The organism is Fulvivirga imtechensis AK7 (assembly GCF_000331535.1).
Classification (GTDB): domain Bacteria; phylum Bacteroidota; class Bacteroidia; order Cytophagales; family Cyclobacteriaceae; genus Fulvivirga; species Fulvivirga imtechensis.
The window spans coordinates 57,672-115,342 of sequence record NZ_AMZN01000070.1; the positions used below are offsets into that span (position 1 = coordinate 57,672).

The 57,671-nt window shown below is 42.9% G+C and carries 56 protein-coding genes and 2 pseudogenes (2 of these 58 cut by a window edge); 41 read left to right on the forward strand and 17 right to left on the reverse strand.

Going from position 1 to position 57,671, the window contains the following annotated elements:
• Positions 1-1,579: the 5' portion of an amidohydrolase family protein gene (locus tag C900_RS19915; protein WP_040497159.1), read on the reverse strand. Its footprint begins 1,706 nt before the window's first position; 1,579 of the gene's 3,285 nt are visible here — the first part of the coding sequence; the start codon lies at positions 1,577-1,579; its stop codon lies off the left edge, out of view.
• Between the two features lie 48 nt (positions 1,580-1,627).
• Positions 1,628-2,119 carry a tetratricopeptide repeat protein gene (locus C900_RS19920; protein WP_083867539.1) on the reverse strand — a complete coding sequence of 164 codons (492 nt, stop codon included), beginning with the start codon at positions 2,117-2,119 and terminating at the stop codon, positions 1,628-1,630.
• Between the two features lie 359 nt (positions 2,120-2,478).
• Between C900_RS19920 and C900_RS19925 the strand changes: the two genes are divergently transcribed.
• The 10 genes from C900_RS19925 (at position 2,479) to argH (ending at position 12,798) form a co-directional block, all read left to right on the forward strand.
• Positions 2,479-3,189, forward strand: a complete 711-nt coding sequence (locus C900_RS19925) for a GNAT family N-acetyltransferase (RefSeq protein WP_009581993.1) — start codon at positions 2,479-2,481, stop codon at positions 3,187-3,189.
• Positions 3,165-4,391, forward strand: coding sequence for an argininosuccinate synthase (locus C900_RS19930; protein ID WP_009581994.1), 1,227 nt, complete (start codon positions 3,165-3,167; stop codon positions 4,389-4,391). The genes C900_RS19925 and C900_RS19930 overlap by 25 nt, the downstream gene beginning before the upstream one ends.
• A gap of 111 nt (positions 4,392-4,502) precedes the next feature.
• Complete coding sequence (locus C900_RS19935) at positions 4,503-4,748, forward strand: hypothetical protein (RefSeq protein WP_157494091.1); 246 nt, start codon at positions 4,503-4,505, stop codon at positions 4,746-4,748.
• 110 nt (positions 4,749-4,858) lie between these two features.
• Positions 4,859-5,833, forward strand: coding sequence for an N-acetyl-gamma-glutamyl-phosphate reductase (gene argC / locus C900_RS19940; protein WP_009581995.1), 975 nt, complete (start codon positions 4,859-4,861; stop codon positions 5,831-5,833).
• 2 nt (positions 5,834-5,835) lie between these two features.
• A complete protein-coding gene (gene proC / locus C900_RS19945; RefSeq protein ID WP_009581996.1) occupies positions 5,836-6,651 on the forward strand; it encodes a pyrroline-5-carboxylate reductase in 816 nt (271 codons plus the stop codon).
• A gap of 178 nt (positions 6,652-6,829) precedes the next feature.
• Entirely contained in the window at positions 6,830-7,990 is a 1,161-nt protein-coding gene (locus tag C900_RS19950; protein WP_009581997.1) for an aspartate aminotransferase family protein, read from the forward strand.
• Positions 7,965-8,900: an N-acetylornithine carbamoyltransferase gene (locus tag C900_RS19955; protein ID WP_009581998.1), complete on the forward strand. Its 936-nt coding sequence runs from the start codon at positions 7,965-7,967 to the stop codon at positions 8,898-8,900. The genes C900_RS19950 and C900_RS19955 overlap by 26 nt, the downstream gene beginning before the upstream one ends.
• Positions 8,901-8,910: 10 nt before the next feature.
• Positions 8,911-9,684, forward strand: a complete 774-nt coding sequence (gene argB / locus C900_RS19960) for an acetylglutamate kinase (protein ID WP_009581999.1) — start codon at positions 8,911-8,913, stop codon at positions 9,682-9,684.
• 303 nt (positions 9,685-9,987) lie between these two features.
• Positions 9,988-11,142, forward strand: a complete 1,155-nt coding sequence (locus C900_RS19965; protein WP_009582000.1) for a M20 family metallo-hydrolase — start codon at positions 9,988-9,990, stop codon at positions 11,140-11,142.
• A 363-nt stretch (positions 11,143-11,505) separates the two neighbouring features.
• Entirely contained in the window at positions 11,506-12,798 is a 1,293-nt protein-coding gene (argH, locus tag C900_RS19970; RefSeq protein ID WP_009582001.1) for an argininosuccinate lyase, read from the forward strand.
• A gap of 579 nt (positions 12,799-13,377) precedes the next feature.
• Here the strand turns inward: argH and C900_RS28725 are convergent.
• The 3 genes from C900_RS28725 to C900_RS19985 all read right to left on the reverse strand — a co-directional run bounded on the left by C900_RS28725 (position 13,378) and on the right by C900_RS19985 (position 15,811).
• Complete coding sequence (locus C900_RS28725; protein WP_185113982.1) at positions 13,378-14,616, reverse strand: N-acetylmuramoyl-L-alanine amidase; 1,239 nt, start codon at positions 14,614-14,616, stop codon at positions 13,378-13,380.
• A 176-nt stretch (positions 14,617-14,792) separates the two neighbouring features.
• Entirely contained in the window at positions 14,793-15,308 is a 516-nt protein-coding gene (locus C900_RS19980) for a SixA phosphatase family protein (RefSeq protein WP_009582003.1), read from the reverse strand.
• On the reverse strand, positions 15,308-15,811 hold the full coding sequence (locus C900_RS19985) for a nuclear transport factor 2 family protein (protein ID WP_157494092.1): 504 nt from the start codon (positions 15,809-15,811) through the stop codon (positions 15,308-15,310). The genes C900_RS19980 and C900_RS19985 overlap by 1 nt, the downstream gene beginning before the upstream one ends.
• Positions 15,812-15,936: 125 nt before the next feature.
• Here C900_RS19985 and C900_RS19990 point away from each other — a divergent pair, with 125 nt between their 5' ends.
• The 4 genes from C900_RS19990 (at position 15,937) to C900_RS20005 (ending at position 18,930) form a co-directional block, all read left to right on the forward strand.
• Positions 15,937-17,088, forward strand: a complete 1,152-nt coding sequence (locus C900_RS19990; protein ID WP_009582005.1) for a tetratricopeptide repeat protein — start codon at positions 15,937-15,939, stop codon at positions 17,086-17,088.
• 1 nt (position 17,089) lies between these two features.
• Positions 17,090-17,629, forward strand: coding sequence for an HD domain-containing protein (locus tag C900_RS19995; RefSeq protein WP_009582006.1), 540 nt, complete (start codon positions 17,090-17,092; stop codon positions 17,627-17,629).
• A 664-nt stretch (positions 17,630-18,293) separates the two neighbouring features.
• Positions 18,294-18,650 carry a type II toxin-antitoxin system RelE/ParE family toxin gene (locus C900_RS20000; protein ID WP_009582008.1) on the forward strand — a complete coding sequence of 119 codons (357 nt, stop codon included), beginning with the start codon at positions 18,294-18,296 and terminating at the stop codon, positions 18,648-18,650.
• Positions 18,640-18,930, forward strand: a complete 291-nt coding sequence (locus tag C900_RS20005; RefSeq protein WP_040497178.1) for a helix-turn-helix transcriptional regulator — start codon at positions 18,640-18,642, stop codon at positions 18,928-18,930. The genes C900_RS20000 and C900_RS20005 overlap by 11 nt, the downstream gene beginning before the upstream one ends.
• 340 nt (positions 18,931-19,270) lie before the next feature.
• Here the strand turns inward: C900_RS20005 and C900_RS30965 are convergent, their stop codons facing one another.
• The gene (locus C900_RS30965) at positions 19,271-19,405 is read right to left on the reverse strand and encodes a group II intron maturase-specific domain-containing protein (RefSeq protein ID WP_342662400.1); all 135 of its coding nucleotides are present in this window, start codon (positions 19,403-19,405) and stop codon (positions 19,271-19,273) included.
• Between the two features lie 287 nt (positions 19,406-19,692).
• Here C900_RS30965 and C900_RS30420 point away from each other — a divergent pair.
• The 4 genes and pseudogenes from C900_RS30420 to C900_RS20025 form a co-directional block, all read left to right on the forward strand.
• Positions 19,693-19,863 (forward strand): annotated as a pseudogene (locus C900_RS30420) (type II toxin-antitoxin system RelE/ParE family toxin); the annotation flags it as partial.
• A gap of 7 nt (positions 19,864-19,870) precedes the next feature.
• Positions 19,871-20,118 (forward strand): annotated as a pseudogene (locus tag C900_RS20015) (HigA family addiction module antitoxin).
• 457 nt (positions 20,119-20,575) lie between these two features.
• Positions 20,576-20,800 (forward strand): virulence RhuM family protein, encoded by a 225-nt coding sequence (locus C900_RS20020; RefSeq protein WP_009582012.1) that lies wholly within the window; start codon positions 20,576-20,578, stop codon positions 20,798-20,800.
• Positions 20,801-20,997: 197 nt separating this feature from the next.
• Entirely contained in the window at positions 20,998-21,567 is a 570-nt protein-coding gene (locus tag C900_RS20025) for a hypothetical protein (RefSeq protein ID WP_009582013.1), read from the forward strand.
• A gap of 36 nt (positions 21,568-21,603) precedes the next feature.
• Here the strand turns inward: C900_RS20025 and C900_RS20030 are convergent, their stop codons facing one another.
• Entirely contained in the window at positions 21,604-22,170 is a 567-nt protein-coding gene (locus C900_RS20030; RefSeq protein ID WP_009582014.1) for a DUF3109 family protein, read from the reverse strand.
• Positions 22,171-22,318: 148 nt separating this feature from the next.
• Here C900_RS20030 and C900_RS20035 point away from each other — a divergent pair, with 148 nt between their 5' ends.
• From C900_RS20035 to C900_RS20085, 11 genes are all read left to right on the forward strand, one after another.
• Positions 22,319-22,513, forward strand: a complete 195-nt coding sequence (locus tag C900_RS20035) for a type II toxin-antitoxin system VapB family antitoxin (RefSeq protein ID WP_009582015.1) — start codon at positions 22,319-22,321, stop codon at positions 22,511-22,513.
• An 80-nt stretch (positions 22,514-22,593) separates the two neighbouring features.
• Positions 22,594-22,902 carry a PIN domain-containing protein gene (locus C900_RS28730; protein ID WP_157494093.1) on the forward strand — a complete coding sequence of 103 codons (309 nt, stop codon included), beginning with the start codon at positions 22,594-22,596 and terminating at the stop codon, positions 22,900-22,902.
• Between the two features lie 77 nt (positions 22,903-22,979).
• The gene (locus C900_RS20045) at positions 22,980-25,238 is read left to right on the forward strand and encodes an ATP-dependent helicase (RefSeq protein ID WP_009582017.1); all 2,259 of its coding nucleotides are present in this window, start codon (positions 22,980-22,982) and stop codon (positions 25,236-25,238) included.
• A gap of 18 nt (positions 25,239-25,256) precedes the next feature.
• Positions 25,257-25,904, forward strand: coding sequence for a DUF4290 domain-containing protein (locus C900_RS20050; protein ID WP_009582018.1), 648 nt, complete (start codon positions 25,257-25,259; stop codon positions 25,902-25,904).
• The gene (gene murA / locus C900_RS20055; protein WP_009582019.1) at positions 25,904-27,214 is read left to right on the forward strand and encodes a UDP-N-acetylglucosamine 1-carboxyvinyltransferase; all 1,311 of its coding nucleotides are present in this window, start codon (positions 25,904-25,906) and stop codon (positions 27,212-27,214) included. The genes C900_RS20050 and murA overlap by 1 nt, the downstream gene beginning before the upstream one ends.
• A gap of 174 nt (positions 27,215-27,388) precedes the next feature.
• Positions 27,389-28,207, forward strand: a complete 819-nt coding sequence (locus tag C900_RS20060) for a mechanosensitive ion channel family protein (protein ID WP_009582020.1) — start codon at positions 27,389-27,391, stop codon at positions 28,205-28,207.
• Positions 28,208-28,536: 329 nt separating this feature from the next.
• A complete protein-coding gene (locus C900_RS20065; protein WP_009582021.1) occupies positions 28,537-29,367 on the forward strand; it encodes a prephenate dehydratase in 831 nt (276 codons plus the stop codon).
• 2 nt (positions 29,368-29,369) lie between these two features.
• Positions 29,370-30,554 carry a pyridoxal phosphate-dependent aminotransferase gene (locus C900_RS20070; RefSeq protein WP_009582022.1) on the forward strand — a complete coding sequence of 395 codons (1,185 nt, stop codon included), beginning with the start codon at positions 29,370-29,372 and terminating at the stop codon, positions 30,552-30,554.
• Entirely contained in the window at positions 30,551-31,408 is an 858-nt protein-coding gene (locus C900_RS20075) for a prephenate dehydrogenase (RefSeq protein WP_009582023.1), read from the forward strand. The genes C900_RS20070 and C900_RS20075 overlap by 4 nt, the downstream gene beginning before the upstream one ends.
• 21 nt (positions 31,409-31,429) lie before the next feature.
• On the forward strand, positions 31,430-32,530 hold the full coding sequence (locus C900_RS20080) for a chorismate mutase (protein WP_009582024.1): 1,101 nt from the start codon (positions 31,430-31,432) through the stop codon (positions 32,528-32,530).
• A 189-nt stretch (positions 32,531-32,719) separates the two neighbouring features.
• Complete coding sequence (locus C900_RS20085; RefSeq protein ID WP_009582025.1) at positions 32,720-33,811, forward strand: sensor histidine kinase; 1,092 nt, start codon at positions 32,720-32,722, stop codon at positions 33,809-33,811.
• 41 nt (positions 33,812-33,852) lie between these two features.
• Here C900_RS20085 and dnaN read toward each other — a convergent pair whose 3' ends face one another.
• The 5 genes from dnaN to gldA form a co-directional block, all read right to left on the reverse strand.
• A complete protein-coding gene (gene dnaN, locus C900_RS20090) occupies positions 33,853-34,977 on the reverse strand; it encodes a DNA polymerase III subunit beta (protein ID WP_009582026.1) in 1,125 nt (374 codons plus the stop codon).
• A gap of 97 nt (positions 34,978-35,074) precedes the next feature.
• Positions 35,075-36,022 (reverse strand): DUF4340 domain-containing protein, encoded by a 948-nt coding sequence (locus tag C900_RS20095; RefSeq protein WP_083867541.1) that lies wholly within the window; start codon positions 36,020-36,022, stop codon positions 35,075-35,077.
• A 5-nt stretch (positions 36,023-36,027) separates the two neighbouring features.
• Positions 36,028-37,719 carry a gliding motility-associated ABC transporter substrate-binding protein GldG gene (gldG, locus tag C900_RS20100; RefSeq protein ID WP_009582028.1) on the reverse strand — a complete coding sequence of 564 codons (1,692 nt, stop codon included), beginning with the start codon at positions 37,717-37,719 and terminating at the stop codon, positions 36,028-36,030.
• Complete coding sequence (gldF, locus tag C900_RS20105; protein WP_009582029.1) at positions 37,713-38,441, reverse strand: gliding motility-associated ABC transporter permease subunit GldF; 729 nt, start codon at positions 38,439-38,441, stop codon at positions 37,713-37,715. Before gldF ends, gldG begins: the two co-directional genes overlap by 7 nt.
• Entirely contained in the window at positions 38,438-39,364 is a 927-nt protein-coding gene (gene gldA, locus C900_RS20110; RefSeq protein WP_009582030.1) for a gliding motility-associated ABC transporter ATP-binding subunit GldA, read from the reverse strand. The genes gldF and gldA overlap by 4 nt, the downstream gene beginning before the upstream one ends.
• A 454-nt stretch (positions 39,365-39,818) precedes the next feature.
• Here gldA and C900_RS20120 point away from each other — a divergent pair, with 454 nt between their 5' ends.
• The 7 genes from C900_RS20120 (at position 39,819) to C900_RS20155 (ending at position 45,638) form a co-directional block, all read left to right on the forward strand.
• Positions 39,819-40,157, forward strand: coding sequence for a hypothetical protein (locus C900_RS20120; RefSeq protein WP_009582031.1), 339 nt, complete (start codon positions 39,819-39,821; stop codon positions 40,155-40,157).
• A 6-nt stretch (positions 40,158-40,163) separates the two neighbouring features.
• Complete coding sequence (locus C900_RS28735) at positions 40,164-40,616, forward strand: DUF2231 domain-containing protein (protein ID WP_009582032.1); 453 nt, start codon at positions 40,164-40,166, stop codon at positions 40,614-40,616.
• Positions 40,616-41,248 carry a sigma-70 family RNA polymerase sigma factor gene (locus tag C900_RS20130; RefSeq protein WP_009582033.1) on the forward strand — a complete coding sequence of 211 codons (633 nt, stop codon included), beginning with the start codon at positions 40,616-40,618 and terminating at the stop codon, positions 41,246-41,248. Before C900_RS28735 ends, C900_RS20130 begins: the two co-directional genes overlap by 1 nt.
• A 271-nt stretch (positions 41,249-41,519) precedes the next feature.
• Positions 41,520-42,947: a redoxin domain-containing protein gene (locus C900_RS20135; protein WP_009582035.1), complete on the forward strand. Its 1,428-nt coding sequence runs from the start codon at positions 41,520-41,522 to the stop codon at positions 42,945-42,947.
• A 67-nt stretch (positions 42,948-43,014) separates the two neighbouring features.
• On the forward strand, positions 43,015-43,476 hold the full coding sequence (locus C900_RS20140) for a hypothetical protein (RefSeq protein WP_009582036.1): 462 nt from the start codon (positions 43,015-43,017) through the stop codon (positions 43,474-43,476).
• A gap of 333 nt (positions 43,477-43,809) precedes the next feature.
• Entirely contained in the window at positions 43,810-45,093 is a 1,284-nt protein-coding gene (locus C900_RS20150; RefSeq protein WP_009582037.1) for a glycosyltransferase, read from the forward strand.
• A gap of 110 nt (positions 45,094-45,203) precedes the next feature.
• Positions 45,204-45,638, forward strand: a complete 435-nt coding sequence (locus tag C900_RS20155) for a hypothetical protein (protein WP_009582038.1) — start codon at positions 45,204-45,206, stop codon at positions 45,636-45,638.
• A 66-nt stretch (positions 45,639-45,704) separates the two neighbouring features.
• On the opposite strand, the gene C900_RS20160 is transcribed toward C900_RS20155, so the two are convergent.
• Together C900_RS20160 and C900_RS20165 are read right to left on the reverse strand one after the other, a co-directional pair.
• Complete coding sequence (locus tag C900_RS20160) at positions 45,705-46,397, reverse strand: SDR family oxidoreductase (RefSeq protein WP_009582039.1); 693 nt, start codon at positions 46,395-46,397, stop codon at positions 45,705-45,707.
• A gap of 149 nt (positions 46,398-46,546) precedes the next feature.
• Positions 46,547-47,521: a polyprenyl synthetase family protein gene (locus C900_RS20165; RefSeq protein ID WP_009582040.1), complete on the reverse strand. Its 975-nt coding sequence runs from the start codon at positions 47,519-47,521 to the stop codon at positions 46,547-46,549.
• 68 nt (positions 47,522-47,589) lie between these two features.
• Here C900_RS20165 and C900_RS20170 point away from each other — a divergent pair, with 68 nt between their 5' ends.
• The 3 genes from C900_RS20170 (at position 47,590) to corA (ending at position 50,416) form a co-directional block, all read left to right on the forward strand.
• The gene (locus C900_RS20170) at positions 47,590-48,438 is read left to right on the forward strand and encodes an alpha/beta hydrolase family protein (protein ID WP_157494094.1); all 849 of its coding nucleotides are present in this window, start codon (positions 47,590-47,592) and stop codon (positions 48,436-48,438) included.
• A gap of 116 nt (positions 48,439-48,554) precedes the next feature.
• Positions 48,555-49,313: a mechanosensitive ion channel family protein gene (locus C900_RS20175; RefSeq protein ID WP_245558460.1), complete on the forward strand. Its 759-nt coding sequence runs from the start codon at positions 48,555-48,557 to the stop codon at positions 49,311-49,313.
• 2 nt (positions 49,314-49,315) lie between these two features.
• A complete protein-coding gene (gene corA, locus C900_RS20180) occupies positions 49,316-50,416 on the forward strand; it encodes a magnesium/cobalt transporter CorA (protein ID WP_009582043.1) in 1,101 nt (366 codons plus the stop codon).
• A gap of 5 nt (positions 50,417-50,421) precedes the next feature.
• Here corA and C900_RS20185 read toward each other — a convergent pair whose 3' ends face one another.
• Together C900_RS20185 and C900_RS20190 are read right to left on the reverse strand one after the other, a co-directional pair.
• Complete coding sequence (locus tag C900_RS20185) at positions 50,422-51,741, reverse strand: DUF5723 family protein (protein WP_009582044.1); 1,320 nt, start codon at positions 51,739-51,741, stop codon at positions 50,422-50,424.
• Positions 51,742-51,743: 2 nt separating this feature from the next.
• Positions 51,744-53,768 carry a hypothetical protein gene (locus C900_RS20190; RefSeq protein ID WP_009582045.1) on the reverse strand — a complete coding sequence of 675 codons (2,025 nt, stop codon included), beginning with the start codon at positions 53,766-53,768 and terminating at the stop codon, positions 51,744-51,746.
• A 44-nt stretch (positions 53,769-53,812) separates the two neighbouring features.
• On the opposite strand from C900_RS20190, the gene C900_RS20195 reads away from it, so the two are divergent.
• Complete coding sequence (locus C900_RS20195; RefSeq protein ID WP_009582046.1) at positions 53,813-55,399, forward strand: L,D-transpeptidase family protein; 1,587 nt, start codon at positions 53,813-53,815, stop codon at positions 55,397-55,399.
• 215 nt (positions 55,400-55,614) lie between these two features.
• Here the strand turns inward: C900_RS20195 and C900_RS20200 are convergent, their stop codons facing one another.
• Complete coding sequence (locus C900_RS20200) at positions 55,615-56,349, reverse strand: murein L,D-transpeptidase catalytic domain family protein (protein WP_009582047.1); 735 nt, start codon at positions 56,347-56,349, stop codon at positions 55,615-55,617.
• 226 nt (positions 56,350-56,575) lie between these two features.
• On the opposite strand from C900_RS20200, the gene C900_RS20205 reads away from it, so the two are divergent.
• Positions 56,576-57,671 carry the 5' portion of a L,D-transpeptidase family protein gene (locus tag C900_RS20205; protein WP_185113983.1) on the forward strand. The gene runs 659 nt beyond the window's last position, so only the first 1,096 of its 1,755 coding nucleotides appear in the window; its start codon is at positions 56,576-56,578; the stop codon falls past the right edge of the window.

The window sequence follows — 57,671 nt, forward strand, 5'->3', positions numbered from 1 at the left end:
TCAGGTTCTTGGTAAGACTTCCGAAGAAGTAGCCTCCTGTCTGGTAAAAAATACGCGATCCATCCACATTAAAATGTGGATATTCACCATCCTCGACAACAAACTTCGAAGTTCCTCCTGATGAGGATACGCGATAAATGCCTGGTTTTTTATCAAATGTACCTCCCAAAATATTGTTGCCGGATTCTTTCACAAAAACTATCTCCTTACCGTCAGGTGAAAATGATGGGCTCCTGTAGATCCCTTTTTCATCTGTTACTTTAACGGGTTCCGATTTTCTACCCTTCAGGTTCAGTTTCCAAACTGCTCCCATGTTTTCATCGTTCCAGGTAACATATGCAAGTTCGCTACCATCCGGTGAAAAGGCAGGCTCAAATTCAAAGTCATCAGATGTCGTCAATCGCTGTGGCTTACCGTCAGGCAAGGTCTTCTTCCAAAGCGAGCCCAGAGCATGAAATATCACCGTTTTACTATCAGGAGAAGTAGTGGCCTGGCGAATCACCTTAACAGTGAAATTATCCGGAGCCACTTCATTTTTAAATTTTAGTGTTTCCGCTATTTTGAGGTTTGCATTAACTGTAAACCGGATTTCCTTTGTTTGGAGTGTTTTGACGTTGATCTTATTGATCTTTCCGGCAGACCAGAAATAAATAAATTGGTTATCCGGGCTCCAGTTGAAGTTGGGGTAAACACCAAATATAGCCCATGCCTCCTGCTGGTCCTTGTTCAGTTGGTCGTACAGCGGCCATTCCTCTCCGGTTTTCAGGTCATGTATGAACAGCACCGATCTTTCTCTTACCCGTTTAACAAATGCCAGCATAGATCCATCTCTGGACACTTGCGGTCTGGCTGCTCCACCAGGTCCTCCGGTAACAGTCTTGGTTTTCCCGTCTGAAAAATCATATCTCTTTATGGCATATATCTGGCTGTTAGGATCTTTATTATATTGAAAAAAACCTCCGGGATACATATCCTCACTGTAGTAAAGGTACTTACCATCCATTGACACCGATGGTTCGTTTACATCCTGTTGGTCATTCCTTCTTTCAGTAAGCTGCAGACCAACACCACCGGTGACATGGTACATCCACATTTCACCGGCACCAAGTGATCGTTGGGAAGTAAAATGCTTTCTGGCTATCAGGTATTGCCCGTCAGCAGACCATACAGCATTATTCAGAAGTCTGAAATCCTCTTTAGTCACCTGCCTGGCATTACCTCCATCACGATCCATCACCCAAATATTATCACCGCCACCTGCATCGCTGGTAAAGGATATCTGACTTCCATCCGGGCTAAAGCGCGGTTGTATTTCGAATGGCACACCCGATCTCAGCACTTTGGCTTCACCACCTTCCACGGGCAGAATATAGATGTCACCCATAAGATCAAATACGATCTCTTTGCCATCGGGACTAACATCGAGGTTCATCCATGTGCCTTCTGTGGTTGTAAAATTGATTTCTTTATAATTCCAATCCCCCTGCGGATCAGAAACTTTCCATTTATCATCCTTTTGCGCATAAGACAGCGAAGCCACCAACCAAAGGATCAGCATGCTTAAACAGTATTTTTTCATCGTTTTTATTTTCAATTTAAATTTTTATTCTTTCCAACAAGGCGTTGATCAGTCACATACAAGGTCTGGCGGCAGCACAGCGCCCAACTCCTCAGCTTTTTCCCAATCCTTCAGCGCCTCCGCGCTTTTACCCATAATACACTTAACGCTACCCCTGTTAAACCAAGCCTCCACATAACCAGGCTTCAGTTTGATAGCTTCATCAAAAGCAGCCACAGCATTCTCCATTTTGCTTAACATGAAGTAAGCATACCCCTTCTCGAAATAAGCTTCAGCATATGCAGGATCCAGCGACAGGGCTTTGTTGTAGTCTTCAATGGCCTCTTCATTTCTCTGAATTTGAGACTTACACACACCCATTAAATAAAATATTTCTGCGTTCTCCTTATCCAAAGCAGCAGCTCTCTCAAAGTAATCAATCGCCTCTTCATACTCACCCAGCTCGTAATTTTTGTACCCAATATCAACCAACTGCTCTGCTTCCTGCGCAGAAGCTGCCACGGGCATGAAAAATAAAATTAGTAGTCGCACTATTCTCATGATCACCAAATTAACTAATTCACGGTTGTTTTACAGCCATAAAAAATATGTTTTACATCAACGGTGACCTTTTAAATTTTCTACGTCTTGATAAAAAAATAAATTTTTACTTGCTATTGATTAAAAATGTTATCTACCTTTGAACCGACAAATGAAAAATTCTGCCACATATACACCAGCATTTAGCGCAGCCCCTGCGGCCGCAGCGTGTGCCCCCGTGGCCAGGATTAGGGCATTCAGGCCCCTAGCGGGTATATAGTTTTTTAGCGGTGGTACGTCCACTGCATCCTCCAATCAAATATTTTCTTAACCAAATCCAAAAAAGCCGAAAGGCTAAACCTTAAAAACTATTTCCTGCAATGTCGGAAATTACTCAATTAACTATCGCTGGTGAAGCTCATTTACACTTTGCCGAAGAAATATGCACCATGATGGAGCAAGCCGCCCAGCAGCGCGGCACCGGAATTGCTAAGCGCTCTCCTTTGTACGTGAGCGCAAAGATGCTGGAGGGAAAAGCAGTAATTGCTATTTCCAATGGTAGGCCGGTGGGCTTTTGCTATATCGAAACATGGGGACATGGCATGTATGTTGCCAATTCAGGGCTGATCGTACATCCTGACTTCCGCAACACCGGACTGGCCAGGAGAATCAAAGAAGAGATCTTCAAACTCTCCAGGAAGACATTTCCTGAAGCTAAAATATTTGGTATCACTACCAGTCTGGCGGTGATGAAGATCAACTCAGACCTGGGTTATAAGCCTGTTACTTTCTCGGAGCTGACTACCGATGAAGATTTCTGGAAGGGCTGCCAAAGCTGTCGCAACTATGATATTCTTACTCGTACCGATCGCTCGCATTGCCTCTGCACGGGTATGCTTTATGACCCTGACAAAAAACCTAAAGTAGAAGCTCAAAAACCTTCAAAAGAGGAGCGTTGGGAGCGATTTAAACGCTTTATGAAATTTGAAGGCTTCAAAGAGGGGGCAGATCGCTTACGTCAAAAAATAAAAAATAAATCTAATAACCTTAAAAGCAACAAATCATCATGGCTAAAAATACCGTTGTTCTAGCTTTTAGCGGGGGCCTGGATACCTCGTACTGTGTAAAATACCTCAAGCACGACCTCAACCTCGAAGTGCATTCTGTGCTGGTGAATACCGGTGGGTTTACAAAAAAAGAACTGCAGGCTATTGAAGAGCATGCTATGAACCTTGGAGTAGCACACCATGAGACGGTAGACGTAGTGGATGAATTCTATAACAAGGCCGTAAAATACCTGATTTTCGGAAACGTATTGAAAAACAATACATACCCCCTGTCAGTAAGTGCCGAGCGTGTATTTCAGGCCATAGCCATTGCCGAATATGCAAAAAAGACAGGTGCACAATACATTGCTCACGGAAGCACAGGAGCAGGCAACGACCAGGTACGATTTGACCTTGTGTTTAACATTCTTACTCCTGAATGCCAGGTTATAACACCTATTCGTGACCAGCAGCTTTCACGGCAGGCGGAGATCGATTATCTGAAGGCTCATGACGTGGAAATGAACTGGGAAAAAGCGAGATACTCCATCAATAAAGGGTTGTGGGGCACCAGTGTAGGAGGAGCCGAAACACTCACATCGCATCAACCACTGCCTGAAAGCGCGTACCCCAGTCAGTTGGTGAAAAAGGATATATCTACGATCACGCTGGGTTTTGAAAAGGGAGAGATCACGAGTATCGATGGTCAGGAAATGGAACCAGTTGAAGCAATAGTAATCCTCCACGAACTCGCCAGCCAGTATGCAATTGGACGAGACATCCACGTGGGTGATACCATTATTGGAATCAAAGGGCGCGTAGGCTTTGAAGCAGCAGCGCCCCTGATCCTGATCAAAGCGCATCACTTGCTGGAAAAGCATGTACTCACCAAATGGCAGCAGCATTGGAAACAGCAGTTAGCCGATTGGTACGGGATGATGATGCATGAAGGACAGTACCTCGATCCCGTGATGAGGAATATTGAAAAGTTCCTCGAGGATACACAGGGCAATGTCTCCGGTAAAGTGCATGTTACGCTTGCTCCGTATCAGTTTCACTTAACAGGGGTTGAATCAGAGCATGACCTGATGAACTCAAAGTTTGGCCACTATGGCGAGATGAACAGTGGTTGGACCGGTGAAGATGTAAAAGGATTCACCAAAATACTGGCCAACCAGACGAAGATCTGGCATGCGGTGAATGAAGGGAGCCGGAACGAGGAGCCGGTTTTAAAGGGCAGTACGTAGAATGGCCTGTCTTGGTAGAGTGATCTGATGACTTTGAGTCATCAGATCAATGATCAACAGATAACCGGACAGTATAACGAATTCGACAGTTTGAAAATAAACAACATTGATATGACCATAATAAGCAAACACTTGTCAGAGACGACAGATAAGCGTCCAAAAAACAAGAACGATAAGCGCTTTTCTACCGATTTATTTCGCGGCCCTGAGTTTACCGGGTCCGAAGAAGATCTGGTACTGTTGCTGAAGCTTAGAGAAGCAGCAGAGGATAAGGACAGTCATCAGAAAAAACTTAAAAACCAAGTCATCCCGCCTGTCCCGAGCTCGTCTCGGGGAGGTAACGAGGGATCCTACTAAGTTCTGAGGGTAATTCTTCGACCTTAGTTCCTTCGTCAGAATGACAGTCAATTTTAGTTTTTTTAAGAGGCTGTGAGCTCAAATAATATAAACAGACAACAAACAAAAAAATGATAAAAGCAGGAATCATAGGCGGTGCAGGTTATACAGCAGGTGAGCTATTGCGCATTCTGGTGCATCACCCTGAGGTGAATGTGGCTTTTGTACAAAGCAGCAGCCAAAGTGGTAAACCTGTAAGCACTATACATGATGATCTGATTGCAGAAACTGACCTTGTCTTCCAAAAAGAACAGGGTGAAGCCGATGTCATTTTCCTCTGTCAGGGGCATGGCAAAGCCAGGACCTTTTTGCTGGAGAACACCGTGAGTGAAAACACTAAGATCATTGACCTGAGCCAGGATTTCCGGCATCAGGCCAATGCCACCTTAGACAACAGACAATTTATCTATGGATTGCCCGAGCTAAACAAAAACAAGATCCAAAGTGCAGAGAACATTGCCAATCCAGGTTGTTTTGCTACTGCCATCCAACTGGCATTGCTACCACTGGCGCAGTCAGGATTATTGACCGATGAAGTTCATGTCCATGCGGTTACCGGTTCCACAGGTGCAGGACAGGCTCCTGGCGAAACCACACATTTTAGCTGGAGAAACGACAATGTTTCCGTTTATAAAGCATTTGAACATCAGCATTTAAAAGAGATCACTGAGAGCATTACCACCTTGCAAAAAGGCTTCGATCAGGAGATCAATTTCATACCTATGCGAGGTAATTTCTCCAGAGGAATATTTGTGTCTGCTTATACAACATTTGAAGGAGATATTGAAAGGGCATATGAGTTATTCGGTGACTTTTATAGCGGAGCGGCCTTCACCAAAGTGACGAAGACCCCGCTTCACCTGAAGCAGGTGGTGAACACCAACTATTGCTTTCTACACCTGGCAAAGCATGGTAGCAAGCTACTGATCACCAGCGCAATAGACAATCTATTAAAAGGGGCTTCCGGCCAGGCCGTGCAGAATTTGAACCTGATGTTTGGCCTGAAAGAAAACCTGGGTTTACAACTTAAAGCAAACGCATTCTAATAATGAAGCAGCAAACCATAGCGATCATAGGAGCCGGCAATCTCGGTCTGGCGATCTACAATGGCCTCGACAAAGGAGGTCTGCTGGGAAGCAATAAACTGATCCTCACCCGCAGAGATATTACCGGTTTAAAGGATATCAATCACTCGGCAGTAACAGTTATCAGCGACAACGTCAAAGCCGTTTCGCAGGCAGATATCATCATTTTTGCTGTTCAGCCCAAGCAATTAAAAAAGGTGCTTGAGGAAGTGCGGGAGGTTTTAAACCCGGAAAAACACACCCTGATCTCGGTGATCACAGCGGTGACCATTACTGAGATAGCCGCATCGTTAAATGCTGACTTTCCGATCATCAGAGCCATGCCTAACACAGCCATTGCTGTATTGCAGTCGATGACCTGCATGGCTTACAATGACAAAGGCAAGGAAAAAGTAAAAGCCGTACAGACCATTTTCAACTGTGTTGGAAAAACGCTGGTGATCCAGGAAGAGCTGATGCAGGCCGCTACAGTAGTATGTGCCAGCGGTATCGCCTTCTGGATGCGATTTATCCGGGCTACTACACAAGGCGGAGTTCAGTTAGGATTCGATGCGGAATACGCCCAGGAAATAGCCGTGCAAACCTGCCTTGGTGCAGCAAGCCTGCTCGGTGAAAACCACGGCAGTCACCCTGAAAAGGAAATTGACAAGGTGACGACCCCTCAGGGCTGCACCATCTCAGGCCTGAATGAAATGGAACATAACGGCCTGAGCTCAGCACTGATCAAAGGATTGGTGAAGTCTTATGAAAGGATCAATAAAATGAAGGAGACGACATGACGGAGAGCACCCACCCCTGCCCCTCCCAGGAGGGGATTTCCGCCCCGAGAAAAATCCCAGAGGGATTTTTAACTCCCCTCCTGGGAGGGGCAGCGGTGGGTAACACACAAACAATAAACTAAAACAAAAAACAATAACCATTTAAGCATGCAATGACAATTGAAAAATCACACAAATTATGAAACTATTTAAGGTATACCCCCAGCTTGACCTGGAGCTGACAAAGGCTCAGGGATGCTACGTTTATGACAAGTCCGGCAACCAATATTTAGACCTTTACGGAGGTCATGCCGTGATCTCGGTGGGCCATACACACCCACACTATGTCAAACGCATAAAAGAGCAACTGGATCAGATAGCCTACTACTCCAACGCAGTGATCAACCCTGTACAGATCAACCTGTTGGAGAAGCTGGGCCAAATATCAGGCTATAACGCCTACCAGTTATTCCTTTGCAACTCCGGGGCAGAAGCCATCGAAAATGCCTTAAAAATAGCCTCTTTTCATACTCAAAAAGATAAGCTCATTGCTTTCAACAGGTCATTCCATGGCCGTACTTCCCGCGCTCTGTCGGTAACAGACAACGACAAGTACCGCTCTATGCTCGACAAATACAGCAACGTACAGTTCCTGAGCATGGACCTTGAACTGGTAGAGGTGGCCTTGAAAAATAAAGATGTCTGCGCTGTACTTATAGAAGGTATCCAGGGACTGGCGGGTATTTATATTCCCGAGACCAATTTCCTGCTGGAACTCAAAGCGCTTTGTGAAAAATATGGAGCATTGCTCATTATTGACGAAATCCAATCCGGCTATGGCCGAAGTGGTAAGTTTTTCGCCCATCAGCATGCGGGTGTTCAGGCGGATATTATCACAGTAGCCAAGGGGATGGCCAACGGATTTCCTATCGGGGGAGTGTTGATCAGCCCTGAAATAGAGGGGTGGTTCGGTATGTCAGGTTCTACTTTTGGGGGTAACCACCTGGCATGTGTAGCCGCGCTGGCCACTTTGGAGATCATTGAAAATGAAAATTTGATCGAGAATGCACAGGTGGTGGGCAACTACCTGATGGATAAACTGAAAAACATCCCTGAAGTGAAAGAGGTGCGAGGTGCAGGGTTAATGATAGGGATGGAGTTCAACTTTGCCATTACAGATGTGCGTAAAATATTGATGAATGAGTACCACATCCTTACGGGAATGTCCGCTAATCCGAATACGCTGCGCCTGTTGCCACCGCTGTCTCTAAATAAACAGCAGGCAGATGAATTTGTAGATAAAGTATTGATCAGTCTGGAAAAAATAAAGAAGAATGAAGCAGTTCCTGTCGGCAAGTGACCCCGAGGACCCGCGTGCCCTTGTAAAGAAAGCGCTGGTTCTTAAAGCAAATCCTTTTCAAAGTTCGGCAGGTAAAAACCGGACTTTAGGCCTGGTATTTTTCAACCCAAGCCTGAGGACGAGGATGAGCACACAGAAGGCAGCCTTTAATCTCGGAATGAATGTGATGGTGATGAATGTGGACAAAGATGGTTGGAAGATCGAGTTTAATGACGGGACCGTGATGAACGGGGATACACAGGAACATATTAAAGATGCTGTTAGCGTAATGAGTCAATACGTTGATATTCTGGGTGTACGCACCTTTCCTTCTTTACAAAATAAGGAGGATGACTACAGCGAAAAGGTCATCAGTCAGTTCACCAGGTATTCGACAGTGCCGGTAGTAAGCCTGGAATCGGCTACCCGGCACCCGTTACAATCGCTGGCAGATCTTATTACTATTGAAGAGTTAGGGATCAAACGACCTAAGGTGGTGTTGAGCTGGGCTCCGCACCCGAAAATACTACCTCAGGCCGTGCCTAACTCATTTTTGGAATGGATAAAAATAACAGATGCAGATATCACTTTGGCCTGTCCTCAGGGATATGAGCTGGCTGATGAATTTACAAACGGAGTAAAGATCGAACACGATCAGTATCATGCCTTTGAAGGAGCAGATATCATTTATGCCAAAAACTGGAGCAGCTATGTTCACTATGGCCAAAAGCCGGAAGTAAAAAGTGACTGGACTATAACAGCAGAAAAGATGGCGCTCACGAACAAGGGCAAATTCATGCACTGCCTGCCCATACGAAGAAATGTAGTGGCCACCGATGAGGTAGTTGACAACTCTATTATCTATCGGCAGGCGAAAAACCGGGAATATGCTGCACAGGCAGTGCTACAGGAAATATTGGAAAACCTTTAATGCAAAGGCGATGAAGCAAGAAATAACAATCGTAAAAATTGGAGGCAACGTAGTTGACGATGCCTCAACACTGGAAAAAGTGCTGCAGGAATTCTCTCAGATAAGCGGCCCAAAGGTGCTGGTGCATGGCGGAGGAAAGATCGCATCTGACCTGTCAGTGAAGCTGGGTATACAGCCCAAAATGGTCGAAGGACGTAGAATTACTGATGAGGAAAGCCTGAAGGTAGTGATGATGGCTTATGGCGGATTGGTAAATAAGGGCATCGTAGCCCAACTTCAAGCTATGGGATGCAATGCGCTGGGCCTCACGGGAGCTGATGCCAATATCATTCCTGCTCATAAGCGAAATAGCGGTGAAATTGACTATGGCTATGTCGGAGATTTCAATATTGAAGACATCGACACTGCCCGGCTTCAGTTCTTAATTAATGGAGAGCTGACTCCGGTATTTTGCGCCTTAACACACGATCAGCAAGGCAGTATGCTCAACACCAATGCTGACACCCTGGCTTCGGGACTGGCCATCAGCCTGGCAAAACACTATCATCCAAAGCTGGTGTATTGCTTTGAAAAACAAGGTGTGCTGCTGGACTCGGAGGATGATGCTACGCTTATTCGTGAATTGAACTACCTGCACTATCAGCAGTTGAAAGACGATGGTATCATCCACAATGGAATGATCCCCAAGCTGGACAATGCATTTGCGGCTCGTGATAAAGGGGTAAAAGTAGTGATCAAACATGCGCTGGAGCTGAGTAAGCCTGCGGGGACGGTGTTAGCGTAGGGAAGTCGGAAGACCGAAGTCCGAAGACGGAAGTTGTTGTCGGTAAATCGGTAATCAGTGATCGGTAATCGGTGGTAGGTGAAATACGCACCAGTCCCCGGACATGTTCCGGGGCCCCGAAGATTGGCCTTAAAACCTAAGCTTCCATTGATACTCAAACTATGGAATGGTGATTAACCGCAGAGGACATGGAGGTAAAAAGGAGAGCCACATAGAGAATAGTTGGCAGAAGCAGTAAGGCAAAAGGTCATGAAAATGAGTCGGTAAACCGGGTAATCGGTGGTGGTGGGGTAAAAGCGGCAGGTGAATTTTTCATCGGATGAGTATCTCCTCAATGCAGGTTCACACTCGATGAATGCCAGAGGTGTTTGTATAAAACAAGAGAAGTTATTGAAAACAGAGTTTACATTTAAATCAGAGGCTGTTGAGCTACTCAAGCAGTTGATCGCTATTCCGTCATTTTCGAGAGAGGAAAAGGGCACTGCTGATCTGCTTGAAGATTACCTGGTAAATAAAAGTATCGCAATACACCGGTCAGGTAATAATGTGTGGGCTTTCAACACCTTCTATGATGCGAACAAACCAACTATTCTGCTTAATTCACACCATGACACGGTAAAACCGAATACAGGTTATACAAAAGACCCTTTTGGAGCGGAAGTGATTGAAGGCAAACTATACGGTCTTGGAGCAAATGATGCAGGGGGAGCACTGGTGGCTTTAATGGTAACTTTTCTGGAGTTTTATAATGAAAAGGAACTACCGTGGAACCTGATCTTTGCGGCTACGGCTGAAGAGGAAATATCAGGGAAGGAAGGAATTGAGAAGGTATTGCCCGACCTAGGCAAAATTGATCTGGCTATCGTTGGGGAGCCTACGCTCATGGAACTGGCGGTTGCTGAAAAAGGACTTCTGGTGCTGGACTGCGCGGCTAAAGGAATGTCCGGTCATGCGGCCCGCAATGAAGGCGAAAATGCCATATACAAGGCAATGAAGGATATTAACTGGTTTGAAAACTATCACTTTCCAAAGATATCGGAGACTCTGGGGCCGGTCCACATGAATGTAACACAGATACAGGCGGGCACACAGCACAATGTGGTGCCCGATAACTGCAGTTTTGTGGTGGATATCAGGGTAACTGACGCCTATACCCATGAAGAGGTGCTTGAGATCATCAAATTATACACAAGGTGCGAGGTAAGGCCACGATCGGTGCGGTTGAAGCCGTCTGGGATAGACAAAAACCACCCGATCGTAAAAGTGGCTGAAGAAATGAATATGCGAACCTACGGTTCCCCTACCCTCTCGGATCAGGCTTTAATCCCTTATCCGAGTGTAAAAATAGGACCGGGAGATTCAGCCCGCTCGCATAGTGCAGATGAATTTATTTATATTCAGGAAATTGAGGAAGGGGTTGAATTGTATAAGAGAATATTGAGTAAACTAACGCTGTAGATCAGTTGATAATAGGTGAAACCAGTGCCGTTGCGAACGAGGTAGAGTGAAGCAATCTCCTAATTGTGAGGAAAGTATGGAATGATCATTAACCGCAGAGAAAACAGAGGTAAAAGCAGAGATACACAGAGAGCTTTCTAAATGTTAGTAAGCAGTGAGCAAAAAGCCGTTGCAAAGGTCCCCTAACTCGGGCATCACCCTGGATTAGGGGGATTGCTTCGCTCCCTTAGGGTCGCTCTCAATGACGAAAACATTGTGAAAGTGCTCTGATGACTTGGAGTCATCTGTTCACTACCATGAAAATAGAATTAGAAAACATGAACCAAACTTGCAGCCTATAGCTGGCAGCTTAAATCTAAAAACATGAAACTTTGGGATAAAGGATATACAATAGAAAAAGCCGTAGAGGTATTTACAGTAGGTAACGACCGTGAGCTGGACCTTCACCTGGCGAAGTACGATGTGCTGGGTTCGTTGGCTCATGCACAAATGTTGCATCACATCAGTCTGCTTTCGGACGATGAATTGACGGGGATTGAAAGAGAACTAAAAGCCATTCTACAACAAATAGAACAAGACTCCTTTATTATCGAAGCAGATTTTGAAGATGTGCATTCCAAAGTAGAGCATATTCTCACGGAAAGGCTCGGTGAAACAGGCAAAAAGATCCATACTGCCCGGTCGCGTAATGACCAGGTGCTGGTGGACCTGCATCTGTTTGCAAAAAGTGAGCTTGATGAAGTAAAGTCGTTAGTCGCCCAGCTATTTGACAGGCTGATACAGCTTAGTGAGCAGCATCAGCATATACTTTTACCCGGATACACTCACCTGCAGGTGGCGATGCCCTCGTCATTCGGTCTTTGGTTCGGGGCTTATGCTGAAGCTTTAATTGACGATGTACACCTGCTCAATGCTGCTTACAAAATAGCAGATCAAAATCCCCTCGGCTCCGCGGCAGGATATGGTAGCTCCTTCCCTATCAACAGAACTTTCACCACCGAAAAACTAGGCTTCTCTACCTTGAAATACAATTCGGTAGCCGCGCAAATGAGTCGTGGAAAACTGGAAAGATCGATCAGCTTTGGGTTAGCCAGCGTTGCAAGTACGCTTTCTAAATTGGCCATGGATGTATGCCTGTACATGAGCCAGAACTTCGGGTTCGTCACCTTCCCTGACCACCTGACCACCGGCTCCAGTATTATGCCTCACAAGAAAAATCCGGATGTTTTTGAACTAGTACGGGCCAAGTGCAATAAAATACAGGCCCTCCCTGCAGAGCTGATCATGGTCACCAACAATCTGCCCAGTGGCTATCACCGTGACCTTCAAATATTGAAAGAAAGTCTTTTTTCAGGCATTTTTACCCTGAAATCATGCCTGGAGATCACAGAATTCATGTTGCAGCATATCCGGATCAATGAAAAAGCTATTGACGATCCGAAGTACGATTATTTGTACTCCGTAGAAGCTGTCAACAACGAGGTGATGAACGGACTCTCCTTCCGTGAGGCATACCAAAAGGTCGGGAAAAGCATTGCTGGAGGAAATTACAACCCCAATAAGCAGGTAAATCATACACATGAGGGGAGTATCGGGAATCTTTGTATTGAAGAGATCAGGAGAAAGATGGAGGAGAGTTTAGTTTTGAGTCGTTAGTCTTGAGCAGTAAGTTGTGAGTTGTGCGTATTACTGCCAAAGTATTGCGCTATTGCATTGATCAAACTGGCAAAACACCAGTCTCCCCGGATCCCCGTCAATGCTATTAATTAAGAAAAAACTCTTCTAAGAATTATGGTCATCTCGCCTGTCCCGAGCTTGGCCTCGGGGACCAGAGGGAGAGATCCATGCACCTTTGAAGTAGTTACTTCTGCAAGATCCCTCTCCCTATATGAAATATATGAAATCGGGATGGCATCCTTAACTTAAGAACATTGGGACCCCGTTCCGGGGGCCCTTCAATGCTATTAAGAAAAACTCTTCTAAGAAGTGCAGTCATCTCAAGGCATCCAACAACTTTTAGTTGATTTTGTGGATAATGACATTATGCCATAGAAATCACAAAGTACCACGTCATCCTGGAATTTTCGTAGAGCAACGGAGAAAATATTCAGGATCCCCTGATCCGGTGGCAGAGGCTGAAGTTTAGCCACAGACAGTAGCGAGGAGACCCCGGATCTTCACTGGGTTACGTCCGGGGTGACGGTATTGGGATGCTTTTGAAGGGATGAGAGTTGTTTAGTTCAACACCACCAACCTTCTCTTCACCAGCGCTTCCTCCGACTGGTAGTGCAAAATGTAAATACCGGAGGCAAGTCCGGCTACGGAGAAGGTGAGGACATTGCCGCTTTTTCCTATGGGGTATATGGTGGAAAAATGGCCTTTCATATTATACAAGGTAAAGTCATGAACATCACCTGCCAGCAGTTCAACTTTAAAATGTACTTCCGCCGGGTTGGGATAAAGGGCAAAAACCACCTCTGTCTCCTCATGGCATGCCTGTATGCTCTCTGCTGTAACGGTTCTGATCATAGGCAAGCGTTCATAGGTTTTCTGGCCGGGGCATTCGGTGCTGCATCCGTCACGATGGCCGGCAATAACAGGCAGAGAGGCATGGAGAGGATGGGGATCCGTTCCCAGTGGGTCCAGTTCGTCTTTGTCTGTCTTCCATGCCAGCAGGTGGTTCAGCGATTCCAGGGCCTGATCTGACGGTGGAACATTGGTAAATGTTCCCATCAGGCAAACTCCTATCGTGGTGCTGTTCTTGCCACAAAAGTGGGCGCCCAATACAAAATCCTGCTCCCCGGCTCCCGGATCTCTGCCTTTGAAAATGGTGCCATCCGGAGCTATCAGGTAGTTATACCCGATATCCGACCACCCATTTGCCTCCGTATGGTACAGATAGATATTCCTGACCACATTGGTGTAGTTTGTCAGTTCATTGGAGGTGGCGGAGTGATGGACGATAATATTTTCAGTATCTGTAAACGACCTGTTGTAGTTCGGGGCAGGCAATCCTTCTCGCCAAACGCTTTGATCTACCTGGGCCGGTTCTTCACAAGAGTTTCCCCCCTCCTTTATCCGGCCGGCTTCAGTCTCATTTTTGATTTCACCGGCATTGATCAGGATCACCTCGATATTTCCCGAAAGGCTTCCGGTAAACAGCTCATATTTATAGACCGGTTCATCAAAAATAACAAGATTGGAAGTGAGGCCATTGTCCTCAGTATGCTCATCGGGAAACAGCCGTGTCTCAAAGGAGCCATGCCGTACCAATGCCTCACCCAACTGCCCTTGGTACCGGATAGCCAGAGCTGTAACAGGTTCCTTCTCCTGCGCATAAATATGTTGTTGTGGTTGTACCTCAGCAGAAAAGGCCCTGGTATGCGTACCTGTCCTCATTATTTCCTGCCGCTCCCATTGCGCCTGCGAATAACTGGCAAATAATAAAAATATTCCTGTAAAGATCTTCCTCATTCCCATCTTCCTTGATTTTTTAACGTCAATGAGTGTCTATAAAGAAAGCGTCAATGTCGGCGCTACACTCGCTCCAAAAATACCCTCGTACCTCAGTACGCTCTGCTTTTTGGAACTTCGTCCTGCCCTTTGGCGGAAACGTTTTCTTAAAACCACTTAGAGTTTTCCTACAAACACTAATTATTAGTGACCTCCCCATACTGAAGCTCCAAAACTTTGGCATTACCCTTCCTTAAATAAGACACGATGTAGAGATTGTCATAGTCCGATTCGTCCAACTGCCGGTATTTGTCTTCGTTTACCATCATATTCAGGATCAGCGGTACTGTATTGGAGTGCCCGGAGATAAGCAATGTCTTACCTTTATTCGCCTCAATAATCTCTATAACCTCCTCAAGCTTAAAAGGGTTATAGTCGATCACTTCCAGTGTCTTCTGGCTCGCCACCGGCTCTACTGTCTGGCGGGTTCTGTTAAATGGGGTGGAGTAAACAGCATCTACAGACTGATTTTTCAGGATCTCGGCCAGGAGCCGGGCACGGGCAGTGCCATTTTCCGTCAACACCGGGTCGCCATCCTTGGCAAAGTCTTTTTCCGCATGTCGCACCAAAATAACAGTGGTGATGCTATCACTCTGCGGATAAACCTGGTAAAAAAGTAATAAGCCGAAAGCAACGAGTAAAATTCTCTTCATCAGTTATTATTATGGTTGTCCTTAATCTCTTCGGGCACCTCGCAATCCTGCCACTGCCGTGTGTCTGTCAGGTGAAAGATCTTCCAGCCTTCCAATGTTTTGAACAGGTGGAACGCATCTACCCCGCAATGGCTGAACTTATCACCGGCATAGAAGGCATACTTCGTCCACACCTGTGCCAGGTTGCCATCGATCCGTACTTCGGTATCCCAGATCGGCTCGTCCCACACAACATCGTGCGGGGAACCCACTGCATTCAGAAAATTAACCAAAGATCCTTTATGAAGCACAGGATTTCCCTCTTTATCTGTAAAAATCGTGTACAGCTCAGCGTCCTTCGCAAATGCCGACCGCACCATCGTGCTATCCGCAGCACGCATGCCATCAAACACCTGCCCTACCACTTTTAAGACTTCCGCAGAGGTGATATTACCTGTTCCCTGACTTTTGGCTACCGCGGCAGTGGCCGTTATCACCATAAAAATGCTAAATATCTTCTTCATATTTTTTAGAACGAAAGGTCGGCCGGACCGGCTGAAGATCGAAGTATTATTATTTGAGCGGTTAAATTTAATACTCCTAATATCAATTATAATGTTAACTTTAGGTGTTAAAGCAATAAATAAACATGAAGAAACGGCTTTTGTTTATAGCATTTAGTGTTGTCTCCGGTTTGACTGCACTGGCCTTTCAAAGACTCGACAGCCTGGAAACCCAGCTTAAAACCGTTGAAGGCCCTGAAAAGGTCAACACCCTCAACGAACTGTATATTGTCTATAACCAACTCAATCCCGCCAAAGCGCTGGAGTACTCCAAACAGGCTTTGGAGCTAGCCAATAAAATAGGATATAAAAAGGGAAAAGCTGCCGCCCTCAACAACATCGGCATCATATTTAAAAATCAGGGCGTATATGATCAGGCGCTCGAATATTATATTGAGTCGCTACGCATCTCTGATGATATCGATGACAAGGAAGGTCTGGCCTCCACCCTGAATAATATTGGCACGGTATATTCCCTCAAGGGCATTTATGATAAAGCCCTTATCTATTTTATCGAGTCGTATGAGAAGTTTAAGGAGCTGAAAGATGAGCAGAAGCTGGTGGGTGCGCTGAATAACATCGGCAATGCGTACAGTGACAAAGGCCGTGAGGACAAGGCGCTGGAATACTTCTCCGAGGCCCTCAACCTGTCGGAAAAGCTGGGCCGCATCAACAGCGCCTCTGACCCCCTCAACAACATTGGCAACATCTATTTCTACCGTGAAGAATATGATAAAGCCCTGGAATATTATAACCGGTCGCTAGAGGTAGAAAAGACCAACAAAAACCTGCTTGGACAAGCCCTGGCGCTTTCCAACATCGGGGCCACCCATCTGGAGCAGGGCAACCTCCAAAAAGCGGAGGAATTTCAGATGGAAGCTAAAGCGATTGCCACAGAGATCAGCGCCAACCCCATTCTCAAGCAGATCTACAAGAACTTGTCGGAAATATATGCGAAAAAAGGAGAATACAAGAAGGCCTATGATACCCGGCTGCTGTATGACGAGGTGAAAGATTATGTGCAAAATGAAGAAGCCAACCGGAAGCTGGCCCAACTGGAGGTGGCTTTTGAGCTGCAGCGAAAGGAAAAAGAACTGGAGATACTGAAGCAGGAGCAGGAAATACAACAGTTGCAGGTAGAAAACAGCCGTATTGTTATTCTGCTAGGGCTGATGGGCACGATCATTTTAGTAGGTGCAGGAATTACCGTATTCAAACTCAGACAAGCCAAGAGATAAAATGACCAAAGAAGAAGCGAGAGCCATTTTAGAAGAGATGACCAAAGGCGACAGCCTGCTACGCCATGCCAGAAGCGTAGAAATTGTAATGGAAGCTTATGCCAGTAAATATGGTGAAGACCCTGTGGAATGGGCCAACACCGGACTACTACACGATGCGGACTACGAAGCCTATCCTGAAAAGCACCCCAACGTGATCGTTAGCAAACTAAAAGACCTCGGTGAAGAAAAAATGGCGCATGCGATCTCGGCCCACTACACCAAGTGGAACATCCCCTACACCAACAACCTGGACAAAGCCCTGCTGGCCTGTGACGAGCTGACCGGATTCATCATCGCCTGCTGCCACGTACGCCCCGATGGCATAGAAAGCCTGACCAGCAAATCCGTGATCAAAAAGCTTAAACAAGCCAGCTTTGCCGCCAAAGTAGAGCGTGATGAGGTCTATAAGGGTGTGGAGCTGCTGGGCGTGGATATAAAGGAGCATATTGATTTTATTATCGGAGCCCTGAGGCAGTGTAAGGAGGAGTTGGGGGTTTGATTAGTATGAGTCGCAGAAGTCATTCATGATGAACTTTTGCTAAAAGATTAAAAGACCAAAAGACCTGCTGCTCATCTCATACAGGGCTGCCATTGTATCAAAATATATTTTGCCTTTCCATTCTCAGTCCGCTCCATAAAACCAAACTCATAACAGAAGAGATAGAGGTTGTTATTTTTTGCTTTCCAATAGTGTGTGAACAGTTTAAAGGCGAGGCTTGGGTGAATTGCCAGTATTTTTTTAAGAATAAACCTGTTAATGTGCAAAACCCGGTATTGTCGGCGAATGATTTACGTAAACGAACATTGCCGGAGGGGTACCGAAAATGTCCAGAAGAGTATTTGCGAAAACTGAAGCTAAAGAGATATTCCATAAATACGGTATCGGCTCGTTGCCACCAACTACTAGAGCCTTCCACCCTCTGGAATAATTTGGTATCTTAGATACCAGATGCCCATGCTGGACACACACAGCAGCTATTTACAATGGCTGGGTAAAGTGTAGGTATAAAGTTTATCTTCACTATTGCGTTTGGTCACGGCGGATAAGTTCATTTTCAAAAGCCAGCCACTGCAAATAGCCAGGCGTTACAGCGCATTATCTTCTCCACGAACATCTTCCGAACGGACTTGCTTGATAGTAACTTTTAAGTTACCTTTGTCGTATGAACAAGATCAGAGAGGTCATTGCTTACAAATATCATTTTGAAGAGTTTCTGAATGCTCAAACAACGAAGGTGCAGGACAAAATCTTTAAGATTATTGAAGCAATTGAAACTCTGGAACGAGTACCTAGTAATTACTTGAAACACTTGACCGGAACAGACGGGCTTTATGAAGCAAGAATTCAACTGGGGTCGAACATATGGAGAGTATTCTGCTTTTTTGATGGCGATCAACTTGTGATTCTTCTGAACGGCTTTCAAAAGAAGACTCAGAAAACACCAAGGAAAGAAATCGAAAGAGCTGAACGACTAATGAACAAATATTATCAAGACAAAGCGAATGATTATGGAAACTAAATCTTGGAAAACTATAAAGGATGATGTCTATGGAAAGAAAGGAACTCCTAGACGCGACCAACTCGAACGTGAAGTTGAGGGGCTGAAAATTGGGTTACTTCTTCGCCAAGCTCGTGAACAAAGACATTTGACCCAACAGCAACTTGGTGAACTAGTGAACAAACAGCGAACCTACATTTCAAGAGTAGAGAACGATGGAAGCAACTTAACTCTTAAGACACTTTATGATATTGTCGAAAAGGGACTTGGTGGCAAAGTAACAATTAGCATAGATGTATAATAACAGTGCTGTAATCGTAGACAGCCGCGAGCTGTAACCCCACTGTGCGCCTGCTGACGCATCGGTGCAGTATCGTTCCGATCACACACCACCAAGCGTACGGGTCTGGAACTGGGAGGTTCATTGAATGACTACTTGTATCCTTAGGTAATAGGGGAGCATAGATTCGTACCCTTTTCTCCTTAGTCTCGACAAAGTGATGGGAGATTGGACGTTTGAGCTACCGCCAGCCGCTTCGGCAGAGCAAGGGCTTGTGAAGTCCCAAAAAGCGGAGCGTACTGAGGTATGGGAGCATTTTAGGGGCAATCATAACACAGACATTGGCGTTTTCTTAGAGACACTAATTATTGACCCACCCCCTGCATACTACTGCCAGCTTCTTGAGCCGTTCTTCAAATTTGTAGGGTCTGGTTTTTCTGGTAATCTCCTTGAGTTTACGCTTTAGCGAACCCCAACTGCTTTCTTGACCACCAATTGGTACTTGCCCTTTTCACCTTTCTTGTAAGTAAGTAGGTACAAATCCGTGACCTGGCAACTCAAAGTTGCCCGATCTTCGTATTCCGCTTTTCTCCTTGTTGACAGGGGTACCTTCGATACCTGATGCCCATGCTGGGCACACACAGCACCTACACGCAAGCAGGGGTTTCGTGCTTCGCAGGACACATTTGTGCAAACCGAAAGTTCAGTTTTCCGAATGAAGTTTAGTACTAAAAATCCCGCCCTTCGGGTAGCCGCAAAACGTTATGCTACATTAAAGCTTTTAATGCTCAAAATATTAACGACCTTAGAATACCTCCAGCTAATCATTTAGAAAAATTAGCTGGTAATTTGGCTGATTTCTATAGCATCAGAATTAATAAATAATGGAGAATTATCTTCAAATGGATTAATAATGATGCCTTCGATGTACAAATTGTTGATTATCATAAATAATTAAGTAATTGACAAATTGAATAATATACACCCAGGAGAGATCCTAAATGAAGAATTCCACAAACCAGAATAAGTGAAATAATCAAAGGTAACAGGAGAATAACTGCTGATACAGTATTAAGGATGGTGAAATTTTTCGGAACAACTCCCAAATTTTGGTTAGGACTTCAGGATGACTACGATTTGGAAGAAGAACTAAATAATAAAGCACAAGAATTGAAGGAAATTCGAACTATTACTAATAACGAAGCATAACAATTAGGCTCGAATGATGTGCGGTAGGGCCGCAGTTCATTCGAGCCCATGTTGAACTCTTACCTCCGGTACCGGAAAGCGTTCTTATCTATGGGGATTTCATAGTATTTTATGGTCGAAGGCTCCGGAAATTTTGTAGTATCTCCCCAATGGCGCTGCTTCGAGCTTTTTTTGTTTGTCTGAATAATTGATCCATGGCTTTTTGAGGCCGGGTGGACGAGTTGGGTTCAGGCATTCGGAATACCTTCAAGTATTGCGGAAACGCTTACAGGACTTGCACCCTTTGCGACTTGCTAATGCTTCGGGAAACTACTCCCGCTCATAAGGGACTTTCACCCTCTGGAATATTTTGGTATCTTCGATACCGGGCACACACAATGGGTATAAAATCGTAGCTACCCTTCGGGACAGCAACGCTTTTTAGCAGGAACGTTGGGGTTAATTTGAGAAAACAGATATGAGCAACAAAAATGATATTACTGATGGCAACAAAGCCCTAGTCGCTTTCAAACCCCCTAATGGTGTTACAGAATATCCAGTTGTATTAGATAACGGAGCGGATACTATTTGGGCTACTGAACTTCAAATAGCTGATTTTTTTGGTAGAGATAGAACTGTTGTAAACAGACATACAAAGATGGTGAACTTGATGAAGATGCAACAAGTGTTAAATCTCCATTAGCAACTGAATAGAAAATGGACAACTAGTAAATTAAAAGAATATTTACTTCAGGGAATTCAATAAATCAATCACACATTATTTTAAACAAACCATAACCCGATATGTTAATGAGATATTTTTTTGCAGTTATATGCTCAATTTGTTCGTTTCAAGTGCATGCTCAGGAAACAAAGATCTGGGCGCATACTGGTGTCAGTATGAATGCCTACAAAGGCGACCTAAGCGGGTATGAGAAATATACCTCCTCGTTTCATGTAGGCATACAACTAAACCGCAAGCATCGAGTTAATGGAAATTTCAATATGGGATTTGGAAATATCAATGGCGAGAACAGAAATTTCACTTTTGAATCTGACCAACAGCCTCTACCCGTTCCCAATAAATTTGTCAAAACACAGTTTTTTTATATCAATTACGACCTGCACTACAACATTATCAAGAAAAAGAATGTGATACTTTATTTCAGCCAGGGGATTGGCCTGATCAGATTTTCTCCTGAGGATGCCGATGGTAACAGCCTGACGGAGAATCAAAATACACGGGAGGCGGATGAAACTTATCGTAAGGAGTCATTCATGCTACCAACCAGTTTAGGTGCGATATTTATATTGCCCAATCAATATGGTGTATCCGTTCAGGCAGGCTTTTACAACACTTTGACTGATTATTTAGATAATATTTCTAATCTGGGAGATAGCAAAAAAGACAATATTCTGGCTTTCCGCCTGGCATTTTTTGTGCCTGTTAAGTTTAAGGATGAGCAGTAAATAGCCGGACCTGCAAGTTTTTAAAATATAAAGATTTTATTCACCATGCTCAATCAACTTCACAAGGTCACTATACCACTGCTCTCCGTATTTCCGGGTTAGCGCATCTTTAAGGAATTTGTAAACGGGCACCTGAAGCTCCTTACCTAAACTACAAGCGGGGCTACAAATACTCCATCTATCATAGTTGATGGCATCAAAATCCTCATATTTGGTAACACGAATAGGATACAGGTGACAGCTAATCGGCTTCCTGAAGCTGATCTTACCATCAAAAAAAGCCTGTTCAATACCGCACTTGAGTACACCCTTTTCATCATAGATTGCATAGGCACATTCCCTGCCACCAATCGTTGGGGTGGAATATTCATCATCTTCATCCAGAATGTATGTCCCCTGCTCCTCTATAGCTCTTTTGCCTTCCTCAGAAAGATATGGCCTTACCTCATCATAGATCTCATCCAGCACGTCCAGTTCATCATCCTCCAAAGGAGCTCCCAAGTCGCCTTCTACACAACACGCACCCTTACATTTTTCCAGATTGCACACAAAGAATTTTTCTTTGACATCATCTGATAAGATCACATTCCCAAATTCAATCATTCTACAAAGATAATCCAATTAGTACTCCAACACATCTAATTTAAAAAAAGATCATTTTATAAGCATTTAATCAACTTTGCGGAACTACGACTTACTTATAATTGTAATTGCATAAATATTTATGTTCTTTTACATAAACATGTATGCCATGAGAACAACACTGGATATACCTGCAGAACTTATAGCAAGAGTTATGGAAATTACGGGTGCAAAAACCAAAAGTCAGGCCATTAAAGCTGCTCTGGAGGCATTGGTCATTCAGGAAAAAAGAAAAAGGCTTTTACTCTACCAGGGAAAACTAGACTTGAGTATTGATCTTGACAATTTACGTGAAAGGAAATGACGCCTACTCGTAAAGTGCTTGTAGATAGTTCTGGTTGGATAACTTTTTTTAATGTCGGTAGATAAACAGCTCTAATTCAATTGATTGAAGAGGATTTGGTCTGTACCAACGAATTAATTTTAACTGAATTAATACCTTTTTTACTCAGGGCAGGTCAAACTGACGCTGCTGATTGTCTAATGGCATTGGAATGTATCCCGTTAAATATTGACTGGCCGATTATCAGAAAATACCAGGAGATCAACCTCTCTAATGGTATTAACAAAGTGGGTATTCCGGATTTAATTATTCTACAACAAGTAGTAGAACACAAACTGCCCCTATTTACCTATGATAAACACTTCCACCTTATGAAAAACCATATCAATTTTGAAATTATAATAGAATAGAAGGTGTTTCATTGTTCGGTTATTAATTTTATTTTTGACCTTTGCAGATTACATTGTGTGTTGATTAACGATCGAGAATGGATTACCTAAAAAGCCTTAACGAGCCACAGTACGAAGGGGCGGTAAATACGGAAGGACCTACCATGATCATTGCGGGTGCTGGTTCGGGAAAAACAAGAGTACTTACTTATCGGATTGCCTACCTCATAGAAAAAAAGGGAGTTGATCCTTTTAATATTCTGGCGCTGACTTTTACCAATAAAGCGGCTAAAGAAATGCGCGACAGGATAGAAAAAGTAGTAGGTACAGAGGCACGAAATCTGTGGATGGGAACCTTTCACTCTGTGTTTGCCCGTATCCTTAGAGCCGAGGCTGACAAGCTCGGGTATCCCAGCAATTTCACCATCTACGATACTGATGACTCCAAGCAGTTGATCAAATCCATTGTTAAGGAGCTTGGCCTTGATGACAAAATATACAAGCCCAATGTAGTTTTTAACAGAATTTCCGGGGCAAAGAACAGGCTTATTTCATGGCGGGAATATATCAACAATCCTATTTTCAGGGCTGATGATGAAAGCAACATGAAACCTGAGCTTGGAAAAATATATAAGATCTATTCCGAGCGATGCTTCAAGGCCGGGGCCATGGATTTTGATGACCTGCTTTTCAATACCAACGTACTCTTCAAACAGCACATCGATGTATTGAATAAATATCAGCAACGGTTCCATTATGTGATGGTTGATGAGTTTCAGGATACTAATATTTCCCAATACCTGATCACCAAAAAGCTCTCGGCGGTGAGGCAAAATATCTGTGTGGTGGGTGACGATGCGCAAAGTATTTATGCTTTCCGCGGTGCTGACATACAGAACATTCTCAATTTTGAAAAGGACTACCCTGATCTGAGGGTAATTAAGCTTGAGCAGAACTATCGCTCTACGAAAACGATCGTCAATGCTGCCAATGCTATCATCAGCAAAAACAGGGCTCAACTAAAGAAGAATGTCTGGACAGATAACGATGAAGGTTCGCTGATCGAACTGCTAAAGGCAAATTCTGATAACGAGGAAGGAAAACTGGTAGCCTCATCGATATTCGAAGAAAAAATGCAAAACCAGCTTCAAAATAGCGATTTTGCTATTCTTTACAGAACAAACAGCCAGTCGAGAGCAATAGAAGAAGCGCTCAGGCGAATGAACATTAAGTACAAAATTGTTGGTGGTCTGTCATTCTACCAGCGCAAGGAAATAAAAGACCTAATGGCTTACCTCCGGTTCGCCATCAATCACAATGATGAGCAATCACTAAGAAGGATCATCAATTATCCTAAAAGAGGTATCGGAGATACAAGCGTTGATAAGATCATAGTTGCGGCCAATGACCACGATATCAGTCTTTGGGAAGTGCTGACCAATATTAGCTCATTCCTGCCAGGCAGAGCAGCAAATGCCGTAATGGATTTCGTAACACTGATCAAGCGCTTTAAGCATGATATCGAGACTAAAGATGCATACGAAGCTGCTAATCTCATTGCCAAGGGTTCCGGCATTCTAAAAGAGCTCTACGAAGATAAAACCGTTGAGGGCCTGAGCCGGTATGAAAACGTGCAGGAATTGTTAAACGCTGTAAAAGAGTATGTCGATGACCCTGAAAAGGAGGACAAATCACTCGGGGCATTCTTACAGGAGATCGCCCTTATTACCGGAGTTGATAATGATAAGGATGATGGGGAGGAGAAGGTAACGCTAATGACCATACACATGGCGAAAGGCCTTGAATTCAAAAATGTGTATATCGTAGGCCTTGAAGAAGACCTTTTCCCCTCGCAAATGATGCTCAGCAGCCGCGCAGACCTCGAAGAGGAACGAAGATTATTTTATGTTGCTGTAACAAGAGCAGAGAGAAAATTGTTCTTGTCGTATGCATTGAGCAGATACCGCTTTGGCCGACTGAAAAATTGCGAACCGAGTCGTTTCATTGATGAAATAGACCCTATGTTTATCAAGGTAAGCAAGAAATATGGCAAAGTAGAATCATCAGGTTTAAGCGGAGATGACTATGCCAAAAACTTTATCAATGGCATGCGGAAGACTACCACTTCACGCCCAGTGGCCAAAACCTCTACTTACAAACCTTCGGCAGATTTTGAGCCCAGTGATACGTCAGGCCTGCAGGCTGGCATGAAAGTGGAGCACCCGAAGTTTGGTTATGGTATGGTAACGGAAATGGATGAAAGTGGCGCTAACCGAAAAGCTAAAGTTCATTTTGATGACTTTGGAGAGAAAACATTATTACTTAGTTTTGCTAAATTAAAGATCCACTCTAACTAGGAGTATAAATCCCTTTATATGGAATACAACACAAGCCAACCTGCCCTGATCCTAAAAGAATATGGAAGGAATGTTCAAAAGCTCGTTGAATATTTAAAAACAATAGAAGACAAAGAGAAAAGAACGCAGAGCGCTGCTACCTTGGTGGAGCTCATGAAGCAAATTACACCTACTGTCAAAGAAACTCCCGAAACCAGTCAAAAGCTGTGGGATGATCTTTATATCATGTCTAATTTTGATCTTGATATCGATAGCCCCTATCCCATGCCGGCAAAAGAAGTGCTCAACAAAAAGCCAAAAAGGATGGACTATACCAGCTATGATATCAAGTACAAGCACTATGGCAGGAATATAGACCTGTTGGTTAAAGAAGCCATTAAGAAAGAAGACCCTCAGGAAAGAGAAGACGCCATCATTTATATTGGTAAGCTCATGAAAAGTTTCTATACCAGTTGGAACAAAGAGGTTATTGATGATGCTGTTATTCTTGAAAATATTAATACTATTTCGGGTGGTGCACTTAATATAGACCTGGAAAAAGTTAAGGAGGATAACCTGTTCGAAAAGCTTTACAATACAAAGCGTAAAACCAGTACCAGACCAACCGGCACCAACGGAAAATCAGGAGACAGAAAAAGTACCAACCGCAGACGAAGAAGAAATTAATGAGTTCTTTCAAAATACAAGGAGGAAAAGCGCTAAAGGGAGAAATTATACCTCAGGGAGCTAAGAACGAAGCTCTTCAAATAATAGCCGCAACTTTGCTAACTGCTGAGCCTGTTACCATTCACAAGATCCCCAACATTCGCGATGTAAACAAACTTATAGAGCTGATCGGTGATCTGGGTGCGGTGGTAGAGAAGCTTGACTCGGAATCATACAGGTTTACCGCCAAAGATCTTGACGTAAGCTTCCTTGAATCTGAAGAGTTCAAACAAAAAGCAGCTTCGCTAAGAGGCTCGATAATGATCCTCGGCCCACTGCTCGCTCGCTATGGCAAAGCAAAAATACCAAGACCAGGAGGTGATAAAATAGGCAGACGCAGGCTTGACACCCACTTTTTAGGCTTTGAAAAGCTAGGAGCCAAATTCAATTACTCTTCAAAAGACAGCTTTTATTCAATAGATGCCACCAACCTGGCTGGGTGCTACATTCATCTTGACGAAGCTTCTGTGACGGGCACCGCTAATATAATCATGGCGGCTGTACTCGCCAAGGGAAAAACCACCATCTATCATGCTGCCTGCGAGCCTTACATACAGCAGCTTTGCAAAATGCTCAACAGAATGGGTGCCAACATCAGTGGCATTGGCTCGAACCTGATCACCATAGAAGGAGTTGAATCACTAGGAGGCACCGATCACACTCTACTTCCTGACATGATAGAGGTGGGCAGTTTCATTGGCCTTGCAGCAATGACCCAATCTGAGATTACGATAAAAAATGCAGGAGTAGAGCACCTGGGACTTATCCCTGATGTTTTCAGGAGGCTCGGGATCAAACTAGAACTCCGGGGTGACGACATTTATATCCCTTCTCAAAAACACTATGAAATTGAGACTTTCATCGATGGGTCTATCATGACAGTTGCCGATGCTCCATGGCCCGGTTTTACTCCCGATCTGTTAAGCATAGTGCTGGTTACCGCTATCCAGGCAAAGGGTACGGTGCTTATTCATCAAAAAATGTTTGAAAGCCGATTGTTTTTTGTTGATAAACTGATCGATATGGGAGCTCAGATCATTCTTTGTGATCCGCACAGAGCAACGGTAATCGGACTTGACAGAAAGCAACAACTAAAAGGGATAAAAATGTCATCTCCTGATATACGGGCAGGTGTGTCCCTCTTAATTGCTGCACTCTCTGCCGAGGGAGAAAGTGTTATCTCCAATGTTGAACAAATAGACCGGGGGTATCAGTATATTGATGAACGCCTGAATCAGCTTGGAGCAAGCATTCATCGCCTTGAACAATAGGAGTAGATCATTCGTTCTAACATTTGAAAGCTGAGCCAAATTACCTCAGCTTTTGGTGCAATACAGCCACAGGAACTGTCTTTATTACCTCTTGTTATGCGGAGTTGAAGACAGATTCTTTTATGCATAATTCCTAAATTTACGATGTTCATTAACTATCAACACAATCAGTAAATGGAATATTTTGAACAGATCAAACTATTTCTAGTCACCCAGGGTGCTGAGGTAAGCTTTATGTTACTTAAAAGCATCCTTATTCTCGTAGTAGGAATTCAGGTAATCAGATTTCTGGACAGCAGTTTTAACCGGTTTCTTGAAAGAATAAAAGTAGACGCCTCGCTCAAGCCATTTCTGCACAACCTTTTTCACAATCTCCTGATTGTTTTATTGGTATTAAGTGTATTAACTACCCTTGGTGTGCAAATGACATCCTTTATTGCCATGCTTGGAGCTGCTGGTCTCGCAGTCGGTCTTGCACTACAGGGCACCTTACAAAATTTTGCGGGGGGTGTGGTACTACTTACGATCAAACCATTCAAAGTAGGGGATTATATCGAGGGAGCAGGACACGCTGGTACCGTCAGGGAAATAAGGATCTTTAATACGATACTGTCCACACCTGATAACGTCCAAATCATTGTACCTAATGGAACTCTATCCAATAGCGCTATTAAGAACTTTTCCGCAAACGACACCAGGAGAGTGGATATGGTTTTCGGCATCAGCTATGGTGATGATATAAAGAAAGCAAAAGACATACTGGAAAGTCTGGTTAAAAAAGATGAGAGGGTACTACAGGAGCCTGCCCCTATTGTAGCCGTTTCCAGTCTGGGCGATAGCTCCGTAAACTTTAATGTAAGACCCTGGGTCAACAGAGCAGACTATTGGGTCCTTTACTGGGATTTCCATGAGAATGTGAAGCTTGAATTCGACAAACATGGCATCAGTATTCCATTTCCTCAAAGAGATGTTCACATCTATAATGAAAAGTAGTCAAGTCATGAAATTTTAATTTCATTAATCATCTATAAGCATAATAAAATACGGTTATTTCAAACGATTGCATTATTTTAATAGGTTCTATTAATTTTATTTTTTCATTTTTCGCTTGGAAATAAGAAACTAATGTTGCTACATTTGTCTTAACAAAAAGCAAAAAATGAACAATACGTTTACCATATACTTTAGCTATTTCTTTTTTTATACCAGAAAGAAGGGCTGGAGGAATATGTAAACTTTAAGAACATATCGCACATCAAAAGCCCTTCTGAAATTCAGAAGGGCTTTTTTTTTGCCAATGTTCCGAACCGAATTAGAATAATATGAAAGTTGCAATACAAGGTATTAGAGGTGCATTCCATGAAGTAGCAGCCAAAAAACATTTTGACAATGATATTTCCATTGTTGAATGCCTGACCTTTAAAAGCCTTTGCGATGCGCTGAAGGATGGAAAAGTAGATCATGCTGTTATGGCTATAGAAAATACCATAGCGGGGAGTATCCTGGGCAATTATTCGCTTATCAGAGATTACAGGTTCCACGTCATTGGCGAGGTATACCTTAATATAAAAATGAACCTGCTGACACTACCCGGGGTGGCTCTTAAGAATATTAAAACAGTAGAATCTCATCCCATAGCACTGCAGCAATGTAAAGAATTTTTATATGAACAGCTCAGCCATGCTGTACTGAGAGAATCAAATGACACAGCAGAAAGCGCCAGAGACCTTGGCATATCAGGAGATACCACAAAAGCCGTAATAGCGGCTGACAGATGTGCGAGGTTGTATGGTCTTGAAATAAAGAGGGCCGGCATAGAAACCAATAAACAAAACTTCACCAGGTTTTTGGCTTTAAGCCGCGTTCCGGTAAAAGATAATTCAAATAATAAAGCATCTATCAGCTTACAGCTTGGACATGAGCCAGGTACATTGGCCGACATATTGACTATTTTCAAAGCCAATGGCGCTAATCTGACTAAGATACAGAGTGTACCCGTTATAGGTAAGCCATACGAATATCATTTTCACATCGATTTTGAATGGGAAGACTATAGCCGCTATGAAAAAACAATGGAGGAAGTGGAGGATAAAGCATTGAGCCTCCACCTTCTCGGAGAATATAAAAAAGCATTTTTTGGATTAAACGAATAACCATGATCATCAGTAAAGCAAACAGACTCAACAGTGTTAAGGAGTACTACTTCTCGTCAAAGCTTCGCCAAATAAAAGAGCTTAACGACAATGGCATGAACATCCTTAATCTGGCTATTGGCAGCCCGGACCTGGCGCCTCACGAGGTCGTATTACAAGCATTGACGAATGATGTTTTCAAACAGAATATCCATGGCTATCAAAGCTATAAAGGCATTGATGAGCTTAGAAAAGCTATTGCTGATTATTACATGGCTACATACAGGGTCTCGCTGGACTTTGGCAGGGAAATATTGCCTCTCATGGGTTCTAAGGAAGGGATCACACATATCACACAGGCTTTTATCAACCCTGACGATACTGTACTGGTACCTGATCCGGGGTACCCTACCTACCGGTCAGTTTCAGAATTAGCCCACGCTAACATTGAAGTATATCATCTCGAGGAAAAGAATAATTTCCAGATAGACATTGAAAGTCTGAAGCAAATGGATCTGGATAAGGCTAAGCTAATGTGGGTGAATTTCCCAAATATGCCTACAGGGGTGCAGCCTGATATGGAGATAATGAAGGAGCTGGTTGCACTGGCAAAGAAATACCAGTTTCTGATTGTCAACGACAACCCCTACAGCAGAATACTTGTAGAGGAGCCATTCAGTATATTCCAGATCCCGGGTGCAGAAGACGTAGCGCTAGAGTTGAACTCGCTTAGCAAATCACATAACATGGCCGGATGGAGATTGGGCTGGGTGTGCGGAAAAAGCACCTACATCGACACAGTATTAAGTATTAAATCAAATGCTGATTCAGGAATGTTCTATCCTTTGCAGGTGGCTGCTTCCAAAGCCCTGCAACTTGGCGATGACTGGTATGCCAACCTTAATACGGTCTATAGAAAAAGACAGCAAAAGGTTTTTGAGCTGTTCGATTGGTTGGGATGCACCTGCAATGTTCATCAAACAGGGCTATTTGTTTGGGCTCGTATTCCGGAAGACATTGCCGATGTGGAAGTTTTAGTGGATGACTTAATATTCAAAGCACAAATTTTCATAACCCCAGGCAAAATATTTGGAAAGAACGGAGAAAGGTATTTGAGGGCTTCGCTTTGCAACAATGAGGAAATACTTGATATCGCCATCTCCAGGGTTAAGACATTTGTACTACAAAAAGAACGTCAGGCGGTATGAAAGCAGGAGTTGTGGGCATTGGCCTGATCGGGGGCAGTATAGTAAAAGATCTCCGCCATGTGGGGAGTATCAGCAAGATCTACGGCACGGATCTTAACCCTGAGCATTGTAAAGAAGCGCTGGAACTTGGGCTGGTAGATGAGATCACCAGTCTCACCGAAATGATCAAAAAAACTGATCTGATCATTATCTCAATACCCGTTGATGCTGCCAGAAATGTGGTGGTTGAGGTACTGGATCAAATCAATGATCATCAGGTAGTAACTGATGTGGGCTCTACCAAATCCGGAATATGCAAAGCCGTTTCCGTCCACAAGAACAGGGGCCGGTTCGTAGCGGGGCATCCCATAGCCGGCACAGAAAATAGTGGCCCAACAGCAGCTATCGAAAACCTGTTCCTAAACAAAACAGGCATTATATGCAACAGGGAAGAAACAGATGATGATGCCCTGGAAATGATCGAGGGTCTGTATCAGGCCCTGGGAATGAACATAAAATACATGGAGGCCGATGAACATGACAAGCACATCGCATATGTTTCGCACTTATCACATATCAGCTCATTTGCTCTGGCATTAACCGTACTCAGAATTGAGGAGAGTGAAGAAAACATATTTGATATGGCAGGCTCGGGATTCAGCTCTACGGTGAGATTAGCCAAGAGCTCACCTGATATGTGGAAGCCAATATTCCAACATAACTCTGAATACCTGGAAAGGGCTCTGGACGGATACATTGATCAGTTGCATGATTTTAAAACGTTTATAAAACACAATAAAACAGAAGACATTCATCAGCTCATGGCTAAGGCCAACGATATAAGAAGAATTCTTGATGGTAAAGTAAAAGATTGAAAACTCTAATAATAATTAACGATGAAAAAAGAACTTAATCTATCCAATGATTTATCGTGGCTGCGCAAGGCTGGCGGACCAGCGATAATAAGCGGGCCTTGCAGTGCCGAGACAGAGGAACAATTAATATCTACGGCTGAGTCTCTGGCGGCCACAGGGCGTGTCCACATGTTACGGGCAGGTATATGGAAGCCTCGCACCAGGCCAAATTCCTTCGAAGGTGTAGGTGAAGAAGGACTTGTATGGCTAAAGGAGGCAGGTCGACAAACCGGACTTCCAGTGACCACAGAGGTGGCGAATGCAAAACATACCGAAGAAGCGCTAAAGCATGGTATTGACGTACTTTGGATAGGTGCGAGAACAACTGTGAACCCGTTCTCAGTTCAGGAAATAGCCGATGTACTTAAAGGTGTTGATATTCCTGTGATGGTCAAAAATCCCCTCAATCCTGACCTCGACCTGTGGATTGGCGCGTTGGAGAGGATCAACCAGGCGGGAGTAACAAGGCTAGGAGCTATTCATAGAGGGTTTTCATCTTTCGAAAAGACTTCATACCGCAACATACCCAAATGGGAATTTCCTATCGAGCTAAAGCGGCTATTCCCCGAATTGCCCATTGTGTGTGATCCAAGCCACATTGGCGGCAGCCGCGAACTATTGGGTATGATATCTCAAAAGGCACTGGACCTGGAAATGGATGGCCTGATGATCGAAAGCCATGTGTCACCTGACGATGCATGGAGTGATGCCAAACAACAAGTGACTCCCGCCTCACTTAACAGGATACTTGGAGAACTTATCATTCGTAATAAGACCACGGAAAACCCTGATTTCACAACGCATCTGGATGAACTACGAAACAAGATCGATGAAATAGATGAAGAGATCTTTCATAAGCTCGGCAAAAGGATGAAAATAGCGGTTGAGATCGGAAAGTACAAAAGAGATAATCAGGTAACAATCCTTCAGGTAGACAGGTGGGACAAAGTAATCCGTCAACGTAAAGGCCTTTCTGCTGCCCTCGGCCTGAGCGAAGAGTTTACTGATGGCTTGCTGAAAATTATTCATAAGGAATCAATCAGCCAGCAGACAAAAGTGATGAACGAAAAGGTTAAAGTCTGAAATACAGAGATCATTTAATTTAATACTATGAACGTAAAAGCCATCGGAATCTGATGGCTTTTTTATTTTTGATTATTTCCGGGTTCACAACTGTTTAAGTACCACCGACTCCAAGCGCATCAAACAAAAATCTGACATCATTGTTCACTTTGTAGGTTGGGGTATTCCTGCCGCCTAATCAGCAGATACATGTATAAAGACCCACATAAAATCATTACTCAAACCGTTCCGGTATTTTTCTTTATATGGGATATAAAAAAAGGCAAAATCATTTATGTGAGTCCTAAATTTTACGAGTTGGCTGCCGATAGTTATCTTGATCGGGAAGCAAAAGACCTAAAACCATTCATTGACCTGCAGTACCTTGAGGATTACGAAAAATTTCTCCGTTCTCTAACTGCTGAGAACGACTACACCAACCGGGTGGAATTAAAGACTAGTCCTCTTTTGAAAGACGTTAAATGGATAGAGATCAAAACCTTTCCGGTTGAAGAAGAAAAAGAAAAAGTCGAACTTATCGTTGGTCACATAGTAGATATCACCGCAAAAAAAGATCGCATCAAAGATCTTGAGGGAGAAAATGAAAATTTCGACAATATCATCCAACTTATTTCTCATGATCTGCGTCAGCCGTTCACTAAGATAACATTGCTGGCTGATCTGATCCTCAATGAGAAGAGTGTCGATATAGAAAACATTCATAAGTATGCTGATAAACTCAAAGAGATATCTTATAGTGCACATGAACTGCTCCAGAATTTCCTTCAACTGGCTGTGCTGAATTATAGTGGCGAAATAGCAATTACTACAACAGAAGACTTAAATCAAATTGTCAGGGAAGCTGTAGCAGTATTTGACATGGAAATAGAGGCCAAGCACCTTGAGTTGAAGGTAAATACTCCGAAAAAAGAATCAATTTACCCTATCAACAAATCTCTTTTCAGTCAATCGATCAAGAATCTCACTTCAAATGCAATTAAGTTTACCCCGCCCGGAGGATCGATCAACATAAAGCTCACAAAAGCAAAGAATGCTTATGAAATTAGTGTAGTTGACAGCGGGATTGGTATTCCCAAAGAAATTCAGAGACGTTTGTTTAATGAGATCACCTCGGTAAGACGCCCTGGCTTGCAAGGGGAACCATCTACGGGATTAGGTTTGATTATTACCAAGAGAATATTAGAACTACACAATGGAAAAATACATGTTGAAAGCAAGGAAAATGTCGGCACAACATTTACTATCCTGCTCCCAATGAAACCAAAACGTGCAAAAAGGTAAAAAAGGTAAAAAAGGTAAAAGCGGCCGGAAGCCGCTTGATCCTACACGTAATTATTAAGCATTACCGGCATTACAAGCATCAGAATATCTTCGTTGTCGTCCTTTTCAGTTGGCAACAACAGCCCGGCTTTGTTAGGCTCTGACAGTCGTAGTTCCACTTTATCGGAATCTACGTTGTTAAGCATTTCTATTAAAAACTTAGCGTTAAATCCGATCTCAATGTCGCCTCCGTCATGTTCGCAAGAAAGTCTTTCATTAGCCTCATTGGCAAAATCCAGATCCTCAGCGGAGATCTGAAGCTCACTACCGGTGATCTTCAGCCTTACCTGGTGTGTGGTTTTGTTGGCGTAGATGGCTATCCTTCTCAAAGAACTCAAAAACTCGGAGCGGTCGATGGTCATCGTGTTTGTGTTATCTGTAGGGATAACATTCTCATAATCAGGGAAACGCTCATCGATCAGTCGACAGATCATTTTAATATTCCCAAACCTGAAGAAAGCATTCGATACATTAAATTCCACGGTAACCTCGATATTCTCCGAAGGCAATGTGGATTTCAGAAGGTTCAGGGCTTTTCGAGGTATGATGATGGCATTACCATTGTCGGAAGCTACATCTACCCTTCTGTACCTGATCAATCGATGGCCGTCAGTAGAAACAAAAGTAGTATTAGTGTCAGTCAGGTTCATGTACACCCCTGTCATGGCAGGCCTTAATTCGTCATTGCTTGTAGCAAAAATAGTATTGTTGATAGCGCTGCTCAGTACATCTGTGGACATGCCCACTGAAAAATCATCAGAAACTGCAGGTACTTTTGGGAAGTCGGTAGCATTTTCACCTGCCAACTTATATCTACCATTGTCAGAGCTGATCTCCACACTATAGGTCTCTTCATCTATAGTGAAGGTCACAGGCTGTTCGGGTAAATTTTTCAATGTTTCAAGCAAAATTCTTGCAGGCACCGCAATACTGCCACTCTCTTTTGACTCTACCTCCAATTCAGTGATCATCGAGGTTTGTAGATCAGAAGCGGTCACTACTAACACTCCATCATTGATCTCGAATAGGAAATTTTCCAATATAGGCACCACCGGGTTAGTGGTGATCACACCATTAATACTCGAAAGTTGTTTTAAAAGTGCGGATGAAGAGACAATAAATTTCATTATAGATAATGATTACGTATGGTTAAGTTTAAAACTCGGTAAAGTTAAAAAGAAAATCATTTTTAGGAAACGCGATGCAATTTAATATCAGTTGTTTTTATTCTTTCTTTTTTTCAAAAAAGCTTTTAGGCCGGAGTATTTTCCTTGTTTCATTCAAATTAAGAATCACATAGTCCGTTGAGTCGATTCTGCCCATGATCTGCCGGTTGTCTGGCAAAACATCATAAACCTCCAGGGTATGTATTCTGCCGGCAACATCTGTCACCTGTACAGACGCCTGGGGTATGGCTTTAATAATTTGACTATACTGCTCTTCCTCATCTTCATTAAGATAGTCATTGACGTATAAAAGGGAAACGTCATCCAGGAAGTCAGTAAGCTTAGTCGTGTCAGTTGCTGTTAACTGACTAATCTTATAAAATGAATTACCATAGACTACGTCAAAGCTATTCTCCTCCCTACCAGGATAGATCACCTTCACACTTTGCAGATTGGCCCAGTTGATATCGAATGCCACGGGATTTCTCCATCCGTTTTTGTCTAGCTGGTATATGCCCGCCAAATAGCTTCTATATCCTGGTATCTCTACAATATATGCAGGCGACTCCGGTGACTCGGCAACATAGGTCAGTCGACTCTCCTCCTCTCCATAAACATAAAAATCATGCACTTTATCATCTCCCTCAAAAAACGCTACTTCCATACCATCATTTTTAAAACGCTCAACGATAACTCCTTGCTGCTGTTTAGCCACCCTCCTTCTCACCCTCATTTGTTTGAGAATAGCAAACAGGACACTAATTCTTTGAGGGTCGGCTTCATACTGCCCATTGACTTTCCATTGCCTGCCGTTGTAAATAAGCTCTACGGTATCATTGTTTCCTGTAAAGGTAACTCTATTTATTGCTGAGGGATTTTCATAGGCAAAGATGCTGCGACTGATCTTCAGTTTGTCTTCCGGGCGAGTTGCTAACCAGGCCAACATTGTGGCCAATATTAAAGCAACTAGTAAGCCTAAAAGCTTAATATTTCTACTTCTTTGCATACCCTTTAATTCGTTTCAAAACCAGTGTACTTTCTCTTTCTCAGGTAATATCTGATCGCTCCATAAACCACAAGCAACAGTACTGGCAATACCAGATTTATCAGTTGCCATTTTGTTTTATCGCGGCTCACCTCTACCTTATCCAGAGGCCTTAATTTAATCTCTTTATTTCTGGCCGTGATCAGACCCGCATCGTCCACCAAATAAGTGATCGCATTGATCAGAAAATCCTGGTTGGCAAATGTATTTTGAGTAAAAGGATAGAATCCCAGGGGCTGAGGATTTCCCGTTCTAGCGTTGATCTCGTTGCGGGCGATATCTCCATCGCTGACCACCAAAAGCTTGGCGCCCTCAACTGCCTCTGCCTTAAAGGGTCTTTCATCAACACCCTCTGGCTTAAACCTGTTTTTATATAGAGATTCAAATCTGCCTTCCAATAAAAAGCTTACCGGCAAATGTTTTTTGTTCAGCATTTCCGGTGACAGGTTCTTCCTCAGGTCCTGAACAGACACATTAACAGGCGCTGTTACTGATCGCGAATATTGCGAAGTGAACATGAGTGGCGTCTTTCTTACTCCCCTGGCTTTCACCGTATCCATCGTGCTGGCGAATCGTAATAGTACGGCTCCCATATTCCGCGTAATGGCATGATCAGAATGATGATTAATTATGGGATAAAAAGGCCAGGGTTGCAGCTTGATCTGGGGTTGATTGCCAATGTTGCCCACTACAACAGGGTACCCTGCCGCACTGTTGTCCTGGATAAGATTGTTGTTGAACCTTATCCCATATTTAAATAGTTGATCGTCAAGATTAATTTCGTAAGGAAATGCGTAATTGAAAGCAAGTGAGGCGCTATCCATATCTGCCTGAAGTTTGTCCAGCAATAACAGGGCTTTTCCTCCATTCATTAAGTATTGATCCAGATAGTATTTTTCTATCTCTGTGAAGGGGGTTTCAGGCTTGGCAATAATAATAGCGTCATATCCTTCGATGTGTTGCTTAAGATTTTCCTTACCCAGATCATACGTCTGGGCCAAAGCTGCTGTAAAGCCGGCCATTTCAAGGGAATCAAGCTCGCTATGCCCTCGTATAATGGCGATTTTCTTGCGTTGTAATTCTGTAAGACTTCTAATGGCTGATGCCAGCTCGTATTCAATACCCTCTATCGACTGATTGAGCTTCTCCTCAGCGGTGGCAGCCTGGTTACCCTTGAGGAGCATCACACCCGCCTCCGCCCCTCCGTAGGACACAATAGCCCCTGGGAAGATCAGCTTTTCAACACGCTCACCATTCCTCTCGTCAATAATATTCGTGGGCTGGATACCCTTTGCCATTAATCCTCGCATGAATTCACCACGAGCCTTTTCACTCATAGCTGCACCCGGATCATTAAAGGTGTATTGGATATTATCCCCTGAATAAACCCTAAATTCCTCGAGGGTTTCCCTGATAGATCGCTGTAATCTTTTGAAACCGGAATTCAGCTCACCCGCCAGAAATATTTCTACATATACAACGTCATCCAGGTCGCGTAACATTTCTTTTGTGGGCTCTTTAATAGAGTACCTCCCCTCCTCGGTCAGGTCCACCCTGAAAAAAAATGAGGACGCTAGTATATTGATCAGTACTATTAATACCAAGCCAATAAAAAAGCGAAGAAATGCCTCTAATTTTCTACTGTGCAGATTTACCATTTTCTACTGCTTAGAATTAATTTTGTCAACAACAGCATGAGTATGATCACACTCAGAAAATAAATAACATCCCGTGTATCGATCAACCCCTTGCTCAGTGAGTTATAATGATAGATGATACCAAGCTGTTCCAGAAAGGCTGAAAAAACACCCCAATCGTTGATAGAAGCGATCGATTCAAATCCTGAATAAGTGATAAAGCATAAAAACACAGCCACTATAAATGATACGATCTGATTGGTACTAATAGCAGAAGCGAAAATACCTATGGAAGTAAAAACGCCCCCTAAAAGCAGTAATCCAATGTAGGAACCCATAACACCGGCTGTATCAATATTACCTATAGGGTTCCCAAGCTGGTAAACAGACCAATAGTAGATCAGGGTAGGTACAATAGAAAAAATCACCAAACTAACCCCTGAAAAATATTTCCCAAGGATAATCTGCCAATCGGAAAGCGGTTTGGTCAATAGAAGCTCTATGGTGCCCGACTTTTTTTCCTCGGCAAACATACGCATGGTGATAGCTGGTATCAAAAACATAAATACATATGGACCTAGTCTAAACAAGGTCTCCATATCGGCATAGCCATACTCTAATACTGATGTTTCCGGAAACACCCACATCAACAGGCCAATGCCTGTAAGAAACACGGCAATAACAATATATGCAATAAGAGAGTCCAGAAAGCTGTTCAGCTCTTTAATAAATACCTGGATCATTGATCTCCTCCCTGTTTTGTAAGCTCATGAAAGATGTTCTCCATGGTTATTTCCTGCTGTTGCAGCCCTAGCAATGTATAGTTATTATCTGAGGCATATTTAAAGATAGCCGGGCGCACATCGGCCTCTGCATGCGCTTTTATTAAATATTTATTTTTTGGCTGCGATTCCACTGTAAGGATACCTTCGATGACCTTAAGCCTGGCAATATCAATCGCCTCCGCAAATTCAGCACTGATTATAGCCACTTTGGTTTGTGAAGTTTTCAGTTGGTCGATGGCATCGTCAGCCACTATTTTACCCTTGTTGATCACTACTACCCTGTCACACAATGCCTGTACTTCCTGCATGATGTGCGTTGAAAAGATCACGGTCTTGTTCTTACTGATACTTTTAATCAGGCTCCTGATCTCAATGATCTGGTTAGGGTCTAAACCTGTGGTAGGCTCATCCAAAATCAGCACCTGTGGGTCATGGATAAGAGACTGAGCCAACCCAACCCGCTGACGATACCCCTTGGAGAGGGCCTCTATCCTCTTATTCTGCTCCCGGGTAAGGCCACAAAGCTCGATCATCTCACCAATCCTTCCTTTAAGCTTACCGCCTTTTAGCCCATGCAGCTTTCCTATAAACCGAAGATACTCCCTTACGTACATTTCCAGGTAAAGAGGGTTATGCTCCGGCAGGTAACCAATGGTTTTTCGAACTTCTTTTGATTGCTCCACCACATTATAGCCACTTACCTCTACCACGCCTTCATCAGGGGGTAAGTAACAGGTAGCAATTTTCATTGTGGTGGACTTACCCGCACCGTTGGGCCCGAGGAACCCCAGGATCTCGCCTTCCTGAACATTAAATGATATATTATCGATGGCCTTTTGTGTACCAAATACCTTTGTAAGATTTTTGACCTGTATCGACATAGCACTAATTGAACGACAAAACTATTAAGATGATGTCAGTATGGCAAAGTTTTTTTTAGTTCTCCATTTACTAGGGTTCGCAATTCTACGTTTTAAGTCCTCCAAGGTACTAATTCGTGTTTGTAAGAAAACTCTAAGTGGCTTTAAGAAAATGTCAAGGTCAAGGCTTGCGAAGGGCCAAAAAGCGGAGTCCCGTACAGTTGTTACAGTTGTCGGAATGAGCATATTTGGGGCGAGCGTTGGCGTTTTCTCACAATTTACCTCCATTCTCCTTTCCGTAGGTATGTAATAATAGAAAATCGCTGCAATTCCTTCCCTGGGGCAAGCTCTGAGGCAAACCCGGCGGAGAGGCATAGCAACCAAAAAAGTTTCCTTAGTGATTCTTAGCTAATTTTAAAAAAATTGTAACCTTTTACTTCATGGTGTATCCAATGGCAAACAAACCTATAAAACTATGATATACGGAAGTATTGTCCTGTTTGCTCTGGCCGCTGTCTTAGGATTGATCATTGCGGCTGCTATTTTTAAAGGTAAAGAGACACCCAAGCCCGCTGTCTATGCGCATGGTGCTATCGCAGCAATTGGGCTCGTATTACTGGTGCTTTACGCGCTGCAAAATCCCACAAATTATCCCCAGGTAAGCCTGATTATTTTTGTGATAGCCGCATTGGGAGGATTTTACCTTTTTGCAAATGACATGAAGAAAAAACCAGGTCCAAAGCCAGTTGTTATCATTCATGCTCTTGCCGCTGTAACGGCCTTTACTTTATTGCTGTTATTCGTTTTGATGTAACTATAAATGTATATCAAAAAACATCCACTGCACCTGATGCTGGTTCACTTCCCTGTGGGACTGCTACCTATGGATCTTTTCTGTAGTATATTGGCTTTAAGAACGGATGACCGCACATTTCTATTCGCAGGTTTTTATGCGCTGGCCGGCGCTGTTGTGTTTGGCTGGCTTGCAGTCATTACAGGTACTATTGATCTGATAACATGGAAAGGTAACGATGCCAAAGAAGATCAAAAAGTAATAGGCAAAGGCCTGATCCACGGGGGTATTCAGATCATAGTGATCATGATATATACAGGCTTGGCCTTTCTGGAGAATTATCCCTATCTTGAATATCCCGCTACAGGTGTGGTGGTAACAAAAACAGTTTTGGTAATGTCAATGTTCATTGGCAATTATTTCGGTGGTGAGCTGGTATTGAAGCATTTGATTAAAAAGAAAAGTAACGGGAGGCAATAGTGAAAGAAGTTGATATTTTACAGGAAAGCTCCGACAATGCAATTATTCGTAGGATAGTTAATGGGAGCAAGCATGAATTTGAGCTTCTGATACGCAGGTTTAACCAGCAACTATTTCGCATTGGAGTAGCATACCTGAAAGACGAGCATGACGTACAGGATGCTATGCAATCTGCATATCTCAAGGCATATGAAAAATTACCGTCTTTTCGTGCCGAATCAACATTTTCCACCTGGCTGATCAGGATCATGATCAATGAATGCCTGTTGCTTATCAGAAAAAATGAGCGCCAGGAACCACAGCAAAACCACGACTACCTCGAAACTTACGAGCCGGATGGCGCACAAGCATTAATTACCACCGAAATGAAAGAGATCCTCGAAAAAGCAATCCTCACGCTGCCGGAAAAATACCGTGCAGTATATATTTTCAGAGCCCTAAACGAATATTCCACTCTCGACACGGCCGAATACCTCGGGCTGACCACAGAAAATGTAAAAGTTCGATTTCACCGGGCCAAGCAACTTCTCAAAGATGAGATCCTGAAACAGACCGGCACCATTGAAGCATTTTCCTTCCTCGGCAAACGATGCGAAAAATTAACCCAGGCTATGATGAAGATGATTAGGTGATTATTATTGGTTATTGATTAATGGTTATTTGTTTGTTGAGTGACGGAAATAAGTTGACCGTTTTACGGGGTTAAAAACAAACTCAGTATAATGGCAAGAACAGAAGAATTTCTAAAGAAGCTTCCCAACGAATAAATCGTTATTTTAGAACCGAAACTCCAAACATCAAACTTCAAACACAAAACGGTTAACAGTAAAACTTTTCGTCAGAACTTTTGTGCTATAATTAGATGTTTATAATTTTTGTGATTGTTTTGAAAAAATAGGACTCATGAAAAAGCTTCTGACTTTATATTCAGCACTACTGCTTTTCACTTTTGCCCAGGCCCAGGAAGGTTATAATATAGATTTTAAAGTTGAGGGTCTTTCTGATACTACTGTCTATCTGGGTAATTTTTTTGGTGAAAGCACTTATGTAAAGGATACTGCCCACGTCAATAGTAAAGGTGAATTTTCCTTTTCAGGTACAAAAAAGCTGGAAGAGGGCGTCTATTTCCTGGTATTAAATAAAACGCGCCTTTTCGATATCATGGTGAGCGATGATCAGCATTTCAGCATGACAACCACTCACCCGGAATATGTACCAAATATGAAAGTGACAGGGGACGCAGAAAATGAAGTGTTTTTTAAAAACCTGCTATTTAACAGCGCCAGAAATGAAGAAGCTCAGCCTTTTGTAACGGTGCTTAGAGACAGTACCAGCACAGAAGCTGCGAAAGCCGCTGCCAAAGAAAATCTCGAAAAGATCAACCAAAAGGTCATTGCTTACCAGGAAGGTATTCTGAAAGAACGCCCGAAAAGCCTGATGGCTAAGGTTATAAGAGCCAACAAGCGTATTGATATCCCTGAGGCGCCACTTCTTCCCGGTGGAAAGGTGGATTCCACCTTTAGCTACCGCTACTATAAGGCTCATTATTGGGACAACTTTGATCTTTCCGATCCAGCCATGCTAAGGCTTTCGGAGCCTATGTACAGAAAAAAAGTGGAAGATTACCTGGACAGACTACTTATCCAGCACCCGGACACACTGACAAAGGCTATTTTTCAATTGGCAGACAAAGCCAAGAGCAGTAAAGACACCTATAAATACCTGGTTTGGACAGCAACGATCAAATACCAAAACCCTGAGATCATGGGGCTGGATGAGGTATTTGTTAACCTGTACGACAAATATTTCGCCAGCGGTGAGATGGACTACTGGGCCAATGAGCAATTGAAAAACAACCTGAAAGAAAGAGCCGATCAATTGCGACTAAGCCTGGTAGGCAAAAAGGCCCCTAATCTGATCATGCTTGACGAGAACCTGAGAGCGCAATCACTACACGATCTGAAAAATAAATATACCATCATCTATTTTTATGATCCCGATTGCGGTCACTGCAAAAAGGAAACCCCGAAGCTGAGTGACTTCGCTGACAAAACTACGTTTGACGTTGGCATCTATGCGGTGTCTGCAGATACTTCAATGGCCAAGATGAAGAAGTACATTAATGACATGAATATGAGCAAATGGATAACAGTGAACGGCCCGAGAACCTACACTGAGCATTATCAAAAGCTTTATGATGCATTCACCACTCCAACTATCTATGTACTTGACAACAGAAAGACCATTATTGCCAAGAAAATACCTGCTGAAAGGCTGGAAGATTTCCTAACAAGATATGAAGAGATGGAGGCCAGGAGAAAAGAAGAATAATAAACCATAACCTTTCAGGGCCAACACCCGTTTTAAATTGTAAGGTCAATAACAAAACAATAACAACATGTCTTTTATTAACAAGCTATTCGGAAAGAAGAAGAAGGAATTCAGGGCTACCTGTGATATCAGTAAAGAGCCAGTCGAAAAGGGTTTCGGCTACCTGCTCACTACATCACAAATTGTATCATCCAAAAAATTCTGGGATAATGTGATGACAGAACCTGAGACTATGTCTTACACGATATCCCATTTCAAAAATCAGGATAAGACCGCTACACAGATGCGGAATATGATCTTTGAAAAGTATAGCAACTCCGACAAGTCGTGGATGATCTCTGACTCGTACATCCAACTGTTTGAAGTAGATAGAGAAGAAGCACGAAAGCATGCCCGCAACTGGTGGGAGCATGACGGCAACTATTCTCTTGAAACCTCCGGCACAGCGGTAGAGACCATGAAGGAGGAAGACTACAGGGAGATGCGTAAATATGCCGTGATGGAAGCCGGCAGAGAAAGGGTGGCATAAGCCACCTTACCAGTAAAATTCACAAAAACACAGCATCCTTCGTTTCGGCAACCACACCATATTGTCGATGAATCTGAAATTAAAGTGAACCTGCTGCCATTCGTAGCGTCTTATATTGCGCTTGCCACTGGGTAATGCTAAAAGACGCCTAATCTGTTTATTAATTAGCGTCTCTAAGAAAACGTCAATGTCGGCGTTATCCCAAAAATGCTCTCGTACCCCAGTACGCTGCGCTTTTTGGCATTTCATCCCGCTGTTTGGCGGGAACGTTTTCTTACAGACACCAATTAACGGATTTTAAGCAGTCTAATCACTGAAAATTTTGATTCACACATGAAAATAATTCTGTTTTCCATAGGAACAAGAGGTGACATGGAGCCTTTTCTCGCTATCGCTCAAATCCTGAAACAGCGAAACTATAACGTCATTTGTGTTTTTCCGGAGCAGTTTCGAAATGTTGTAGAACAGGCCGGGCTAGCTTTTGAAGGGTTTGGTAAGCACTTTCTCGACCTCCTGGAAAGTATGGAAGGCAAAAAGCTCATGGGTGCCCAGGGTTCGTTTTTTTCGCGCATAAAAACGATCATGAAAATCTCAAAGGCCATGATGAAAATTCATAGAGAGCTGATCGAGGCACAATATGAGATCATTGTACGGGAGAAACCCGACAGGGTTCTCTACCACTCGAAATGTCTGTACCCGGTAGTATGGGGCATGGCCAACCCCGGAAAGGCCATTCTGGTGAGTCCGCTCCCCTGTATTTTACATGAAACCAGGCACCGCTCCGTATTGGGAATAAAGGGCAATGCTAATTTAGGGCCAGCCCTCAACAGATTCAGCTATTGGTTGGCAAATACCGTTCGCTCTTTTGTTATTCATAAACAAACCAAGTCTTATCAAAAAGAATTGGACGGAGTAAAGTTCTCACCTATCAGGATCAAAAAAGCATTGCTTCACGATACAAAGACCTTTTACACTTTTTCTCCCAGTCTGTTTCCCAAACCGGACTATTGGCCACCACAGGCTGAGGTGGTTGGTTTTTACGAATTTGAAAAGGCTACAGACTGGCAACCTGGCACAGCGTTAACAGGTTTTATCAACAGATATAAAAAAATTGTTTTTATCACTTTTGGAAGCATGTCGAATGCAAAACCAGCAGAAAAAACAAGCATTATTATTGAGGTACTAAGAAAACATAAGATCCCCGCTATAATCAATACATCGTGGGGAGGTTTGATCGCTCCACCTCACTACCCTGACCATGTACATTTTGTTGAGAATATCCCCTACGACTGGGTATTTCAAAAGATGTATGCCGTGGTTCACCACGGTGGATCCGGCACAACCCACACTGCCCTCAAGTACGGTTGCCCATCGCTGATCACACCCCACATTGTCGATCAATATTTCTGGAACAGCCTGATATCACAATTGCGGCTTGGCCCGAAAGGGAGCCCTATCAACAAGCTCAATGAGCGTAATTTTGAATCACAACTCCTGGACCTATTGAATAATACTGTTTATAAAGCAAACGCCATCAGCATGGCAGAGCTTATGAACATGGAAACAGATAAAGAGGTGCTATTTAAAAAAGTAGTGGCTGAGAACAATATTGAATAATTTTCAAAAAGCAGGATCCAAATTTTAAAAGACGCTAATTCTGGCTTTTTATCTACCTGGAACAATAAAACCATTATGATTTTTAAAGAAAATTATACTTATTGTAAGGTATGAAAACAGTATTTGAAGAAGATTACCTTATCTGCCACTTTGACGAAGAAAGCAAGGTATTGCATCATATCTGGAAAGATAAAGCCAAAGGCGACAACTTCCGAAAGGGTTTATTGAAGGTATACGACACTTACATAGCCCTTAAAAAGGACCATCCGGGCCTGCATTGGCTGGCGGATACCAGAAAGCTATCAGTATTGCCACTAGCCGACCAACAGTGGCTTGACGACACCTGGAATGAGCTTCTGTTTGTGCAGGCCGGAGTCAAAACTCATGCTGTGATCATTGGTGATGATGCGTTTGCCAAATATGCTATGGAAAAATTTAAGAACACCATGAATAAGCGCTACGCCAGCCAGCAGATTAAGCTAGAGACCTTCGTTGATGAGCGAGAGGCCTATGATTGGTTTAAGAAGCTAAATCGTGAAGGTTAGGCTAGCCTCTGTCTGGTTGCTTCGGCGAAACTGTGAACTGCGAAACTGCGAACCGTGAACTGAAAACTATTTCCTTGGCTTCAACGGCCTCACTTCAATATCTACATGGTGGTAGTTGGCCTGTGATTCCAGGCAGTGGACAATGGTACTGGCTATATCTTCAGGCATCATCATACCATCGTTGATGGTTACTGAATCTATTTTATCAAAGAAGTTGGTTTTAACTGAGCCCGGGTAAACGCATGTGACCTTAATACCGAAGTTTCTCAGCTCCTTGTACATAGCATGTGACAGTCCCATCACGGCATGTTTTGTAGCGCAATAAGCGGCCATATTAGGAATACCGGTATTACCTGCTATTGAAGAAATATTGATGATATGTCCTTCATCATTAGCTTTCATTTGAGGGATTACCAATCTGCTACAATAGAAAATACCATCTACATTAGTTTCAAACATCTGATGCCACTGGTTTACTTCTATCTTTTCAATTCCACCCTCGAAGCCCAGGCCGGCATTGTTTACCAAAATAGCAATATCCACCCCCAAATCGCTGATCGTAGCATCATATGAAGCATTTACTTCTTCTACGTTTCTCACGTCCGTTTTATAGAAGTAATAATTGTCATGCTCCAGGTTGGCATTGGTCCTGCCCCACCCCGCTACTTTGCACCCTTTTTCTAATAGTGTCTTCACCGTGGCCAAACCTATTCCTTTACTTACTCCGGTTACTATAGCTACCTTATTCTTTAACTCCATTGTTACTTAGTTTTTGTAAGAAAACTCTAAGTGGCTTTAAGAAAATGTCAAGGTCAAGGCTTGTGAAGTGCCAAAAAGCGGAGCGTACTGGGGTACGTGAGCATTTTTGGGACGAGCATAACGCAGACATTGGCGTTTTCTTATAGACACTACTTACTTCTTTCTATGGTAAACTGCACCAGTTGGCTCAACGAAGTTTTATAGACGGAGTCTTCAAACTCATTGAGAATATCCAGCGCTTCTTTGTAGTACTTTTGCATCACTTTTTCAGCATATTCCAATCCCCCTGACTCCTTCACAAAATGAATAATCTCATTGATCTTCTTCGTGTTGTCATTGTGATTCCGTACGAGATTGAGTATTCTCCGCTTTTCAAGCCATGAAGCCTGAGCCAGGGCTTTGATAAGTGGCAGTGTCATTTTCTTTTCCCTGATGTCAATACCCAGAGGCTTGCCCACTTCAGCCTCCCCATAGTCAAAAAGGTCATCTTTTATCTGAAAAGCCATCCCTACTTTTTCGCCAAACAACTGCATTTTTTCTATAGTACCATTCTCCTGACCGGAAGATGCCGCCCCAACACCACAACAGGAAGCGATCAGTGATGCCGTCTTTTGCCTGATGATCTCGTAATATACTTCCTCATTAATATCCAGTCGTCTTGCCTTCTCCATTTGCAATAACTCCCCCTCACTCATCATTTTTACGGCATCCGATACTATTTTAAGGAGGTTATAATCACCATTATCCACAGATAGCAAAAGCCCTCTGCTCAACAGGTAATCACCTACAAGCACTGCTATCTTATTCTTCCAAAGGGCATTTACTGAAAAAAAACCACGTCTGTAGTTGGCATCATCCACCACATCATCATGCACAAGAGTGGCGGTGTGCAGCAGTTCGATCAGCGATGCTCCCCGGTATGTCGATTCTGAAATACCCCCGCAGGCGCCTGCACTAAGAAAAACAAACATCGGACGCATCTGCTTGCCTTTGCGCTTTACGATATAACTCATTATTTTGTCGAGCAACAATACCTTGGTCTTCATAGACGCACGGAATTTCTTTTCAAATTCCTCCATCTCTGAAGCTATAGGAGCCTTGATATCTTTCAGTGTTAAAGCCATGGGGGACTAATGAGGTACAATAATACTGACGAAATCACCCTAATCAAAATATATAAATGACTAACTCTGTGAAATTATTTGACAATATTACCCTTACCAGCAGCCACCATTCTAAAAAAATATTGACTGACATCAGGTACATACCTGATCACAGGAAAAAACCGGTCATATTGTTCATACATGGCTTTAAAGGTTTTAAAGATTGGGGGCACTTCAATCTCATAGCAGACACAGCGGCAGAAGAATGTTTTATATTCGTGAAACCAAATCTTTCACACAATGGCACAACTCCTGAAAATCCGCAGGATTTTGCAGACCTTGAAGCCTTTAGTGAGAACAACTTCAGTATTGAACTTGATGATACAGGCACCGTAATCAACTATCTGTTTTCACAAGATTGTGTTGTACCCCCTTCTGAAATGGATCTGAATAAATTATTTTTGATGGGGCATAGCAGAGGCGGTGGCCTGGTGCTGCTGAAAGCAAAGGAGGATCGAAGGATAAAAGGTGTTGCTACCTGGTCTGCAGTAGACGACTTTAACAGATGGACTGACAATCTGTTAAAAGGGTGGAAAGAAAATGAGATTGCCTACGTATATAACAGCAGAACAAAACAAAACATGCCTGTAAAGTACCAGATTGTGGAAGACCTGAAATCAAACCATGAACGCTTACATATATCCAATGCGGTGAAAGTCTTGCAAATCCCGTTCCTGATAGTTCATGGTAGCCAGGATGAGACGGTAGGAGTACAGAGTGCCAGCTATTTACATAAATTAAATCCACAATCAGAGTTGTTGATCATAGATGGCGCCAATCATGTACTGGGAGGCGCCCATCCATATTATCAGTCAATTTTGCCCGATCATACACAAACAGCACTGAAACAGACACTGAATTTTTTTAAACATATCTAGGAATAATGGAGCTCAAAAACATATTGAACAACGAATCTAAGTTGATAGAATACCTTATTATACCAATGATCATATTGGTTATAGCTTTTATATTTTCTAAAATCTTAAGATTGATCATGAGTAAATTTGTAAAAGCCGCTTCCTCCAAGCTGAATGTAGACCCTACGAAATATAATTTTTTAAAAAATGCGGTAAGTTTTATTGTTTTTATGATAGCTATTATAGTCATTTTTCAAAGTATCCCTCCTCTGCGTGCTTATGGTGTAACACTCTTTGCGAGTGCTGGTATTCTGGCAGCTATTGTTGGTTTTGCTTCTCAATCTGCATTTTCCAATATCATCAGCGGAGTATTTATAGTGATCTTTAAGCCTTTTCGCGTTGATGACATTATAAACATTGGTGAATTACATGCCGGTGTGGTGGAAGACATAACGCTTCGTCATACAATCATCAAAAATTTCGAAAACAGAAGAATAGTGATCCCAAACTCTATTATCAGCGAGCAGACCATTACCAATTCTACTCTTACAGAAGATAAGGTCTGTATGTTTGTATTCATGGGGATCAGTTACGATTCGGATATCGACTTAGCCATGAAGATCATCCAGGAGGAAGCAGAGAAACACCCTTTCCAGATTGATAACCGTAGCCAGGAAGATGTTGATAAAGGCATACCCGAAATTATTGTCAGGCTAATCGGCTTCGGTGATAGCTCTGTCAACCTGCGGGCCTCAGTATGGGCAAGCAACCCGCGCGATGGCTTTGCCATGAAGTGCGATCTGCACAAATCGATCAAAGAAAGGTTTGATCAGGAAGGTATAGAAATACCTTTTCCGTATCGTACAATTGTTTATAAAGAAAAGAAAACAGAATAGCTATGCAATTACCCAGATTATCCAAACTCCCCAAACTCGCAGGAATCCGCAACTCTCAGGCGAAAGCCGGACTACCTCCCGGAACACTGATATTTGTGGGTGATAAGGTAAGTGACAAGTCGCAGGTAGATCTGATCGCTTATAACGAACATGAGATAGAGGAGTACAGCAGTCAAAATACTGAGCAGATCATCGGGCGACTGGACAAGACCAAGGTAAACTGGGTAAATATCGATGGCTTGCATAATGTTGATCTCATTGAGCAGATCGGTGAGCACTTTCACCTCCACCCTTTGTTGCTTGAGGATGTACTTAACACAGAGCACAGACCCAAATCTGAAGATTATGCGGATCATTTATTTTTTGTGTTAAAGACTCTCTACAACCTCACCGGAGACTCTATAACCTATGAGCAGATCAGCTTCGTGCTGGGCAAAAATTACCTACTTTCATTCCAGGAAAAAGAAGGTGATATCTTTGATGGTTTTAGGAACAGACTCCGGCAGATCAATAATAATAAAAACCGGGCGCGAAAGAAGGGGTCCGATTACTTATTTTACCGGCTTATTGACACTGTTGTAGATGGATATTATTCTATTCTCGAGAAAGTGGGAGAGCGAATAGAGATACTTGAAGATGAAGTTTATGACAATCCTAGCAGAGCAACCTTAAAAAAGATACAACAACTAAAAAAAGAGCTTGTTTTCTTAAGAAAATCAGTATATCCTTTACGAGAAGCTTTGAGTAAGGTGACTAAAGGAGAGTATTCTTTTATAAAAAAAGACACTCTTCCCTTTTTTAGTGACGTGTATGACCACACCATTCATGTGATAGAAACAGTGGAAACTTATCGGGATCTGGTAACTGGTGTGATGGATATGTACATGACCAGTGTTAGCAACAGGATGAATGAGGTCATGAAAGTACTGACGGTAATAGCGACCATTTTTATTCCACTGACCTTCATTGTGGGGGTATATGGAATGAACTTTGAGTATATACCGGAGCTGAGTTGGAAATATGGATATTTTGGCACCTGGGGAGTAATGCTGCTGATCTGCATCGGTATGTTGATGTATTTCAAGCGTAAAAAGTGGTTGTAAGAATTTTACCAAGCCGTCTGAAGGATTAACCCTATGCCTGCCCCGGTGCCCAGCTTCGGGAATAAAAATCCGGTAAAATCATCGCAATGTATTCCCAATCGTGTTTTGCGAATTCTTACACCCATTAAGCCTCCTATGGCGAGATCATTAAAGCCACCCCAGGAGCTACTTATACCTACAAAGAAGGTTTTTAATATCCTTTGATTATAGCCAATGCTAATTCGCGGTTCACGCGTTACCCCCGGTAGTTCGGAAAATCCCTTTACCAAAGTGATGAAAATATTACCAGGATTTCGTTCGGGGTCATCGTATACAAACCTATATGAATATTGCAACATCAGCCGTGTGCCTAAAGCCATTTTAAAGTTTTTATCAGTTACCACCTTATTATCAAAAATATTAGCCACACTGTCAGCATAGTTACTCAGGTCTTCAAGATCCCGGCGGGTAAGCCCGGAGTAAAGTATAGTGTTATTATCGTTAAAAACTTTAGTTTCGTTAAAAAAGGTTATGGAGCCAATGTCGCTGACACCCACATCAAAGTAATGTCGCTTTTCATAGCTCATGGTTATTCCCACATTGCCTCCCCATCCATGACCGCGCCCCTTAAAAAAGGAAAAATTTTCGATGCCGGATGTATAAATACTATAGTCATAATCCAGTTGCAGGTAGTCACCGTTTTCTCCTGTGGTAAAAAATAATTGATTGGCAGGCATATAGATCGCTGCCAGACCGTAATAAAATTTTAAAGATGCACCACCTCGCAATCTCAGATCTCCAACTCTGAGTATATCCATGGCGCCAGCAAAAGCAAACTCTCTAAAATAACGGGCATCCAGAGATACCTGACTTAGATCCACCCGCTGCCCTTCAAACTGTGCATTCCCTTTCCATGCCAACTGCAACAGTGACTTCGGGTACCGAAAACTGGCAGACATCCGATCTGTAATGCCAAAACCAATAGTTGCCCTGTGACGGGTATGCGTTAATTGATAAGCGATGCCAAGCAACATGACATCCTGACCTGCTCCAATAATATTTTCCCTGTCCAGCTCACCTATAAAAGTACCAATATCGGTATCTGTAATGCTACCTTTATTCCTGATATCCGTAATGGTGGCATAAGACAAAGATTTATTGGCGATCCATGCTTTGTAGTTAAAGCCCATCATCATCCGGTCTTTACCCAAGTGCAATGTCGATGGCAAAAACTTAGCTGCTGAAATGGAGCCTCTGTAGCCATAATGCAACTGAAGATTATTCTGCCCCCTGGAAAAGGTTACAATAAACAAAACACATGAAATAGTTACTAATCCCCTGACCATACTTATTCATTTTTCAGCACTACCCGAAAGTCTCCATTCATTTTTAGGTTCACCCGTGAGTCGGAGAATATTTTTACTTTCTGCTCACCAGATGTGTTGAGTACAAAAACTGGTTGTGCGTAACTGGCCATATTGAGATGCTCTACAGCATCATTATCAAGAGTGATCACAAATTTCACCTCTGATGGCCTGATGACCCTTCCCTGCTCATCGACCTCACCTGCCGTGATCAGCCTGCGCTCAACAAAAAGAGAGTCCAGCACATTTTTTTCATCATCCATAAAATATACTTGCAGTAGAAGTTCCACCGGCAACATATTAGTGGCCACTGTTATCAGGTCGCCACTAAGCACCTCTGAATAGCTGTTTTCAAAGGCAACATCAAGGTCCAGGGTATCGGTGAAGGTGAGCTCATTGGCTTCAAAATTAAGCGGAAACTCGGTTTCTATGTACCCGGATACTATGCTTGTATCCAGGGCAAATTGTGACAGGTCCTCTTGCGCTGTTCCGATCCTAACGGGAAAGGAAAAAACGATCTCTGATGGAAGCAGACTCAAAAAATCATCAAAATTTGGTTCGTTATCTTCGTTAAGTTCGATTTTGCTCAGTTGGTTATGGCCTGGCGTATGGGCTGGCGCTACGGACACCTGTTTAAGAGAATTCCTGATAAGTACTGCCACACCCGGATGAAGTTTAGAATTTGTACCTCTCACGTAAAGATCATTATTATCAATCAAACTGACGCCCGTCCCCAATTCATTATGCACATATGCTGTAACTGTCGGTGAAGAAAAGTTTATTGTACCACTTACCACATGGTCGAAAAAATCCACTTCCAGGCCGCCATTAAGCAGGTGCTCGTAACTACCCAGGTAACCAAAAACAGCAGATGGTCTAATATTGGATATTTCCAGTGAACCGGAAAGAGGCTGTGAGAAGTCTACGGTAACAGGACCATTACTCCCTGGTGAAGAAATGGAAAATGAAAAAGCAATTGTGTTGGCCAATGCCTGCCCTCCATTGCTCATGTCGATCTCAGTGCCTTCCAAGGCTATATCCACTCGCTGATCAGTTTCCATATCTATACTTTCCTGTAATGGCTGTCCATCCTGCATCGCTGAATTAAATGTGATATCTAAAGCTACCGGAAAATTTGTGGTCTGGTCCATGACAGCTTTGATATTGCCATCACTAATATGAATTGCCGTAAGCTTCGCTCCATAAGGCAGTACAAAAGAGGTTGCATATTGCTGAGTCTGGGCAGCGAAGGGTGGAATGACCAATGTAGCTTTGGCCAACCTTAAATCAGTAAGGGATAGCCTGAAACCCAGACGATCACCGGCAGTAATAGTTCCTTCTGAAGTGCCATCTGAAGATATATTGCTGACAACAACTTCTAATTTATTTCCAATGCGTTTTCCTGCCAGCGAAGCCAGCGGAGCAATGGTATACTCAGACTTAGCTGCTAATGAAGAAGCTGCCACATGAGAAACGACCACACTGCCATCGTCACTATTAATAATTTCAATTTTAAGACCGGCATCTATACTGAACGGGAACCCATTCTCTACAGTTAATGCTATTTCTCCTGATTCAAAAAGCGCCTCGATAAAATATTCGGATATATCAGCCGCATCAGTGATCTCTTCTACATGAAAGGGGGGTACATACACATTTGAGCCCTCAGGCAGCTCTAGTTCCTGCGCACTGATACCAGCCTCAAATTCGAAGTCATCTATCCCATTGGGGATGCCGGGAAGCTTGAAATCAACCTTTTTATCCGGGATTTCCAGGTAGTCTTTTAATCTAAAACTATCTCGGTGACTTAAATATACTATTGACAACGCCCCGGAAGAGTCTTCTTTTAATTTTAAATCCTCATTGAGCACAATATCACTTATACTAAAATCAGCATTTATCAATGGCAGCAGTACCTCCGATTCCCAGGCGGGAAGGTCTATTTCCCTGGGATCACACCCCTGCAATAGTATTATCAAAAACAAGACACATATTTTATATGCTTTCATCTCTTATTCTTTAATTTTAGAAAAATAAAACAATTTAGTCTTTCATGAAAACTCTTCTTACTATTCTCATTTACATTTTATCCGGCACACTGCATGCTCAGAGTGACAAAATATCTAATAATGAGATCAGAAGGATAATTGAGCTTAAACAATACAACATTGATGGGGAATTGATGTTTTGCAAAAAAACATTGCCTGAATTCTACTTCGACAGGGCCTTCAAACCAGCCTGGACCAATGATGACAATATTTCAGAGCTAATAGAGCAGATCAAGCTGGCGGAAAACGAGGGACTAAATACTTCAGATTATCATTATGAGTATTTAAAGACCAACTATACTGGTATGCATTCCTTAACTCCTGAGATGGATATTCTGCTCACAGATGCATATTTATTATTCGCATCGCATTTAATTGCAGGAAAGGTAGATCCGGTAACCCTAAATGCGGAGTGGAGGGCCACCCGAAAGGAAACTAACTTAAAAAAACTGCTTGCCGAGGCGCTGGATAATATTGAAATAGCACGAAGCCTCAACAGCCTTAAGCCCACCTATAAAACTTATGTGCGGTTAAAAAGCGCACTCAAGTCTTACCGGAAAATAAAATCCAACGGAGGCTGGCCCCGCATCCCAGAAGGGGAATCAATAAAACCCAAAGCCACTGATCCGAGAATACCTCTTATCAGGAAAAGACTGGCTGTCACAGGCCTTCTTGCTCATGAACCGGTTGCAGACTCGCTTGTTTATGATGCAGAACTTGAAAGCGCGGTAAAAGTATTTCAAAAGAAAAACGGTCTGGAAGCGGATGGTGTCATTGGGAAAGGCACCTTTAACGTGATGAATGAAACTGTGGATAAGCGAATACAACAGATAATTCTAAATATGGAACGCTGCAGATGGCTGCCACTTGACATGGGGGCGCATTACATTTTGGTAAACATAGCCAACTATGAGCTGGAAGTAGTAAAGAACAATGAACTGCAATTGGAAATGGATGTAGTAGTAGGCAAGCCATACCGCAAGACGCCCGTCTTTAGCCAAAAAATGCTCTATATTGTTTTTAACCCCTACTGGACTATACCCCCTACCATTTTACACAATGATATCATTCCTGCTGTTAGAAACAACTTAAATTACTTACGCAAAAACAACATAAAAGTAATTAAAGGAAATACAGAGATCGATCCGTCTTCAATCAATTGGGCTGAAGCAAAACCGGGTAATTTTCCATACCAGCTCAGGCAGGACCCCGGGCTGGATAATGCTCTTGGGGTGGTGAAGTTTATGTTTCCTAACCCCTACAATGTATACATGCATGACACGAATCACCGGGAACTTTTTAGTAAAACCGACCGGGCGTTGAGCTCAGGCTGTATCCGGCTTTCCCGCCCTATAGATCTGGCTGTTTATCTGCTAAAAGACCATCCGGCAGAATGGACAGAGGAGCGGATCAATAAGGTAATTGGAAAAGATAAGAACTATACCGTTATGCTGGCAGAAGAGGTAGATGTACATATACTATACTGGACAGCTTTCGTTGATGAAAACGGATCGATTAACTTCAGAAAAGATATATACGACAGGGATGAGGTACTATGGCGCGCTCTGCAAAAGTCTCCGCCCTCTATTTAGCGTTTGTAAGAAAAGTCTAAGTGGCTTTAAGAAAACGTTCCCGCCAGAGGGTGGTACGAAGTCCCAAAAAAGCAAAACGCACTAAGGTATGTGAGCATTGTTTGGGACGAGCGTAACGCGGATATTGACGTTTTCTTAGAGACACTATTTAGCATTCATTTTCAATTTCTTCGTCCTTCAGATCTTCATTATCACCGTTCTCGAACTGTACTGTTCTACAGCAGATAGTTGCTGCTTTCAAGCATCTCATAAGCATTCGCTTCATTAGCCAACACAGACTTTTGGAGGTATTCTTTATCCGGATAATAGATAAATAAACAACTATTATTGGCTAATTTACCTATTAACTCCTTATGACCATCTATTGGAATAGACGGACACCCAAAGCTACGACCAATGCGTCCATACGCCTCTGTATACGACTTATCTACATAGTCTGCACTGTGCATTACCACTGCTCTTTTACGTGCATTGTTGTTAAACCCCGGCTCCATACCGTCTAGTCTGAGAGAAAGACCATGTTTCCCATAATAGGTCTCTGCTGTCAAATAAAAGCCCAGACTACTGCTATTCGAATTAGGTGTATTAGAAAATACTTTAGCAAACTCGTTGCCCGTGTTGCGGCCATGGGCTACCAGTGAGTGGTAGACGACCTTGTTCTGCTTAATATCTATTACCCACATCCGCTTTTTATTGGAAGAGAGGCGAAAATCTATCAGTGTCAAATATTTCGAATTAGACAGCTTATTCTGCTTTTTTAGGTTAAGGTAACCCACAATACCTCTTTTATATAGTTCAAAATCCGGCTTTTTGCCTTCATATTTAAGGAGGTTGTAAGTACTCTCAACAAAACTGGTTAATAACTCACTTTTTTCAGATTTGGGATCAATTGCGAAAATACTGGCTGATGAGATAAGTAGCATACTCGCAATAACTAAAACTTTCTTCATAGAATATCGGTTTTTCGTTTGTTTTATAGTTAATTAAGCTGCCAACCTTGTGACCAACGTAAGGAGTAGAAAAAAAATTTCATCACCTTTATTCAAATTCTAATTTCTTCGGAAATCAATACTCAGTTTGTGTAAAATTATGTACATAAAATACTCGTGTCTCAACCCGCAAATCACCTTATTTCGTAAATAATAACGCTGGCATGCCTTTTTCATTATGTTCGGCATGTTGGCAAAATATTCAAAGAACGCTTTCGGCTATTTCATTGCATTTGCATTACTACTATTTATACAATGCAGCCGTGACAGGACACCAAGTACATCTAAAATAAATTCATTAAGCACCAGGCTGAATCCTGCAGATACTTTCAGCCATCACTTTTCAATGGAAGAGCCTCAGGTCGTCAGGGATCGTAGTAAGATCAGAGATAAGCTATTTAACTTTCTGGATACGCTTTCTATATCGGTCTATATTCATGATGACCATAATAGAAAACACATTGAAAAGGAGCTAAGAGAATTTTACCGGCTCAATAATCATGATTTGTACTGGTCAAATGGCATAAAGCTGCTACCCACGGCTGATTTTATGCTCAATCAGCTACTGCTAGCTGAAACACATGGACTGGAATCAGATTATTATTCTGTATCTAAGCTTTTGAACCTTCAGCAAAAGGTATTTGAAAAAGATAGTGAACCTAATGTACTACAGATCATTCATCTCGACATCCGTCTTTCTATTGCCTATGTCACCTATGCCTGGCATCTTCATAATGGTGCTATCAACGCTGAAAATGTTCCCGGCCGATGGGTCATCAACAGTAAAAATGCTTCGGTAGCAAGTATATTGGCAACTAATGGCATCAATGAAGCGCTAAATATGCTTGAACCAGCCCGACACTATAAACTATTAATGAAGGCTTTAGAGAAATACAGACAAATAGCTCACGAAGGAGGTTGGTCCACATTGCCTCCCGGCACCGTTTTAAAAATAAATGATTGCGGGCCAAATGTACTTATTCTAGGTAAGCGACTAAAGGCTACGGGAGATCTGCGTGAGAAAGAGCCACTACAAGACTCTCTGTTTGATTCCCAACTAGAAAATGCTGTTAAAAGATTTCAACACCGCCATGGTTTAACAGTGGATGGCGTAGTTGGGAAAACTACACTGGCAGCTTTAAACATTCCTGTCGAGCAAAAAATCGATCAGATACTAATCAATCTGGAGCGTATGCGATGGAGATCCGGTGACAAAAATGATCGATATATTGAGGTAAATGTGCCTGAATATAAGCTGTATGCCTACGACAAGGGTGAAAAAA

Coding starts and splice junctions, on each gene's coding strand:
- C900_RS19920 (WP_083867539.1), bottom strand. CDS start 2,119: ATGAGAATAGTGCGACTACTAATTTTATTTTTCATGCCCGTGGCAGCT.
- C900_RS19925 (WP_009581993.1), top strand. CDS start 2,479: ATGTCGGAAATTACTCAATTAACTATCGCTGGTGAAGCTCATTTACAC.
- C900_RS19930 (WP_009581994.1), top strand. CDS start 3,165: ATGGCTAAAAATACCGTTGTTCTAGCTTTTAGCGGGGGCCTGGATACC.
- C900_RS19935 (WP_157494091.1), top strand. CDS start 4,503: ATGACCATAATAAGCAAACACTTGTCAGAGACGACAGATAAGCGTCCA.
- argC (WP_009581995.1), top strand. CDS start 4,859: ATGATAAAAGCAGGAATCATAGGCGGTGCAGGTTATACAGCAGGTGAG.
- proC (WP_009581996.1), top strand. CDS start 5,836: ATGAAGCAGCAAACCATAGCGATCATAGGAGCCGGCAATCTCGGTCTG.
- C900_RS19950 (WP_009581997.1), top strand. CDS start 6,830: ATGAAACTATTTAAGGTATACCCCCAGCTTGACCTGGAGCTGACAAAG.
- C900_RS19955 (WP_009581998.1), top strand. CDS start 7,965: ATGAAGCAGTTCCTGTCGGCAAGTGACCCCGAGGACCCGCGTGCCCTT.
- argB (WP_009581999.1), top strand. CDS start 8,911: ATGAAGCAAGAAATAACAATCGTAAAAATTGGAGGCAACGTAGTTGAC.
- argH (WP_009582001.1), top strand. CDS start 11,506: ATGAAACTTTGGGATAAAGGATATACAATAGAAAAAGCCGTAGAGGTA.
- C900_RS28725 (WP_185113982.1), bottom strand. CDS start 14,616: ATGAGGAAGATCTTTACAGGAATATTTTTATTATTTGCCAGTTATTCG.
- C900_RS19980 (WP_009582003.1), bottom strand. CDS start 15,308: ATGAAGAGAATTTTACTCGTTGCTTTCGGCTTATTACTTTTTTACCAG.
- C900_RS19985 (WP_157494092.1), bottom strand. CDS start 15,811: ATGAAGAAGATATTTAGCATTTTTATGGTGATAACGGCCACTGCCGCG.
- C900_RS19990 (WP_009582005.1), top strand. CDS start 15,937: ATGAAGAAACGGCTTTTGTTTATAGCATTTAGTGTTGTCTCCGGTTTG.
- C900_RS19995 (WP_009582006.1), top strand. CDS start 17,090: ATGACCAAAGAAGAAGCGAGAGCCATTTTAGAAGAGATGACCAAAGGC.
- C900_RS20000 (WP_009582008.1), top strand. CDS start 18,294: ATGAACAAGATCAGAGAGGTCATTGCTTACAAATATCATTTTGAAGAG.
- C900_RS20005 (WP_040497178.1), top strand. CDS start 18,640: ATGGAAACTAAATCTTGGAAAACTATAAAGGATGATGTCTATGGAAAG.
- C900_RS20020 (WP_009582012.1), top strand. CDS start 20,576: ATGAGCAACAAAAATGATATTACTGATGGCAACAAAGCCCTAGTCGCT.
- C900_RS20025 (WP_009582013.1), top strand. CDS start 20,998: ATGAATGCCTACAAAGGCGACCTAAGCGGGTATGAGAAATATACCTCC.
- C900_RS20030 (WP_009582014.1), bottom strand. CDS start 22,170: ATGATTGAATTTGGGAATGTGATCTTATCAGATGATGTCAAAGAAAAA.
- C900_RS20035 (WP_009582015.1), top strand. CDS start 22,319: ATGAGAACAACACTGGATATACCTGCAGAACTTATAGCAAGAGTTATG.
- C900_RS20045 (WP_009582017.1), top strand. CDS start 22,980: ATGGATTACCTAAAAAGCCTTAACGAGCCACAGTACGAAGGGGCGGTA.
- C900_RS20050 (WP_009582018.1), top strand. CDS start 25,257: ATGGAATACAACACAAGCCAACCTGCCCTGATCCTAAAAGAATATGGA.
- murA (WP_009582019.1), top strand. CDS start 25,904: ATGAGTTCTTTCAAAATACAAGGAGGAAAAGCGCTAAAGGGAGAAATT.
- C900_RS20060 (WP_009582020.1), top strand. CDS start 27,389: ATGGAATATTTTGAACAGATCAAACTATTTCTAGTCACCCAGGGTGCT.
- C900_RS20065 (WP_009582021.1), top strand. CDS start 28,537: ATGAAAGTTGCAATACAAGGTATTAGAGGTGCATTCCATGAAGTAGCA.
- C900_RS20070 (WP_009582022.1), top strand. CDS start 29,370: ATGATCATCAGTAAAGCAAACAGACTCAACAGTGTTAAGGAGTACTAC.
- C900_RS20075 (WP_009582023.1), top strand. CDS start 30,551: ATGAAAGCAGGAGTTGTGGGCATTGGCCTGATCGGGGGCAGTATAGTA.
- C900_RS20080 (WP_009582024.1), top strand. CDS start 31,430: ATGAAAAAAGAACTTAATCTATCCAATGATTTATCGTGGCTGCGCAAG.
- C900_RS20085 (WP_009582025.1), top strand. CDS start 32,720: ATGTATAAAGACCCACATAAAATCATTACTCAAACCGTTCCGGTATTT.
- dnaN (WP_009582026.1), bottom strand. CDS start 34,977: ATGAAATTTATTGTCTCTTCATCCGCACTTTTAAAACAACTTTCGAGT.
- C900_RS20095 (WP_083867541.1), bottom strand. CDS start 36,022: ATGCAAAGAAGTAGAAATATTAAGCTTTTAGGCTTACTAGTTGCTTTA.
- gldG (WP_009582028.1), bottom strand. CDS start 37,719: ATGGTAAATCTGCACAGTAGAAAATTAGAGGCATTTCTTCGCTTTTTT.
- gldF (WP_009582029.1), bottom strand. CDS start 38,441: ATGATCCAGGTATTTATTAAAGAGCTGAACAGCTTTCTGGACTCTCTT.
- gldA (WP_009582030.1), bottom strand. CDS start 39,364: ATGTCGATACAGGTCAAAAATCTTACAAAGGTATTTGGTACACAAAAG.
- C900_RS20120 (WP_009582031.1), top strand. CDS start 39,819: ATGATATACGGAAGTATTGTCCTGTTTGCTCTGGCCGCTGTCTTAGGA.
- C900_RS28735 (WP_009582032.1), top strand. CDS start 40,164: ATGTATATCAAAAAACATCCACTGCACCTGATGCTGGTTCACTTCCCT.
- C900_RS20135 (WP_009582035.1), top strand. CDS start 41,520: ATGAAAAAGCTTCTGACTTTATATTCAGCACTACTGCTTTTCACTTTT.
- C900_RS20140 (WP_009582036.1), top strand. CDS start 43,015: ATGTCTTTTATTAACAAGCTATTCGGAAAGAAGAAGAAGGAATTCAGG.
- C900_RS20150 (WP_009582037.1), top strand. CDS start 43,810: ATGAAAATAATTCTGTTTTCCATAGGAACAAGAGGTGACATGGAGCCT.
- C900_RS20155 (WP_009582038.1), top strand. CDS start 45,204: ATGAAAACAGTATTTGAAGAAGATTACCTTATCTGCCACTTTGACGAA.
- C900_RS20160 (WP_009582039.1), bottom strand. CDS start 46,397: ATGGAGTTAAAGAATAAGGTAGCTATAGTAACCGGAGTAAGTAAAGGA.
- C900_RS20165 (WP_009582040.1), bottom strand. CDS start 47,521: ATGGCTTTAACACTGAAAGATATCAAGGCTCCTATAGCTTCAGAGATG.
- C900_RS20175 (WP_245558460.1), top strand. CDS start 48,555: ATGAGTAAATTTGTAAAAGCCGCTTCCTCCAAGCTGAATGTAGACCCT.
- corA (WP_009582043.1), top strand. CDS start 49,316: ATGCAATTACCCAGATTATCCAAACTCCCCAAACTCGCAGGAATCCGC.
- C900_RS20185 (WP_009582044.1), bottom strand. CDS start 51,741: ATGGTCAGGGGATTAGTAACTATTTCATGTGTTTTGTTTATTGTAACC.
- C900_RS20190 (WP_009582045.1), bottom strand. CDS start 53,768: ATGAAAGCATATAAAATATGTGTCTTGTTTTTGATAATACTATTGCAG.
- C900_RS20195 (WP_009582046.1), top strand. CDS start 53,813: ATGAAAACTCTTCTTACTATTCTCATTTACATTTTATCCGGCACACTG.
- C900_RS20200 (WP_009582047.1), bottom strand. CDS start 56,349: ATGAAGAAAGTTTTAGTTATTGCGAGTATGCTACTTATCTCATCAGCC.